The 57671-nt window shown below is 65.5% G+C and carries 51 protein-coding genes and 1 riboswitch (2 of these 52 running past the window's edge); of the genes, 30 read left to right on the top strand and 21 right to left on the bottom strand.

Annotation, left to right across the window (positions count from 1 at the left end; translation table 11 throughout):
* From AB0366_RS16405 to AB0366_RS16390, 4 genes are all read right to left on the bottom strand, one after another.
* A protein-coding gene (locus AB0366_RS16405) for a phosphoenolpyruvate carboxykinase (GTP) (RefSeq protein ID WP_366244835.1) crosses the window boundary here: on the bottom strand, nucleotides 1-1606 show its 5' portion. It extends 224 nt beyond the left edge of the window; only the first 1606 of its 1830 coding nucleotides appear in the window; the start codon lies at nucleotides 1604-1606; its stop codon lies off the left edge, out of view.
* Between the two features lie 309 nt (nucleotides 1607-1915).
* Nucleotides 1916-2218 carry a DUF6802 family protein gene (locus AB0366_RS16400; protein WP_366244834.1) on the bottom strand — a complete coding sequence of 101 codons (303 nt, stop codon included), beginning with the start codon at nucleotides 2216-2218 and terminating at the stop codon, nucleotides 1916-1918.
* Between the two features lie 47 nt (nucleotides 2219-2265).
* Nucleotides 2266-3801, bottom strand: a complete 1536-nt coding sequence (locus AB0366_RS16395) for a hypothetical protein (protein WP_366244833.1) — start codon at nucleotides 3799-3801, stop codon at nucleotides 2266-2268.
* On the bottom strand, nucleotides 3798-4826 hold the full coding sequence (locus AB0366_RS16390; protein WP_366244832.1) for a hypothetical protein: 1029 nt from the start codon (nucleotides 4824-4826) through the stop codon (nucleotides 3798-3800). Before AB0366_RS16390 ends, AB0366_RS16395 begins: the two co-directional genes overlap by 4 nt.
* A gap of 212 nt (nucleotides 4827-5038) precedes the next feature.
* On the opposite strand from AB0366_RS16390, the gene trmB reads away from it, so the two are divergent.
* The 4 genes from trmB (at nucleotide 5039) to AB0366_RS16370 (ending at nucleotide 11867) form a co-directional block, all read left to right on the top strand.
* The gene (trmB, locus tag AB0366_RS16385) at nucleotides 5039-5797 is read left to right on the top strand and encodes a tRNA (guanosine(46)-N7)-methyltransferase TrmB (RefSeq protein WP_366244831.1); all 759 of its coding nucleotides are present in this window, start codon (nucleotides 5039-5041) and stop codon (nucleotides 5795-5797) included.
* A 14-nt stretch (nucleotides 5798-5811) separates the two neighbouring features.
* Nucleotides 5812-6498, top strand: coding sequence for an NYN domain-containing protein (locus AB0366_RS16380; RefSeq protein ID WP_256980771.1), 687 nt, complete (start codon nucleotides 5812-5814; stop codon nucleotides 6496-6498).
* Nucleotides 6499-9624, top strand: coding sequence for an MMPL family transporter (locus AB0366_RS16375; RefSeq protein WP_366244830.1), 3126 nt, complete (start codon nucleotides 6499-6501; stop codon nucleotides 9622-9624).
* Nucleotides 9625-9713: 89 nt separating this feature from the next.
* Nucleotides 9714-11867, top strand: a complete 2154-nt coding sequence (locus tag AB0366_RS16370; protein ID WP_366244829.1) for an MMPL family transporter — start codon at nucleotides 9714-9716, stop codon at nucleotides 11865-11867.
* A 95-nt stretch (nucleotides 11868-11962) separates the two neighbouring features.
* On the opposite strand, the gene AB0366_RS16365 is transcribed toward AB0366_RS16370, so the two are convergent.
* The 3 genes from AB0366_RS16365 to AB0366_RS16355 all read right to left on the bottom strand — a co-directional run bounded on the left by AB0366_RS16365 (nucleotide 11963) and on the right by AB0366_RS16355 (nucleotide 15724).
* Nucleotides 11963-13864 carry a DUF2339 domain-containing protein gene (locus AB0366_RS16365; RefSeq protein ID WP_366244828.1) on the bottom strand — a complete coding sequence of 634 codons (1902 nt, stop codon included), beginning with the start codon at nucleotides 13862-13864 and terminating at the stop codon, nucleotides 11963-11965.
* 75 nt (nucleotides 13865-13939) lie between these two features.
* Nucleotides 13940-14590: a DUF1707 domain-containing protein gene (locus tag AB0366_RS16360; RefSeq protein WP_121871280.1), complete on the bottom strand. Its 651-nt coding sequence runs from the start codon at nucleotides 14588-14590 to the stop codon at nucleotides 13940-13942.
* Nucleotides 14591-14611: 21 nt separating this feature from the next.
* Nucleotides 14612-15724: a glycosyltransferase gene (locus AB0366_RS16355; RefSeq protein WP_366244827.1), complete on the bottom strand. Its 1113-nt coding sequence runs from the start codon at nucleotides 15722-15724 to the stop codon at nucleotides 14612-14614.
* A 109-nt stretch (nucleotides 15725-15833) separates the two neighbouring features.
* Here AB0366_RS16355 and AB0366_RS16350 point away from each other — a divergent pair, with 109 nt between their 5' ends.
* Nucleotides 15834-16223, top strand: coding sequence for a MarR family transcriptional regulator (locus AB0366_RS16350; RefSeq protein WP_094615427.1), 390 nt, complete (start codon nucleotides 15834-15836; stop codon nucleotides 16221-16223).
* Nucleotides 16224-16225: 2 nt separating this feature from the next.
* Here AB0366_RS16350 and AB0366_RS16345 read toward each other — a convergent pair whose 3' ends face one another.
* The 4 genes from AB0366_RS16345 to AB0366_RS16330 are packed head-to-tail and all read right to left on the bottom strand — an operon-like array spanning nucleotide 16226 to nucleotide 19475.
* Nucleotides 16226-16447, bottom strand: a complete 222-nt coding sequence (locus AB0366_RS16345; RefSeq protein ID WP_366244826.1) for an autophagy-related protein 2 — start codon at nucleotides 16445-16447, stop codon at nucleotides 16226-16228.
* A gap of 37 nt (nucleotides 16448-16484) precedes the next feature.
* The gene (locus AB0366_RS16340) at nucleotides 16485-17111 is read right to left on the bottom strand and encodes a response regulator transcription factor (protein WP_183130440.1); all 627 of its coding nucleotides are present in this window, start codon (nucleotides 17109-17111) and stop codon (nucleotides 16485-16487) included.
* A 29-nt stretch (nucleotides 17112-17140) separates the two neighbouring features.
* Nucleotides 17141-18310, bottom strand: a complete 1170-nt coding sequence (locus AB0366_RS16335) for a DUF5931 domain-containing protein (protein WP_366244825.1) — start codon at nucleotides 18308-18310, stop codon at nucleotides 17141-17143.
* Nucleotides 18297-19475, bottom strand: a complete 1179-nt coding sequence (locus AB0366_RS16330) for an AI-2E family transporter (RefSeq protein ID WP_366244958.1) — start codon at nucleotides 19473-19475, stop codon at nucleotides 18297-18299. Before AB0366_RS16330 ends, AB0366_RS16335 begins: the two co-directional genes overlap by 14 nt.
* Nucleotides 19476-19617: 142 nt before the next feature.
* On the opposite strand from AB0366_RS16330, the gene AB0366_RS16325 reads away from it, so the two are divergent.
* From AB0366_RS16325 to AB0366_RS16250, 16 genes are all read left to right on the top strand, one after another.
* Nucleotides 19618-21093 (top strand): adenylate/guanylate cyclase domain-containing protein, encoded by a 1476-nt coding sequence (locus AB0366_RS16325; RefSeq protein ID WP_121872761.1) that lies wholly within the window; start codon nucleotides 19618-19620, stop codon nucleotides 21091-21093.
* Nucleotides 21094-21102: 9 nt separating this feature from the next.
* Nucleotides 21103-22257, top strand: a complete 1155-nt coding sequence (locus tag AB0366_RS16320) for a YbhN family protein (RefSeq protein ID WP_366244824.1) — start codon at nucleotides 21103-21105, stop codon at nucleotides 22255-22257.
* Between the two features lie 112 nt (nucleotides 22258-22369).
* On the top strand, nucleotides 22370-22921 hold the full coding sequence (locus AB0366_RS16315) for a YceI family protein (protein ID WP_121871285.1): 552 nt from the start codon (nucleotides 22370-22372) through the stop codon (nucleotides 22919-22921).
* Between the two features lie 161 nt (nucleotides 22922-23082).
* Nucleotides 23083-23169: riboswitch (Fluoride riboswitch) on the top strand.
* 170 nt (nucleotides 23170-23339) lie between these two features.
* Entirely contained in the window at nucleotides 23340-23678 is a 339-nt protein-coding gene (locus AB0366_RS16310) for a CrcB family protein (protein ID WP_310886829.1), read from the top strand.
* Entirely contained in the window at nucleotides 23675-24040 is a 366-nt protein-coding gene (gene crcB / locus AB0366_RS16305; protein WP_366244823.1) for a fluoride efflux transporter CrcB, read from the top strand. The genes AB0366_RS16310 and crcB overlap by 4 nt, the downstream gene beginning before the upstream one ends.
* A gap of 15 nt (nucleotides 24041-24055) precedes the next feature.
* Nucleotides 24056-24190 (top strand): hypothetical protein, encoded by a 135-nt coding sequence (locus tag AB0366_RS16300; protein ID WP_366244822.1) that lies wholly within the window; start codon nucleotides 24056-24058, stop codon nucleotides 24188-24190.
* A 93-nt stretch (nucleotides 24191-24283) separates the two neighbouring features.
* Nucleotides 24284-24658 (top strand): DUF3054 domain-containing protein, encoded by a 375-nt coding sequence (locus tag AB0366_RS16295; protein ID WP_259468066.1) that lies wholly within the window; start codon nucleotides 24284-24286, stop codon nucleotides 24656-24658.
* A gap of 134 nt (nucleotides 24659-24792) precedes the next feature.
* On the top strand, nucleotides 24793-26109 hold the full coding sequence (gene nhaA / locus AB0366_RS16290; RefSeq protein WP_121871289.1) for a Na+/H+ antiporter NhaA: 1317 nt from the start codon (nucleotides 24793-24795) through the stop codon (nucleotides 26107-26109).
* A gap of 159 nt (nucleotides 26110-26268) precedes the next feature.
* The gene (locus tag AB0366_RS16285) at nucleotides 26269-27516 is read left to right on the top strand and encodes an APC family permease (RefSeq protein WP_366244821.1); all 1248 of its coding nucleotides are present in this window, start codon (nucleotides 26269-26271) and stop codon (nucleotides 27514-27516) included.
* Between the two features lie 31 nt (nucleotides 27517-27547).
* Entirely contained in the window at nucleotides 27548-27913 is a 366-nt protein-coding gene (locus AB0366_RS16280) for a metalloregulator ArsR/SmtB family transcription factor (protein WP_366244820.1), read from the top strand.
* Nucleotides 27910-28998 carry an ACR3 family arsenite efflux transporter gene (arsB, locus tag AB0366_RS16275; protein WP_366244819.1) on the top strand — a complete coding sequence of 363 codons (1089 nt, stop codon included), beginning with the start codon at nucleotides 27910-27912 and terminating at the stop codon, nucleotides 28996-28998. The genes AB0366_RS16280 and arsB overlap by 4 nt, the downstream gene beginning before the upstream one ends.
* The gene (locus AB0366_RS16270) at nucleotides 28998-29672 is read left to right on the top strand and encodes a three-helix bundle dimerization domain-containing protein (RefSeq protein ID WP_121871293.1); all 675 of its coding nucleotides are present in this window, start codon (nucleotides 28998-29000) and stop codon (nucleotides 29670-29672) included. Before arsB ends, AB0366_RS16270 begins: the two co-directional genes overlap by 1 nt.
* 35 nt (nucleotides 29673-29707) lie before the next feature.
* Nucleotides 29708-30130 (top strand): arsenate reductase ArsC, encoded by a 423-nt coding sequence (locus AB0366_RS16265; RefSeq protein WP_121871294.1) that lies wholly within the window; start codon nucleotides 29708-29710, stop codon nucleotides 30128-30130.
* Nucleotides 30127-30543 carry a low molecular weight phosphatase family protein gene (locus AB0366_RS16260; RefSeq protein WP_366244818.1) on the top strand — a complete coding sequence of 139 codons (417 nt, stop codon included), beginning with the start codon at nucleotides 30127-30129 and terminating at the stop codon, nucleotides 30541-30543. The genes AB0366_RS16265 and AB0366_RS16260 overlap by 4 nt, the downstream gene beginning before the upstream one ends.
* 5 nt (nucleotides 30544-30548) lie before the next feature.
* Nucleotides 30549-31604 carry an ArsO family NAD(P)H-dependent flavin-containing monooxygenase gene (locus AB0366_RS16255; RefSeq protein ID WP_366244817.1) on the top strand — a complete coding sequence of 352 codons (1056 nt, stop codon included), beginning with the start codon at nucleotides 30549-30551 and terminating at the stop codon, nucleotides 31602-31604.
* The gene (locus AB0366_RS16250) at nucleotides 31601-32935 is read left to right on the top strand and encodes an FAD-dependent oxidoreductase (protein ID WP_366244816.1); all 1335 of its coding nucleotides are present in this window, start codon (nucleotides 31601-31603) and stop codon (nucleotides 32933-32935) included. The genes AB0366_RS16255 and AB0366_RS16250 overlap by 4 nt, the downstream gene beginning before the upstream one ends.
* 85 nt (nucleotides 32936-33020) lie before the next feature.
* Here the strand turns inward: AB0366_RS16250 and AB0366_RS16245 are convergent, their stop codons facing one another.
* The 3 genes from AB0366_RS16245 to AB0366_RS16235 form a co-directional block, all read right to left on the bottom strand.
* A complete protein-coding gene (locus tag AB0366_RS16245) occupies nucleotides 33021-33767 on the bottom strand; it encodes a sulfite exporter TauE/SafE family protein (protein WP_121871298.1) in 747 nt (248 codons plus the stop codon).
* A gap of 45 nt (nucleotides 33768-33812) precedes the next feature.
* Nucleotides 33813-35474, bottom strand: coding sequence for an NTF2-like N-terminal transpeptidase domain-containing protein (locus tag AB0366_RS16240; protein ID WP_366244957.1), 1662 nt, complete (start codon nucleotides 35472-35474; stop codon nucleotides 33813-33815).
* Nucleotides 35475-35579: 105 nt separating this feature from the next.
* The gene (locus AB0366_RS16235) at nucleotides 35580-37409 is read right to left on the bottom strand and encodes a penicillin-binding transpeptidase domain-containing protein (protein WP_366244815.1); all 1830 of its coding nucleotides are present in this window, start codon (nucleotides 37407-37409) and stop codon (nucleotides 35580-35582) included.
* A 93-nt stretch (nucleotides 37410-37502) separates the two neighbouring features.
* Between AB0366_RS16235 and AB0366_RS16230 the strand changes: the two genes are divergently transcribed.
* The 6 genes from AB0366_RS16230 to AB0366_RS16205 all read left to right on the top strand — a co-directional run bounded on the left by AB0366_RS16230 (nucleotide 37503) and on the right by AB0366_RS16205 (nucleotide 47072).
* Nucleotides 37503-38939 carry an MFS transporter gene (locus AB0366_RS16230; protein WP_366244814.1) on the top strand — a complete coding sequence of 479 codons (1437 nt, stop codon included), beginning with the start codon at nucleotides 37503-37505 and terminating at the stop codon, nucleotides 38937-38939.
* Between the two features lie 73 nt (nucleotides 38940-39012).
* Complete coding sequence (locus AB0366_RS16225; RefSeq protein ID WP_366244813.1) at nucleotides 39013-42435, top strand: BTAD domain-containing putative transcriptional regulator; 3423 nt, start codon at nucleotides 39013-39015, stop codon at nucleotides 42433-42435.
* Between the two features lie 27 nt (nucleotides 42436-42462).
* A complete protein-coding gene (locus AB0366_RS16220) occupies nucleotides 42463-43869 on the top strand; it encodes an FAD-binding oxidoreductase (protein ID WP_366244812.1) in 1407 nt (468 codons plus the stop codon).
* A gap of 29 nt (nucleotides 43870-43898) precedes the next feature.
* Nucleotides 43899-44444 (top strand): hypothetical protein, encoded by a 546-nt coding sequence (locus AB0366_RS16215; protein WP_366244811.1) that lies wholly within the window; start codon nucleotides 43899-43901, stop codon nucleotides 44442-44444.
* A 133-nt stretch (nucleotides 44445-44577) separates the two neighbouring features.
* Nucleotides 44578-46188, top strand: coding sequence for an ATP-binding cassette domain-containing protein (locus tag AB0366_RS16210; protein ID WP_366244810.1), 1611 nt, complete (start codon nucleotides 44578-44580; stop codon nucleotides 46186-46188).
* A gap of 98 nt (nucleotides 46189-46286) precedes the next feature.
* A complete protein-coding gene (locus AB0366_RS16205; RefSeq protein WP_366244956.1) occupies nucleotides 46287-47072 on the top strand; it encodes an alpha/beta hydrolase in 786 nt (261 codons plus the stop codon).
* An 11-nt stretch (nucleotides 47073-47083) separates the two neighbouring features.
* On the opposite strand, the gene AB0366_RS16200 is transcribed toward AB0366_RS16205, so the two are convergent.
* A complete protein-coding gene (locus AB0366_RS16200) occupies nucleotides 47084-48772 on the bottom strand; it encodes an AMP-binding protein (protein WP_366244955.1) in 1689 nt (562 codons plus the stop codon).
* A 104-nt stretch (nucleotides 48773-48876) separates the two neighbouring features.
* Between AB0366_RS16200 and AB0366_RS16195 the strand changes: the two genes are divergently transcribed.
* On the top strand, nucleotides 48877-49350 hold the full coding sequence (locus tag AB0366_RS16195; RefSeq protein ID WP_366244809.1) for a DUF3995 domain-containing protein: 474 nt from the start codon (nucleotides 48877-48879) through the stop codon (nucleotides 49348-49350).
* On the opposite strand, the gene AB0366_RS16190 is transcribed toward AB0366_RS16195, so the two are convergent.
* Genes AB0366_RS16190 through AB0366_RS16170 form a run of 5 tightly spaced genes read right to left on the bottom strand, consistent with a single transcriptional unit; the run spans nucleotide 49347 to nucleotide 54664 of the window.
* On the bottom strand, nucleotides 49347-50453 hold the full coding sequence (locus AB0366_RS16190; protein ID WP_094615408.1) for an ATP-binding cassette domain-containing protein: 1107 nt from the start codon (nucleotides 50451-50453) through the stop codon (nucleotides 49347-49349). The genes AB0366_RS16195 and AB0366_RS16190 overlap by 4 nt on opposite strands.
* Before the next feature lie 11 nt (nucleotides 50454-50464).
* A complete protein-coding gene (locus AB0366_RS16185; RefSeq protein ID WP_121871303.1) occupies nucleotides 50465-51349 on the bottom strand; it encodes a carbohydrate ABC transporter permease in 885 nt (294 codons plus the stop codon).
* A complete protein-coding gene (locus tag AB0366_RS16180; RefSeq protein WP_121871304.1) occupies nucleotides 51349-52299 on the bottom strand; it encodes a sugar ABC transporter permease in 951 nt (316 codons plus the stop codon). The genes AB0366_RS16185 and AB0366_RS16180 overlap by 1 nt, the downstream gene beginning before the upstream one ends.
* Nucleotides 52296-53654 (bottom strand): sugar ABC transporter substrate-binding protein, encoded by a 1359-nt coding sequence (locus tag AB0366_RS16175; RefSeq protein WP_366244808.1) that lies wholly within the window; start codon nucleotides 53652-53654, stop codon nucleotides 52296-52298. The genes AB0366_RS16180 and AB0366_RS16175 overlap by 4 nt, the downstream gene beginning before the upstream one ends.
* Nucleotides 53645-54664 carry a sugar-binding domain-containing protein gene (locus AB0366_RS16170; protein ID WP_366244807.1) on the bottom strand — a complete coding sequence of 340 codons (1020 nt, stop codon included), beginning with the start codon at nucleotides 54662-54664 and terminating at the stop codon, nucleotides 53645-53647. The genes AB0366_RS16175 and AB0366_RS16170 overlap by 10 nt, the downstream gene beginning before the upstream one ends.
* A 116-nt stretch (nucleotides 54665-54780) precedes the next feature.
* Here AB0366_RS16170 and AB0366_RS16165 point away from each other — a divergent pair, with 116 nt between their 5' ends.
* Together AB0366_RS16165 and AB0366_RS16160 are read left to right on the top strand one after the other, a co-directional pair.
* The gene (locus AB0366_RS16165) at nucleotides 54781-55803 is read left to right on the top strand and encodes an NAD(P)-dependent alcohol dehydrogenase (protein WP_366244954.1); all 1023 of its coding nucleotides are present in this window, start codon (nucleotides 54781-54783) and stop codon (nucleotides 55801-55803) included.
* Nucleotides 55800-57275 (top strand): mannitol dehydrogenase family protein, encoded by a 1476-nt coding sequence (locus AB0366_RS16160; RefSeq protein WP_366244806.1) that lies wholly within the window; start codon nucleotides 55800-55802, stop codon nucleotides 57273-57275. Before AB0366_RS16165 ends, AB0366_RS16160 begins: the two co-directional genes overlap by 4 nt.
* On the opposite strand, the gene AB0366_RS16155 is transcribed toward AB0366_RS16160, so the two are convergent.
* Nucleotides 57259-57671 carry the 3' portion of a TrkA family potassium uptake protein gene (locus AB0366_RS16155; protein ID WP_121871308.1) on the bottom strand. It continues 253 nt past the right edge of the window, so only the last 413 of its 666 coding nucleotides appear in the window; the start codon falls outside the window, past its right edge — the gene reads right to left on this strand; it ends in the stop codon at nucleotides 57259-57261. The two genes, AB0366_RS16160 and AB0366_RS16155, sit on opposite strands and share 17 nt — an antisense overlap.

The following is a 57671-nucleotide window of genomic DNA, read 5'->3' as shown; positions in this document are numbered from 1 at the left end:
CGGCCTTGTGCTCGATGCGCTCGACGATCCACTTCAGGACGCGCGAGTTCTCACCGAATCCGGGCCACAGGAAGCGCTTGTCGTCGCCGCGGCGGAACCAGTTGACGTAGAACACCTTCGGCAGCTTCGACTCGTCGGCGTTCTTGCCGAGGTCGATCCAGTGCTGGAAGTAGTCGCCCACGTTGTAGCCGAGGAACGGCAGCATGGCCATCGGGTCGCGTCGGACGGTTCCGACGGTGCCCTCGGCGGCAGCGGTCTGCTCGGAGCCGACGGTGGCTCCCATGAACACTCCGTGCTGCCAGTCGCGAGCCTCGGTCACCAGCGGAACGGTGGTCTTGCGACGTCCACCGAACAGGATCGCCGAGATCGGCACACCCTTCGGGTCGTCCCATTCCGGAGCCATCGACGGGCACTGAGCCATCGGCACGCAGTAGCGCGAGTTCGGGTGCGCGGCATCGGTTCCGGACTCGGGGGTCCAGTCGTTGCCCTTCCAGTCGATCAGGTGCTCGGGCTTGCCTTCGAGGCCCTCCCACCACACGTCGCCGTCGTCGGTCATGCCGACGTTGGTGAACACCGAGTTGCCCTGATCGATGGTCTTCATCGCGTTGGGGTTCGAGTCCCAGTTGGTGCCCGGTGCGACGCCGAAGAAACCGTATTCGGGGTTGACGGCGTAGAGCCGGCCGTCCTCACCGAAACGCATCCATGCGATGTCGTCACCGATGGTCTCGGCACGCCAGCCCGGGATGGTCGGCTGAATCATCGCGAGGTTGGTCTTGCCACACGCGGACGGGAATGCAGCGGCGATGTAGTACGCCTTGTCCTCGGGCGAGATCAGCTTGAGGATCAGCATGTGCTCGGCGAGCCAGCCCTCGTCGTGGGCCATCGCCGACGCGATGCGCAGCGAGTAGCACTTCTTGCCGAGCAGGGCGTTGCCGCCGTAGCCGGATCCGTAGCTCCAGATCTCGCGATCCTCGGGGAAGTGCGTGATGTATTTGGTGTCGTTGCACGGCCACGGCACGTCGGCCTGGCCCTCGGCGAGCGGAGCGCCGAGCGAGTGCAGCGCCTTGACGTAGAACCCGTCGTCACCGATCTTGTCGAGTGCGGCCTGGCCCATGCGGGTCATCACGCGCATGGAGACGACGACGTACTCCGAATCGGTGAGCTCGACGCCCAGCTTGGGGTCGGCCGCGTCGAGCGGGCCCATGCAGAACGGAACGACGTACATGGTGCGTCCGCGCATGCAGCCGCGGTAGAGATCGGACATGAGTGTCCGCATCTCGGTCGGTTCCATCCAGTTGTTGGTGGGACCGGCGTCGATCTCTTCCTTGGAACAGATGTACGTACGCGACTCGACGCGGGCGACGTCCGACGGGTCGGAGTTGCCGAGGAACGAGTTGGGCTTCTTCTCGTCGTTGAGGCGAGTGAAGGTGCCTGCCTCGACCAGCTTGTTGGTCAGGCGCTCCCATTCGGCGTCGGATCCGTCAGCGAACACCACGGATTCCGGTTCGGTCAGTTCGGCTACCTGGGCGACCCAGGCGAGCAGTTCTTTGTGTCGAGTCGGCACGTTGTCGGTGCTGCTCAAACCGGGAATGGTGGCTGAGGTCATCTAACTCTCCTGGGGTGAGCCGGAACCGGGAAGTACTCGCACGATCACTGTGGGCAAACATGCGCGAGCAGATCTCGGTTTTCCCCTCTCGGCGGGGCGCTGCTCGACCGTTCGAGCCGCAGTACACCATCGTAACGGGTACAGCAAGCCGAGGGTCGAGCGCCGGGTGTCCTGGTATTCAGGTTAACGCCGAGCGACGTAAATCCGGAAACAGGGTGTTGTCCGATTAGTCACAGGACCGATTCAGATAGGGAAAGATCCGCGCAAGAAGGCGTCTACCAGCGGCGACGCCCACTCAGGACGGACGGACTACAGCTCGCCCGATTCGGTCATTTCGCCCCGGCCGATACCGTTCGCTTCTCGAAAAATTTCCCAGGATCGGTACTGCCCGTCACGTCCGAACGCCGTGAACTTGTCCGTCACACCATCACCGTCGACGTCGGTCGCCACGGTCATCCCGGCGTCGGTACGTCGTACGGTTGTCTCGTAGTGGCCGTCTCCGTCGAGATCGAACAGGTCTGTCGAGACCGTGGGCGCACCCGGATCGTCCACATCGTGAGGTTCGACCTCCGTGAGGAAGCCCCCTGCTGCGAAGCCATCCACCGCGATCATCGACGCTCCTCACCTCGACCAACGAACCCGACCAACCGACACTGCACCTACTGACTCCGACGCACCGGCTCGCCGATCGGTTCCACCTGTGCAGGGGAGAAATGGACGGGTTCGCGGGCAACGAACACACCACGATCGGGTCCGCGGAATCGCTCGAGCCCCCGCTCGAGTGCAGACAGATCGCGATCGCAGGCGGACAGCAGCGCCGATCGGTGGTCGGCGAGCCGACGCAGCTCGGCGTCCACCTCGGCGAGTGCGACGTCGATGCGGGCCACTGCGTCCCGGTCCGCGGTCGAGACGGCGGACGCAAGCGCCGACTCGGCATCGAGAATCCGCGAGAGCAGTCGCTGCTCCACGGACGATTTCACCCGGGCCAGGCTTTCCTGCGTCCAGCCGCGCAGGTGGGCGCGGTCGGCCACCAGCGCCCGTGACCGCGTGATCCACCAGGCGAGCGCACCACCGAGAACGAGGGTGATCACGGTGTTGGCCACTGCCCAGGCCGGCACCAGCGCCATCGGAGACACCACCAGCCGCCCGAGTCCTACCCCCGCCGACGCGCCGACAACGATCATGACGACATCCTCGATCCCCCGACGCCGGGACGGCTCCCCGATGTCGAGCGGGGCGTCCGCGACACTCGGTTCCGCCTGCAGCGGCGTGAGCCCGAGGTCGGTCTCCACTGCCCGCAATCGGGCCGTCAGCGCCGCGTCGGCTCGATTTCGGGCGCTGCGCGCGGACTCGCCGACATGCGCGGGAAGATGAGTGAGTTCGGCACGTCCGGCTCCATCGATCGTGCGTTTGACCTCCGCAACCAGGGTGCGAAAGTCTTCGGCGGCGGCATGGAGAGACTCCACGCGTACCCGTTGAATTCGATTGTGCAGCAGCGCCCGTCGATCACCACCGAGATTGTCCCGTTCGCCGACGAGCTCGGCTCGCCGCGCTCGGAGTTCGCCCGTATCACTGCCCCCGGTCACCGCGCGCGCTCTCGCCACGATCGACGCTCTGGCTCCGGCTGCGCAGTCCTGCACTGCCGCAGCATATTTGCGCTGAGATCCGAGAGCCGTGGCCTGCAACAGCAGCGCGCCCAGGCGGTCCGCCACTGCTCCGAGACCCGACTCCGCGGACATCGCGGCGTCACCGGTCTCCCGGCCCGTCCGCGCCAACCGAACCGAGATCGGGTGGAACGTGCACTCCACCGCCCTTGGGACGCACTCGGCAACGACATCACTGTCGACGGAGACCACCTCACGCCAGTGCCGATGCACGTCGATCTTGTTCACCACGAACACGACCGGCGTGGATTCGAGAGCTGCTCGCCACTGCTCGACTTCGACGCGGCCCACCGGAGCCGACGCGTCGACGACGATCATCACGACGGCGGCATCGGCCATGGAGTCGATGAAGTGGAGGGCAGCACCGCCGAGTCGGGACAGCTCGCGGCGCAGTTCGGACTTGCCCGAACCTGCAGTACCGGTGAGGTGAACCCCGGCGGGTCGACTGACCCTCGCTCGTTCGATCTCGTCGAGGGCACCCGAATTCCAGCGTCGTAGAACGCTTTTCATGTCTTCCGACAGCGGGGTCATCGGCGCAGCATTCGTACGTGCCCTCGGCACAGTGCGAGTGCCGCGCGACGCACGTCGGGGTCCACGGCAGCGGCAGCCCGCTGCTTCCACAGCACCGCCTGCTCGAGCGCGACCTGTTCCGAACCGGTCTCGATCGGCACCCCGAGACGCAGAGCCGCGTGGCGCATCTCGGCAGCCACCGCCTCGTCCGAGGCCAGGTAAGACTCGACGGCGTCACGAACCCGCCGGTGGCCGGCGGAGATCTGTTGCACCCTGCGATGCAGCTCGGCGTCCCGAGCCGCCGCGGCCGCCGACACAGCCGCGGAGACCGCGGCGATCAGGGCATCGGCACCGGTGGCGCCGGCCAGCATGCGCACCGCCTCACCGTCGGACACCGCCGTTGACCGCTGCAGCACCTCGACGAGCAGGGCGAGACCACGCAGTTCGATGCATTCGATCAGCGCTTCTCTGCGACGCGTCGACACCGCGAGGTCTGCGGCACGAAACCGTTCGACGGTCATCAGGTCGGTCGGACGCAGATCGGCCGCTGCGACGGCACGCACGTCGGCCATGTCCAAGGGCGCACCGGCTCGGCCCACTCCCCGCAAGCCCGCCGCGGTGGTTCCCATCACCGGCAGAACCGTCCGCCCCAGCTGCTCCGATGCCGCTGCGGCCGCGGCTGCGGGATCGTCGAGGGTGTCCGCCTTCGTCAGCACGACGACGGTCCCGTCCAGGGCATCTCTCGGCCGAGGACTCAGCAGTGCGGTGTCGACGGGCGAGACCGCACCCGCGATCACGTGGACGAGCACCTCGCCCTCGCTGCTGTCCGTTCTGCCCTCGCGCCATCGAACATCGAGGCCGTCGGCGTCGAGCGGCACCGACTCGAGAACGGCGAGAACCGCGGATTTCCCGACGCCTGCGCGGCCGGTCACCCGTGCGGTCATCGGCCGCAGGCGGTCGTGGACGGCGGTGTCGACGGCCTCACGCGCGTCGCTCGACGCAGCGCGGTCACGCAACAGGCCCAGACCGGCCTCGGCGACATCCATGATCGATTCCCCCAACAAACGCCCCGCCGCCCACGTCGAGAGGCGACGCACAGCCCCCTGCTGCGGCACCGATTCTGGCACACGCGGGCGCTCACGAGCCGATCGAAAGGAATTGCACCGTTGTAATTAGTCGGGCTCGTCCTGCCGCTGATCAGCGATAGGACGGCAAGTCTCAACTTCAACTCGAGACCCACCTGTCACACGCCCCGCCGATGCGCGACAATGGACCGGTGAACGAGCCCCAGGACCCCTCTGTCGACACCGAGGAGAATGCCGTGAAGACCCAGGAACGGGGCTCACGGCTCTACCCCCGCGTGACGAGTTTCCGCTCACGGCGCGGAGCGCTGACCGAAGCGCAGCAGACCACCTGGGACAGCCTGTGGCCGCGTATCGGCCGCGACGTCGCCGACGAGCAGATCGACATAGCCGCCTGGTTCGGGCGCAGCGGCCCGGCGATTCTCGAGATCGGCTCGGGCACGGGCACGGCCACCACGGCGATGGCCTCGGCCGAGCCGCACGTCAATCTCATGGCCGTCGAGGTCTACCGACCCGGCCTGGCCCAGACACTGCAGCAGATCGAACGAGAAGGCATCGAGAACGTTCGGTTGCTGCGCGGTGACGCGATGGACGTGCTCGAGAACATGCTGTCCTCGGAGTCGCTGACCGGCGTCCGCGTCTTCTTCCCCGACCCGTGGCCCAAGGTTCGGCACCACAAACGTCGCCTGCTGCAGGGTCCGACGTTCGCGATGATCGCGGATCGGTTGAAGCCCGGCGGCGTTCTGCACGTGGCAACCGATCATGCCGAATACGCTGAGTGGATTGCCGAGGCCGGGAACGCCGAGCCCGGTTTGACCGTTCTCGATTGGGAATCGCCCATGACACACGAGCGACCGGTGACCAAGTTCGAGGGCAAGGCACAGCTGGTCGGTAGCTCGGTGACGGAATTGATCTGGGGAAAGAAGACAGCATGAGCGTCAGTACGGACATGCCCGACACCGTGGTCGACCCCTCAGAACTCGGCGCAATCGGTGAAACGCGCCACAGCAAACGCGTCCTGCTGGTGTGGGACGCCCCGAACCTGGACATGGGACTCGGCGCAATTCTGGGTGGCCGACCCACCGCCGCCTACCGTCCGCGCTTCGATGCCCTGGGCCGATGGCTGCTCAGCCGCACCGCCGAACTCTCCACCTCCGGCACCGCGACACTCGAACCCGAGGCCACGGTGTTCACCAACATCGCCCCCGGCAGCGCCGATGTGGTCCGACCCTGGGTCGAAGCATTGCGTAACGTGGGCTTCGCGGTGTTCGCCAAGCCCAAGGTCGACGAAGACAGTGACGTCGACGCAGACATGCTCGACCACATCGACTTCCGCAACCGTGACGGCGGCCTCGCCGGGGTCATGGTCGCGTCCGCCGACGGTCAGGCGTTCAAGGGTCCGCTGGAGGCCATCGCAGCAACCGGAGTGCCCGTACAGGTGCTGGGCTTCCGGGAGCACGCAAGCTGGGCTGTCACGTCGGACATCCTGGAATTCCTCGACCTCGAGGACATCCCGGGCGTCTTCCGTGAGCCACTGCCACGGGTGAGTCTGGATTCGCTTCCAGACGAAGGCGCGTGGCTGCAGCCCTTCCGACCGCTGTCCGCCCTGCTCGTCGGGCGCCAAGGAGTTTCTTAAGTGTTCGCCAGATGGGGAGACATCGTCTACCGCCTGCGGTACACCGTTATCGGTGTCATGGTGGCCGGGCTGCTGGGCTTCGCTGCCTACGGTCTCGATCTGGGCAGCCATCTCAGTCAGAGCGGTTGGGACGATCCGACGTCGGAATCGGCCCAGGCTGCCCGTCTGGCGGACACCACGTTCGGTCGCGACAAGCAGGGTGACGTCATCGTCCTCTACACCGCACCCGAGGGATCGACGATCGACGATCCCGAGTTCCAATCCGAGATCGTGGCCAACCTCGACTCCCTCGCCGCCGACCACCCGGACCAGATCGAGAAGGTCAACGGCAGCTACTTCCGCACGGCGACTGCTCCGAACCTCGCCGCACTCGGCACCACCGACAAGCAACACGCCATCGCCAGCATTGCGATCGCCGGTGCCAACGACACCGAACTGACCAACAACTTCCAGGCCGTCAAGGACGTCTTCTACATCGACGGCGTGGACGTGCAGGTGACCGGCCTGCAGGCCGTCGCAGGCGCGTTGCAGTCCACAATGGCCGGCGACATCCAGCGCATGGAGATCCTGGCCATCCCCGCCGTCGCAGTGCTGCTGTTCTTCATTTTCGGCGGCGTCGTCGCGGCCGCTCTTCCGTTGATCATCGGTGGCCTGACGGTCGTCGGAGCCAACGGCATCGTGAAGGTGTTCACCAACTTCACCGAGGTCAACTCGTTCGTCGCACCCGTGGTCTCGCTCGTCGGCCTCGGCTTGGCCATCGACTACGGGTTGTTCATCGTCTCGAGATTCCGAGAAGAACTGGGCGACGGCTACTCGACGCCACAGGCGGTGCGCAGGACGGTCATGACGGCCGGTCGCACCGTGGTGTTCTCCGCGACGATGATCGTCGCGTCCCTGGGTGGTCTGCTGCTGTTCCCGCAGGGCTTCCTCAAGTCGGTCGCCTACGGCTCGATCGCCACCGTCGCACTCGCCGCGCTGACGGCCATCACGATCCTGCCCGCGATGCTCGCGATCCTCGGTCCCCGTGTCGACGCACTCGGTCTCAAGTTCATGCGCAAGACCAAGTCGAGCGAGGAGATCGAGAACGGCATGTGGGGCCGGCTCACCCGCTGGGTGATGCGCAATCCCGTCAAGGTCACCGTCCCGATCGTGCTCGGCCTGGTACTCCTGACGCTGCCCGTCGGCAACATCAAGTTCGGCGGCATCAACGAGACCTACCTGCCTCCCGACAACGTCACTCGCGAAGCGCAGGGCGAGTTCGATTCGCTCTTCCCCGGCCAGCGCACCGAGCCGATCAAGTTGGTGATCAGCGATGCACAGGGCGCCACCCTCGCGCAGATCACCACCCAGGCCAACAACGCTCCCGGCCTGGTCGAGCCGTTCTCCCCGGTCGGTGCCAGCAAGGACGGGATCATCGTCTTCAAGGCCGGACTGGTCGATCGCAACGACTCCAAGCCCGCCATCGACTTCCTCCGCAGCATCGACGTACCCGAGGGAGCGTCGGTTCTCGTCGGCGGCACCCCGGCCATCGAGCAGGACTCCATCAGTGCACTCATAGACAAGTTGCCGCTGATGGCAGTGCTCGTGGTGTTCATCGTGACGCTGCTGATGTTCTTGACGTTCGGATCGTTGGTGTTGCCGATCAAGGCGGTGCTCATGACCGTCCTCGGTCTCGGTGCCACCATGGGCATCCTGACGTGGATATTCATCGACGGCAACGGTGCGGGGCTGATGAATTTCACCCCTGGGCCGATCATGGCTCCGGTATTGGTGCTGATCATCTCGATTGTGTTCGGCTTGTCCACGGACTACGAGGTGTTCCTGCTCTCTCGTATGGTCGAGGCGCGTGAAAAGGGTGCCAGCACCAGCGAAGCCATCCGTATCGGAACCTCGCATACCGGACGCATCATCACCGCCGCGGCTCTGATCCTCATCGTCGTGACCGGGGCGTTCGCGTTCTCCGATCTGGTGATGATGAAGTACATCGCCTACGGCATGATCGCCGCCCTCATCATCGACGCCACCCTCATTCGCATGTTCCTCGTGCCTGCCACGATGAAACTGCTCGGCGACGACTGCTGGTGGGCCCCGCAGTGGATGAAGCGCATCCAGCAGAAACTCGGACTCGGTGAGACCATCCTCGAGGACGAGCTGCTCGCCATCGACGACGTGCCCGAGCTCGCGCTCGCAGGCGGTGCACCGTCGAGTACGGTCGCGCCGCCGATGCGTCCGCAACCGCGCCGCAACGAGCCGCTCACCGAACCCATTCCCGTGGTCGCACCGCACGGTGGCGGACCCATTCGAGCGACCCACGCCGCGAAGGAAGAATCCCGACGCAGTGTGACGGGGCGTCCGGCAACCCCACCCGAGCCGACCCGCGCGGCTCCCGCCACACCTCCGGCACCGGCTGCTCGACCCACCCCCACTCCTCCTCGGTCCGAGGCTGCTCCGCAGGAACGACCGGCTCCCAGGCCTGCCCCGAGCCGGCCGGTGGCACCGCGCCCGACCGTCGAACCGGAACCGACCCAGGCAGCAGACGTCGTCCGGCCCGCACCGCCGGTCAACCCGGTGGCTGCTCCCCCGTCGGCTCAGCCGCCCCGCGCACCGAGCGCACCGAGCCCGTCCGCACCGCCGCCGAGCCGAACCCGGGCCGCTCGCGCACCTCGCGCCGAGGAACCGGACTCTCGTTCCATCGAGAGCTGGCTCGCCGACCTGCGAGCACCCAGCGCATCACCACCCCCGAGCACACCGCGCAACGGTTCCACCGCGAACGGCTCCGATCACAACGGCTCGAACCACAGTGGCTCGAACCACAGCGGTCACGACGAGAACAGCTCGCCGCAGAGCGGTTCCGAACACAACGGCCACAGCAACAACGGGTCCGAGCGCAACGGCACCAACGGGTCCGAGAGCAACGGCACCGAACGCAACGGCACCAACGGGTCCGAGAGCAACGGCCACAGCAACGGATCCGCGTCGAGCGAATCCCCGTCCGAGAAGCCGTCGGGCCGCCGGGCCGCACCGACCACCGAGGGCAGCGACAGCGGTCGTCACCGCGGCGGCGAGAACGGACACGTGCTCAGTGTCAGCGAATTGCTCGCACGCGAGCGCAACCGTTCACGCTGACGCTCATGTGATCGGCTAACCTCCCTGAGCCGAAGTGTTCACTCACGTGGCGGCGGTAGTCGCGTGCATCCAGGGGGAGCTACACACACGTGTTCGTTCGATGGGGAAATTTCGTCCACCGCCTCCGATACACCGTTCTCGGTGTCATGGTGGCCGGGCTGTCGATCCTGGCGGCGTACGGCTGGGATCTCACGGACCACCTGAGCCAGAGTGGTTTCGACGATCCGACGTCGCAGTCGGCTGCCGCCAGCACTCTCGCCGACGAGACGTTCGGCCGCGACGCCCAGGGCGACGTGATCGTTCTCTACACCGCTCCCGAGGGCTCGACGATCGACGACCCGCAGTTCGACGCCGCGATCGTCTCGAACCTCGACTCGCTGGTGGCCGAGTACCCGGACCGCATCGCGAGGATCAACGGCAGCTATTTCCGGACGGCCGAGGCTCCGGTTCTCGCGGCGCTCGGCACTGCCGACAAGCAGCACGCCATCGCCAGCATTGCGATCGTCGGTGCCGACGACACCGAACTGACCGAGAATTTTCAGGCCGTCCAGGACGCCTTCTACATCGACGGGGTCGACGTCCAGGTCACCGGTCAGCAAGCCGTGGCTGCCGCGTTGCAGTCGACGATGACCGACGACATCCATCGCATGGAGATCCTCGCCATCCCCGCCGTCGCGGTGCTGTTGTTCTTCGTCTTCGGCGGCATCGTCGCCGCCGCGCTACCACTCATCGTCGGTGCGCTGACCGTCGTCGGGGCCAACGGCATCGTGAAGCTGTTCACCCACGTCACCGAGGTGAACAGCTTCGTCGCACCGGTGGTGTCGATGGTCGGACTCGGTCTGGCCATCGACTACGGGCTCTTCATCGTGTCGCGTTTTCGAGAAGAGCTGGGCGACGGCCGATCGACGCCCGATGCCGTCCGGCGCTCGGTCATGACGGCCGGTCGCACCGTGGCGTTCTCGGCGACGATGATCGTCGCCTGCCTCGGTGGCCTGTTGCTGTTTCCGCACGGGTTCCTGCGCTCGGTGGCATTGGGTTCGATCGCGACGGTCGCTCTCGCAGCGCTCACCGCGATCACCGTACTTCCGGCCATCCTGTCGATCCTCGGCCCTCGCGTCGATGCTCTCGGTTTCGCGTTCATGCGCAAGACCAAGTCCTCGGAGGAGATCGAGAACGGCATGTGGGGCAAGCTCACCACCTGGGTGATGCGCAATCCCATCAAGGTGGTCGTCACCATCGTGCTCGGGCTCCTGGCCCTGACGCTGCCGATCGGCAACATCGCGTTCGGCGGCATCAACGAGACGTATCTGCCGCCGGACAATCCGACGCGGGTGGCGCAGGAACAGTTCGACCAACTCTTCCCCGGTCAACGCACCGAGCCCATCAAGCTGGTCATCGAGAACGCGCAGGGGCAGAATCTGGCCGCCATCACCACCCAGGCGAACAATGCTCCCGGCCTGATCGAGCAGTTCACGCCCGTCGGGGCCAGCAAGGACGGCATCATCGTCTTCAAGGCCGGACTGATCGATCGCAACGACGCAGCACCCGCCATCGAATTCCTGCGCAGCATCGACACTCCCGACGGAACTTCAGTGCAGGTAACGGGAACACCTGCGATAGAACGAGATTCGATCGACGCCATGGTCGACCGTCTCCCGCTGATGGCGGTACTGGTCGTCTTCATCGTGACCGTGCTGATGTTCCTGACGTTCGGGTCCTTGGTGCTGCCGATCAAAGCGGTGCTCATGACAACGCTCGGACTCGGTGCCACGATGGGCATCCTGACCTGGATCTTCATCGACGGTCACGGGGCTGCGTGGATGAACTTCACGCCCGGGCCCATCATGGCGATGATTCTGCTGCTGATCGCGGCGATCGTGTTCGGGCTGTCCACCGACTACGAAGTTTTCCTGCTTTCACGCATGGTCGAAGCACGCGAGAACGGTTCCAGTACAAGCGAAGCCATCCACATCGGCACCTCGCACACCGGACGCATCATCACCGCCGCGGCCTTGATTCTCATCGTCGTCACCGGTGCCTTCGCGTTCTCCGATCTGGTGATGATGAAGTACATCGCCTACGGCATGATCGCTGCCCTCATCATCGATGCCACCGTCATTCGCATGTTCCTGGTGCCCGCGACGATGAAACTGCTCGGCGACGCGAGTTGGTGGGCACCGGCCGGCATGAAGCGAATGCAGCGCAAGCTCGGACTCGGCGAAACGACTCCCGAGGACTCCTGACCCCCGCCCCCCTGCTCCCCCGCTCCCCCGCCCCGCGTGAATGAACCACTGCACTCCTCAGACGTATGCAGTGGTCCATTCACGCAGCGGGGGGATCAGGAGGAAACGGCCGCACTCTCTCGGTCCGCGAACACCTTGGCGTATCGGGTACCGGCGATCAGCAGCAGTAGTCCCACTGCGATGAAGGCGATGACCCGGAAGAGTCCGTCCAGGGCAACGAGGTCGAACAGGAACAGCTTTGCGATGGCCGCCGCGGTCAAGGACAGTCCGGCCAGCAGGGCCAGGTGAGCGTGAGTGACGCTGCGCAGCCCGAAGGCCAGTAGCGCGAAGGCTGCGATCATCCACTCGATGGTTGCCGCGGTGTGGCCTGCGGTGAATCCCGTTGTTTCGCCGCCGATTCCGATACCGAGGGTCACCGTGGCCGCCGTCAGGCCGTACAGCGCGAGTACGCCGGAGACGATGCCGAGGGTCTGCAGTCCGTCGTCGACCAGTTTCAATTCGGCGAGCAAGTAGGCGAAGGCGAATGCCGTTGCAGCGAGCAGGATTCCGCCGAGGGCGATGCCGACGCTGCCCACTGCGTGGTCGGAGTCCAGCAGCGCCCGTGGCGGGCTGACCGAGACGAACATCAATGCGCCGATCACGCCGAATCCGCTGCCGATCGAGTATGCGAGTGCCGAGCGGGTGCTGTGAGCCACCGCGATCAGAGCCAGGGCGACGGCGAAGAGCACGACAGGGCGAATCTCGAGGGTCGTCGACTCGACTGCGGCCTGCAGCGTCGCCAGGGCTCCGATCACCGCGACGGTGATACGAGCGTGCCCCGGCAACCAGCTCACCAGAATCAGGATGGCCACAGCTGCAGCAGCAAGAACCAGTTGGACGCTGACGGTCGCGGCGCGGTCGAAGACGTCCGCGGAGACCAGCACCGGCAGGGACGTGAGAGCGATCATCACGGTGGCGACCACATCGGAGACGTTGCGGCGCAACAACTCCAGTGACGTGCCGATGCCGAAGACGGCCACCGACACGACGACCAGGAGTAGCCAGAGGCCGCCGGTGGATCCGGACAGGTCAGCGCTCGCGATGGCAGCCAGTACCGTGCCGACGAGGGGTACGGTCCGAACGACCTGCAGGAGCTGCCAATTCCGACCGATCTGGGCCGGGAAACTCGACACATAGGTGGCGATGAGGAACGCGACCAAGGTCAGGGTGAGGCCGTCGGTCAGCACCGGTCCACACACTGCGACGCCGGAGAGAATCAGCACCGCCATCGGCTGCGACTTCCACTGCACTGCGAGTGCCGTTCCGGCTGCAGCAATTCCGAATGCGGTGATCAGCCCGATCACAGGATCGAGCCAGCCGTACAGGACGGTCGTCGCGAGCACATCGAGGTACAGGCCCGCGATGCCGGTGGCGGCGAGGGCGATACCGCCGATGCGCCCGCCCGACCGGCCGAACACTCGGACGCCGCCGCCTATCAGCGCGAGGGAGAACACTGCGCCCGCGGCGACCCGCAGCGGCGGTCCGAACCACCCGGCCTGTGCGGCGAGAACTAGCAGCATCACCACACCGACGAGGGTGACGCCTGCGCCGGCGACAGCCAGCAGACGACTGATGACACCGTCACGCTGCCACCACGGTTCGCGCGGCGGAGCCGGCGGTCGAGGCGTGACGACCGGCCCCCTGGGTGGTGCGGGGTAATTCATGGCGGGCTGCATTGCGGGCTGGGGCCGAACCATCTGCTGACGAACAGTATGGCCGAACGGCTGGCCGTAGGGCTGCGGCGGCATGTGGGGTGGCGCTACCGGCGGCGGAACGGCGGGAGCTGCCGGCGCCGACGCCTGCCGCGTGGGAGCGGGAGCCGTTGCGGCACCGAGCTGTGACTGCAGGGTCTGCAGATCGACGGCCACCTGGCGCATGTGGTCGCCCAGGGAATCGAAGCGGCTGGACAGTCGCGCGACGAGCTGCGGATCCAGCCCGGAGTTCTGGGAAGAAGTCATGGGTTAGATCCTGCGAGCATTGCCGCCGAAAAGCGTGAGTAGTGCTACTCGGATCCCTCGAGTAGAAGCGCCTCGCTAGCCGAACATGCGACGGATCGAGCTACCGAAGGGATGCTTGGCGGTCACCGAGCCCAAGCGGACCTTGCCCGAGACCACGAGATGAAGCGGCCCGTACGGCGGCCCGGTGCGGACCTTGTTGGTGGCGCTACCCGCCACCGTCTCGACGCGGTTGAGATCGACGGTCGCCTCGGTCGGCACGATCAGTGTCACGGTGCTGCAGTAGTCGTCGACGTAGATCTCGACCACCTGCGTCGACATGACAGCCTGCGTGAAGTCGAGGGTCACCGTGGACATGCGGGTGGAGACGCGCAGGCTCGGCGGCACGTTCCACGGTCCCTTGCGGGTGATGGTGGACATGGTGCCGCGCAGTGTGTCCGACGCGCCGCTGCCGTGCCCCCAATGTTCCTGAACGACGCGGCGCGGGGCCGGTTGCGGGGTGGGCGCGGCGAAAGGTTTCGGTGCCGGGCGATGTTCCTCGGCGATCTGCATCCCGGGCAGGTCGGCGAGAACCGAGTTCAGCTCACCGCGGGTCTTCGACGCCAATGCGGTGTCCATTCGCTCGGTGAACTCGCCGAGCGACAACATGCCCTGGCCCACGGCGCGCTGCAACAGCTCTCCGACGTGTTCGCGTTCGGCATCGGACACTCGCAGATCCCTCGCCTCCATGCGTTCAGGGTAGCGAAGATCTCAGGCTGCGCGACCGCCGAGTACGGAGAGCATTCCGGACACCGACGCGGGCCATCCGAACTGTTCGGCGCGCAACCTGGCGGCGACACGGCGGCCGTCGACCGGTAGTTCGAGTACCCGTTGTATCTCGGCGGCGAATCCGTCTGCGGTGTTCTCGGAGGATCCACCGCAGTGCGGGGTGACGATCTGCGCCAGCGCCGAGGTCTCGGAGACGACGACGGGGGTGCCCGCAGCGAGCGATTCCAACGCAGCGAGCCCGAATGTCTCGTGCGGTCCAGGCGCGAGAGCGATGTCCGCCGAGGCCAGCAGGGCCGCGACGGCCGCTCTGCCATCGACGAAACCCAGGAAGTCGACGGGTAGACCGCGGGCGCGTCGTTCGAGGCCGGCTCGGCGGGGGCCGTCGCCGGCGATGATCAGCCGCGCCCGTATTCCCGAATCGCACAGCGCAGCAAGCGAATCGATACTTCTCTCGACGTGCTTCTCCACCGACAGTCGGCCGCAGTGCACGAGCAGCCGATCGGCGCTGCCCAGCCAGGCGGCTCGTTCGCCCAGTTGCCGGCGACGCGGATGGAAGAGGTCGAGATCCACGCCGAGCGGCACTCGGTGCACGTTGCGAACCCCGATGCGGTCGAACTCCTGTTGGGCGAACTCCGTGGTGCACACGACGGCGTCGTACGAGTCGGCGGTGCGCCGGTTGGCCAGGTCCGCGACGGGGCGGGCGCAGCGCATCGGCATCGTCTGCGCGAGCAGCCGGTCGAGGCGTTCGTGGGAGATCATCACGCTGCGCACGTCTCGGCGCGCGGCCCAGGCACCCATGCCGCGCAGCGTCAGTCGGTCCGAGACCTCGATCACGTCGGGCCGCAGTGCGGCCGCCACCGAGGACGCCCGGCGCGGGTCGGCAACCCGATAACCACCGGTGAGCGGGATCTGCGGTGCCGGCACCTCGATCCGCACCACTCCCGACGGTAGGAGCGTCTCGCTCGATCGATCTCCCGGGACGATCAGCGTCACCTCGTGACCGGCGGCGACGTACCCCGATCCGAGCTGGTCGACGGCCGTCCGCAATCCCCCGGACCGTGGTCCGTAGAAGTTGGCGAGTTGGACGATGCGCACTCGATCAGTCTTCCCAGCCGGAAGTCCGCCCGACGGCGCGGCGATGGATGGTGGCCGAACCTTCGCGGAATTCTGTGTGGGGATCGCTACCAACGGGTAGGTGAGACAGATGCGAGTGACACTGCAATCCACCGGCAACGCCCCCGCCCCCGAGGTCTGGGAGCGCTACATGGAACCGACGGCCTGGAAGACCTGGGCTCCGCAGATCATCGGCGTCGAGTACCGCGGTGAGCGCCTGGACGCCGACACCACCGGCCGAGTGCTGGGGCCGTTGGGCGTGCCGATCGACTTCCGGGTGCATTCGGTCGACGAGCGATCCTGGACGTGGGCATGGTCGGCGTGGTTCCAGAATCAGGCCATCGGGGTCGACCTGACGCACGGCGTCGTCTCACGACCCAACGGGACCAGGGCGTGGTTGACGATCGACGGCCCACTGCCGCTGGTGCTGCCGTACGTGCCGGTCGCCAAGTTCGCGCTCGGCAGGCTGTGCAGTCCGTAGCCCTACTCGGACCGCGTGACAGTCTTCTCGTCGGACTGATCGGCCACGTCGGTCGGCTCGGGCGTCGGTAGCGAGGATTCCTCGCCCGATCCGTCCAGATGGCCGTCGAATTCGTCGATCGCCTCGTCGCGCTCTGCGCCGGTCTGATCGAGATCGGCGTCGACCCCCTTCGAGTGCTTCGCCGGGTCGACGGTGGTGTCCACTGCATTGTCGTTGTCGGTCATGGGATGCAGAGTGCCCCTCGGCACCCAACACAAACCCTCACAGCCCTTTTTCGATGACGTATCGGGTCAGTTCGACGCGGTTGGCCAGTTGCAGTTTTCGCAGGGTCGCCTGGACGTGATTCTCGACGGTGCGATGACTGAGCGTCAGTCGGGTGGCTATCTGCTTGGCGCTCAAGCCTTTTGCGACCAGTCGTAGCACTTCGGTTTCCCGGTCGGTGAGCGTCGGACGAGTGTCGGATTCCGGCTCGGGCGACGCCGACATCCGCCGGAACTCCCCGAGTACCAGGCCCGCGAGGCCGGGAGTGAACACCGCCTGCCCGGCCGAGGTGGCGCGGACCGCGTCGAACAGTTCCTCGGCCGATGCGCTCTTGACCAGGTAACCCGTCGCGCCGGCCTTGATCGCGTCGAGCACGTCGTTGCGTTCCGCGGACGCCGAGAGCACGAGAATCTTCGTCTGCGGCGATGCCTCGAGAACGGCGACGGTGGCGTCGGCTCCGTTGCCGTCGGGCAGATGCATGTCCATCAGCACGACGTCGGGAGTGGTCGCTCGGGCGCGGCGTCCGGCGGCGGCGACGCCGTCTGCGGTGGCGACCACCCTGAATCCGGCGGCGTCGAGATCCCGGGCGACGCCGTCCCGCCACATCGGGTGATCGTCGACGACCATCACCGCGATGTCGGCATTCGTTTCCTCTGTCATCCCGGTCCCTTCGCTCGCGGAATGCGGATCTCCCATTCGGTGCCCTCACCCTCGTCGGTGTCGAGTATCGCAGTACCACCGAGAGATTCGACGCGGCCGAGTATCGATTTCGAGACGCCCATCCGACCCTCGGCTTCGGCGGCGGCGAGCCGTCCAGCAGGGATTCCGCGGCCGTCGTCGCGGATACTGACGATCAATTCCCCATCGACGTCCTCGAGCAACACGTAGGCCTTCGCATCGGCTCCCGCGTGGAGTTCGACGTTGGACAGTGCGGTTGCCACGACAGCGGCGAGTTCCTCGGCGACGTCGGATTCGACCAGCACCGGATCGGCAGGCGTCGAAACGGAGATCGATGTGCCCGCCTGCGTTCGCAGCAGTGCCCTGACGTCGACGATCGAGCCGGTGTGATCGCCGCGCGGAGCCGCCTGTTCCGAGATCAGCACGCGCAGAGCGACTTCCTGCTCGCCGGCCAGCTCGGCGAGTTCGGCTGCCGGCCCGCCTATTTCGAGGCCTCGCCGTCGCACCAGTGCCAGTACCTGCAGCACTCCGTCGTGCACCTGCCGGGCCAGCCGTTCTCGCTCTTCGGTGATCGCGGCCGATCGTGCTGCGCGACGCAATTCTTCGTGGGCGCGCCTGGCGGTGTTCGACGCCAATCCCAGTGCCAGTCCGGCCGAGAGCAGCACCGGGGCGGTGGCGTCGGACCAGAGGTCGGAGTCGAAGCGGTCGCGGACGAGTGCGCTGACCACGGACATCGCCACCCCGGATGCGATTCCGCCCTTGGGGCCCAACAGGATTGCGGCGGAGATGACGGCGTTGGTGGCCCACAGTGTGGTCGGCAGAGTTTGGCGGGTGCTGTACCAGTCGTAGTCGGCAACCAATCTCGTCGATGCCATCAGCGCGACCACGATGACCTGATCGGCGAGCACCACCTGCCAGCGCGGAAGCGAGGCGCGCGCGAGCATCAGCGCCGATGCTCCGGACCACACGGCCATCAGGGCGACGAGGAACCAGCTCAGCCGCGGGTTGGTGTAGTTGTCCACGGTCGCGGCCTGATAACTGATCGCGTAGACGAGCGTGATCAGACGAAAGGCCTGCGAGGCCCGCCAGAGCGGGGTGTCGGGATCGGAGGAGGACAGCGTGGCGCGTACCCGGTCAGCCGTCCGCATCGTTGTCAGATTTCGGAATCGTCAGCTCTCCCTTGGCGAGCCGATCCGGCTCGTCGCTCCCGGGTGGGGTGTCCGGATTGCTCGGCTCGGCGGAATACAGCGGGTCGGGCACCTCGAGTTCCTCGTAGACCTCGTCCGGGTCGTCGGCGAGCAGCGACCGCACGGCGGTGTTGAGGACGGCGACGATAGGCACCGCCAGCAGGCCTCCGACGATGCCCGCGAGCAGAATGCCGACGGTGATGGACAGGACCACCGCCAACGGGTGCAACCGCACGGCGCGGCCCAGCAGGAGTGGTTGCAGCACATGGCCTTCGAGCTGCATGACGGCCACCACGATGCCCAGTGTGATCACCGCGGTGATCAGGCCCTTGGTAACCAGTGCGATGAACACCGCGACGAATCCGGTCAGCACCGCACCGATGATCGGGATGAACGCTCCGATGAACACCAACGAGGCCAGTGGAAGTGCCAGTGGCACACCGAGAATGGCCAGCCCGGCTCCGATGCCGATGGCATCGGCAGCCGCGACGGCAACCGTCGCCCTTACGTAACCCACCAGGGATCCGAAGCCCTGGATGCCCGCCGTGCGGATTCTTCTGCGGGCCGAGGTCGGTGCCAGCCGGGTCACGAACTGCCAAACCTGATCACCGCCGTACAGGAAGAAGATGAGGATGAACAGGGTGAGCGCCGCGCCGGTGAGGATTTCACCGATCACCGTGGCGGTGGTCAGCGCTCCACTGGTGACCGCTTCCTGGTTGTCCTGGATGACCTTGACGAGGCTGTCCGTGGCCTGCCTGATCTGATCCTCGCTGATGTGCAGCGGGCCGTTGCTGAGCCATTCCTCGACGCTGTTGATGGATTGGGTGAATTGATCACCCACCTGCGGCAGACCTTCGATGAACTGCTCGACGATGAAGGTCATGATCCCGGCGACGACGCCGATACTGGCGATGATCACGACGATCACCGCGACGGCCCGCGGCACTCCGCGCCGATGCATCCAATCGACGACCGGCACGAGCATCGCCGACGCCAGCAGCGCGAGGCCCAACGGAATCACGACGGTGCTGAGCTTGGCCACAACGTAGGCAAAAGTGATGAATCCGGCAAACAGGACAAGCAGTCGCCACGTCCATTCCGCGCCGACCCGCACCAGCGGATGCACCGAATCCGCAGCCGAAGTGGGGGCCGGGGACGCCCCCGTACCTTGCGCCCGCAACTCGTCGGTGCTCACCCGCTAAATTTAACCCGTGCTGGCATCTTTCCGAGCGGTCTCGCTCACCCTGAAGAGTCGCTGGCCGCTCTATATGCTTTCGATGCTCATCGCCAATGTCTTCGGTGCGGTCCTCGTGTTCGCCTTCGTGCGATACGGCCTGCCCATCCCCGAATCGGAATCGATCGTCGCCGACCGCGTCCGCAACGTGTACATCTTCGGGGCTTATCTACTGGTGGCCCTGGTCGTCAGCCTGATCTACGCGTACTTCCTCCTGCGCTCGGTGATCAGGTGGCAGCTCCGCGGTGGCCCGCCCACTCGCAAGGAACAGATGACGACGCTGCACGCGCCGTTGCGTCAGGCAATCGTGCACCTCATCCTGTGGATCATCGGCGGCATCATCTTCGTGCTGCTGACCATTGCGGAGATGCCGTCGCTGTCCATCGCCGTCATCGTCACCGTCGGGATGGCCGCCACCGTGACGTTCGGATTCACGTACATGCTCGGCGAGCGAATCCTTCGACCGGTCGCGGCGCTGGCGTTGAGCGAGGGCCGATTCGACCGCACGATGACGCCCGGCGTCGGTACCCGCATGGCCATGACGTGGGGTCTGGGCACCTTGATGCCCGTCATCGGCATCATCCTGCTGTGCGCCACGCAGCTGACCACCGATCTGGTGTTCTCTCCCAACGCGCTCGCCGTGGCCATCATCCTGCTCAGCGTGCTGGCCATCGTGCAGGCGTTCGTGCTCTCGATGCTCACCGCGAGCCAGATCTCCGACCCGATAAGCCAGCTGCACAGCGCCATCGAGCGTGTTCAGCGCGGCGAGACCGACGTCGAGGTCGATGTGTTCGACGGCTCCGAGATCGGCCGCCTGCAGGTGGGCTTCAACCGAATGATGGAGGAATCGGCCGAGCGACGCGTCCTGCGAGAGCTGTTCGGCCAACACGTCGGTGAGGACGTGGCGCGTCGGGCATTGCAGTTCGGAACCGAGCTCGGCGGTGAAACCCGATTCGTCGCAGTGCTGTTCGTCGACATGGTCGGCTCCACCGCCACCGCCTCCGAGCGCCCACCGAGCGAGGTCGTGGTGTTGCTCAACGAGTTCTTCCGGGTGGTCGTGGACGTCGTCGGGCGTCATCACGGGTTCGTCAACAAATTCATGGGCGACGCGGCCCTCGCGATCTTCGGGGCCCCACTGGATCGTCCCGACGCACCGACCGCCGCGCTCGCTGCTGCCCGTGAACTGCGTTTCGCGCTGGACGAGATCACCGGGCTCGACATCGGCATCGGTGTGTCCGCGGGGCTGGCCGTCGCCGGCAACATCGGTGCGTCGGAGCGCTTCGAGTACACGGTCATCGGAGACCCGGTCAACGAGGCGTCGCGACTGACCGAGCTGGCGAAACTGCGTCCCGGACGCGTCCTGGCGTCGACCTCGGCCCTGTACTTCGCCGACGACGAGGAACAGGAACAGTGGGAGCTGGGAGACCAGGTGCAACTGCGTGGTCGACGACGTGCCACCCATTTGGCCTGGCCGGTGGAGTATCCCGATTCCTCCTCGAGCGACGGTTAGTCTGACAGGGTGCCCGACCCCAGCTCCACCCGCGGACCCGCTGTGCGGCGTCCGCGAAACCGACTCCGGTGGGTCAAGTGGATCGCCGGCATCGCTTTGGTGGCACTGCTGGTGGGTGAGGCCGTCTACCTGTGGCCGCGGCTGCACGAATCCTGGGCCGCGGTCCGCGAAATCCATTGGGGTTGGCTTGCGGCCTGTGTGTTCGCGCAAGCGGTGTCGCTGAGCGCTTTCGGCAGAGTGCAGAAGCAGTTGCTCGACGCAGGCGGAGTGAAGGTACGCCAGCGCAAGTCCGTCGCCGTCATTTACGGCAGCACCGCCATGGCGCTCACCCTCCCCGCAGGTCAGGTGTTCTCCACGGCGTTCACGTACCGCGAGACACGCCGCTGGGGAGCGAGCCCGGTCGTCGCGTCGTGGCAGCTGGCCATCTCGGGCGTGATCGCCGCGGCAGGACTGGCCGTGCTCGGCCTGGCAGGCGGACTGGTGGTCGGCAGCTCGTTCAACACGTTCACCGTGGTGCTCCCGATCGCAGGTGTCATCGCCATCGTCGCCGCCGTTCGCTACATCTCCAATCACCCCGAGTCGATCAAGAGCATCGCGCGCTGGGGATTGCACAGATACAACGCGTTCCGCAATCACGAGCTCGACGCGGGTGCCGAGGGGATCGACAAGATCATCGGCCAGATCCAATCCGTTCAGCTCGGCAAACGCGACGGCGCGCTCACTCTGTCGTGGTCCGCCGTGCATCGACTCGCGGACGTCGCCTGCCTGGCGTTCGCGTGCTTCGCCGTCGGCGCGGATCCGCGACTGTCCGGATTGCTCATCGCCTTCGCTGCGGGCAAGGCCGTCGGATCCGTTCCCCTCGCACCAGGTGGCCTGGTGGTCGTCGACGCGACCCTCATCGCGTTTCTCACCAGCGCTGCCTCGATCAGCGCATCGCAGGCCGTCGCGTCGGCCCTGGTGTACCGCGGCGTCAGTTTCATCCTCGTCGCCATCGTCGGGTGGATCGTGTTCCTCGTGCTGTTCCGCAAACATCAGCACGCCGATCTCGAATTCGACATCGAGCTGGAACAGCAGGAGACCGCAGCGCTCGAGCAGCAGGAGACCGCCGAGCTGCGGCGCAACGAGGAGATCCGCGACGCCAAAGGCGATCCGGAAACCGCGTAGCCACCCCTTCCGCGGTATGGCGTCCGTCACTTTCTGTTCATCCGGAATATATACGGACCCCGGTCCGCTTGTGTACTATGAGTTTGAACCTTCAACCCACCAAGGAGTCCTCATGACCACCGCCATCGCACTTCCCGAGCTCACCGCAGGCACCTGGGCCATCGACGCAGCCCACTCCACCGTCGGATTCACCGTCCGCCACCTGGTCGTCAGCAAGGTCCGTGGCCGCTTCCAGACCTTCACCGGCACCATCACCGTCGACGCCGACGGCACCCCGTCCGTCGACGCCGAGATCGACGTCGCCTCCATCACCACCGACAACGCGCAGCGCGACGGCCACCTCAAGACCGCTGACTTCTTCGAGGTCGAGAAGTTCCCCACCGCGACGTTCAAGTCCACCTCGGTCAAGGCCGACGGCGGAGACTTCATCGTCACCGGTGACTTCACCCTCCACGGCGTCACCAACTCCATCGACCTGAAGCTCGAGTTCAACGGCGTCAACGCCGGCATGGGCAACGGACCGGTCGCCGGCTTCGAGGCCAGCACCGTCATCAACCGCAAGGACTTCGGCATCAGCATCGACATGCCCCTCGAAGGCGGCGGCGCAGTCGTCGGCGACAAGATCACGCTGAACCTCGAAATCGAAGCCGGCCTGCAGGCGTAATCTCGCCCCGCTTCACCCCCTTCGGATCAATGCGACTTTGTTGCAGTCCAAGCGACTGAAACTCACATTGATCCCGATCCGAAGGCGAACACAGAACGGCCCGTACCGCATTCGCCGGTGCGGGCCGTTCGGCTGCGTTCGGCCCGAACACACCTGCTATGGTCGACAGCGGCGATGGATCTCCGCCTGGACGGCCCTAGGGTTGTCCGAACCGCCCCAACTTCGGGGCTGATGGCTCCTTTCCCTCAGTGGAAGGAGCACGCCTGTGTACCGACGCCGCGATCCCTATCCCGCTCTGCCGATCGATCCCGATTGCGCTCCTCGGAACTCACGCCCACTGCATGTACGGCCTACTCCAATTGTCGCGGTCGGAATCGGGGGCCTCGTCGGAACAACGTGCCGATCCCAGCTCGGGCTCTTGTTTCCGCATGCCTCGGGTGGCTGGCCGCTGACGACCTTCGCCATCAACATCGTCGGGGCGTTTCTGCTGGGTGTTCTCCTCGAGGGATTGTCCCGCCTCGGCCCCGACACGCACTGGCGACAACAGGTTCGCCTGCTGGTGGGCACCGGGATGCTCGGGTCGTTCACCACCTACAGCGCTCTCGCTGCCGACACGGATCTGCTTCTGCGCGGACATCAGTGGTGGCCGGCCGTGAGCTATGCCGCAGGCACCGTGCTGGCAGGCCTGGTAGCCACGGCTGCGGGAATCGCGCTTGCCGCGCGACTGCGGTCCCAGCCCTCGGAGGCAACTCGATGACAACACTGTGGATCGCCTGCGCCGGCAGTGCCGGAGCGATCGCCCGATTCGTGCTCGACGGAGTGATACGGCAGTGGCGGAAATCGGAATTCCCTTGGGCGACAGCGATCATCAATGTCACCGGATCGGTGATACTCGGATTCGTCACCGGGCTGGTCCTTTTCCACGGTCCGTCCCAGGAGCTCCAGCAGATCGTGGGCGTCGGGTTCTGCGGCGGATACACCACTTTCAGCACCGCCAGCATGGAGACGGTGCGGCTGTTACAACGCCGGGAATACCTACTCGGCGTCGTCAACGGTGCCGGCACCTTGCTGATGACCGTCACCGCCGGCGCTGCCGGTCTCGCACTGGCGTCACTCTGAGAGGTTGCAATGACAATGAACGACGACACTTCCACGGCCGAGCGGATGGACGGCCCGACCGGCACGGCACCTCCGCAGTGTCATCTGGTGGTCGGCTTCGACCGGCGGCCAACGAGCCGTGCCACCACTCCCACCGCCCGGTCCTCCTGATTCCTGCCACCGACACGACTCGGTAGCGACGGGATCCAACCGGCGGGGCGATGGGGGCGTGGTGGTTCACGGTCGGTGTCTACAGTGGTGCGCGTGAAGTTTCGTTCCCCAGTAGTTGCTGCCGTCATCGATGTGCTCATGGTCGTGTTGTTCGCCGCGATCGGTCGCCGCAGTCACGCGGAGGCAACCGCGTTGTCCGGCCTGTTCCACACCGCCTGGCCGTTCGTCGTCGGTGCCGCCATCGGCTGGGTCGTCGCGTTCGCTCTGTACCGCAACAAGTTCGACGCGTTCCTCATCGTCCCGACGGGAATCGTGGTGTGGGTGATGACGGTTGTCGCGGGCATGGTGCTGCGGGCGCTGACCGGGCAGGGAACTGCCGGATCGTTCATCGTCGTCGCCACATTGTCCACCGCAGTTCTGCTGCTCGGCTGGCGCGCACTGGCCAAGTTCGTGCCCAGCGTTCGGTGATGGAGACCCGTTCGCGATAGGATGATTCACGGTGCGCCGGGAAGTCTGGTCGGCAACAACTTTGTGCTGCGTGCCCACCGTGTGAAGTTCGGTCGGTTCGCAACTCGACGAAGCTACCGAAAGGCGTTGTCTCCGTGACAGATTCATCCAGCTCCAAAACGCGATTGCCGTTGTTCTCTCGCGGCTCGTGGTCTGAGGCAGACCGGGTTGCGCAAATTCTGCGCAAGGAGACGGTCGGCGGCGCATTGCTCCTCGTCGCCACCCTTGTCGCCTTGATATGGGCCAACTCACCCTGGTCCGCTGCCTACGACTCGTTGATGAGCACCCGCGTCGGGCCCTCGGCGCTACACCTCGACCTCACCCTGTCGACGTGGGCCGCCGACGGACTGCTGGCCATCTTCTTCTTCGTCGTCGGACTCGAACTGAAGCGAGAATTCGTCGCAGGAGATCTTCGCGAACCGGCACGCGCGGCCCTTCCGGTCGCCGCCGCGATCGGCGGAATGGCCGTTCCAGCAATCATTTTCGTGCTGATCAACCTCGGCACCGGTGACGGTGCACTGCTCGGCTGGGCAATCCCGACGGCAACCGACATCGCGTTCGCCGTCGCCGTTCTCGCCGTGATCAGCACCCATCTGCCCACTGCGCTGCGAACCTTCCTGCTGACGCTGGCCGTCGTCGACGACCTTCTGGCCGTCAGCGTCATCGCCATCTTCTACACCGACGACATCAACTTCGTCGCCCTCGGCTTGACGCTCATTCCGCTCGCGCTGTTCGCCGTTGCCGTGCAGATGCGCGTCCGGTCGTGGTGGATCCTCATCCCGTTGGCTGTGGTGACGTGGGTTCTGATGCACGAGTCCGGCGTCCACGCCACGGTCGCAGGCGTTCTGCTCGGCTTCGCCGTCCCGGTCCTGCGCAGCAAGGCTGCCGGCGGTCCGGACGCAGGACCCGGCCTCGCCGAACACTTCGAGCACAAGATTCGGCCCATCTCCGCGGGCATCGCGGTGCCGATCTTCGCATTCTGCGCAGCAGGCGTGACCGTCGGCGGATTCTCCGGCCTGGCCAGCGCGCTGACCGATCCGATCGCCATCGGCATCATCGCCGGCCTCGTGATCGGCAAGGCCATCGGCATCTTCGGCACCACCTACCTCGTCTCTCGCTTCACCCGGGCCACACTCGACGCCGGACTGAAATGGCTCGATGTGCTCGGTGTCTCGATGCTCGCGGGTATCGGATTCACGGTGTCGCTGCTGATCGGAGACCTGGCCTTCGGCGAGGGAACCCAGCGCGACGACCACGTGAAGGTAGGCGTGCTCGCCGGTTCGGTCATTGCCGCATCGCTGGCCGCCCTCATCCTGCGCAGCCGCAACAAGGCCTACCGCGCCATCCACATCGAGGAAACACGCGACGACAACCACGACGGCATTCCGGACGTGTACCAGAACGAGAAGTAGGCAGCAGCCGTTGGCTACGCGCTGACAGCAACACACACCGTGTAAGGCCCGCCCCGTCAGGCGGGCCTTACACGTATCTGCCCGCGACACTGCATCGGAAGTACGCCGAAGCCGTAGCACCTCTACAGTTGTCGCCGTGAACGAGAACCGGCTCCAGGCATGACACAGCCGCTGGCCCGTCGACTCGGTCTTCTCGACGCCGTCGTCATCGGTGTCGGCTCGATGGTCGGAGCAGGGGTGTTCGCGTCGTTCGCCCCCGCGTCCGCCGTCGCAGGCGCCGGCCTTCTCATCGGTCTTGCCATTGCTGCGGTCGTGGCGTTCTGCAACGCCACGTCCTCGGCCCAGCTGGCCGCTCAGTATCCGACGTCGGGCGGCACATACGTCTACGGCCGTGAGCGCCTCGGCGCGTGGCCGGGCTTTCTGGCAGGGTGGACGTTCGTCATCGGCAAGACTGCGAGTTCGGCGGCCATGGCGTTGGTGTTCGCGGCCTACGTCGCACCCGCGGGATACACCGAACTCGTTGCAGTGCTTGCTGTTGCGCTGCTGACAACGGTGAACTACTTCGGCATCACTCGCACTGCGTCGCTGACCAAAGTTCTGGTCGCCGCGGTACTCGCCGTACTTCTCGTCGGGGTCGTTCTCGGACTCACCGGCTCCAGGGGTCCGGGTGTCGACAACTTCGGGCCCGTCACCGACCATGGGTGGTACGGCATTCTGCAGTCGGCGGGGTTGCTGTTCTTCGCTTTCGCGGGCTACGCGCGCATCGCCACGCTCGGTGAGGAAGTCACCCGGCCGGAACGGACCATTCCGCGTGCCATCGTGTCCGCCCTCGGTATCGCGCTCGTGGTCTATGCGGTGGTTGCGTTGACACTGCTGTCGGTTCTCGGCCCCGAACTCCTGGCCTCGTCGTCTGCCCCATTGGTCGATCTCGTCGTTGCATCGGGACATTCGTGGGCGTCGCCGGTGATGCGAGTCGGTGCCGGCCTGGCTGCGCTGGGGGCGTTGCTCGCGCTGATCGCGGGCATCGGCCGCACATCGCTGGCGATGGCCCGCCACGACGACCTGCCGGCGTACCTGGCCGCGGTCCACCCCCGCTACTCGGTTCCGCATCGCGCCGAGATCATCCTCGCAGTGATCGTCGTCGTGCTGGTCATGATGGTCGACCTGCGTGACGCCATCGGCTTCTCGTCGTTCGGGGTCTTGCTGTACTACCTGGTGGCCAACCTCAGCGCGTACACCCAGGATGCCGAACACCGCCGCTACCCACGGGCCCTTCAGATCCTCGGCAGCATCGGGTGCGTGGTGCTGATCGCCACGCTGCCGGTGACGGCCATAGCCGTCGGAACCGTCGTGGTCGTGCTCGGTGTCGCGTACCGCTTTCTTCGGGTTCGACAACTGTTCACTTGACGCCTGATTCGGTAGACGTCAATATAGACGCATGTCGAATCAAGCCCCGCCGCCCGTCGACGGCGAGTGCTGCTCGCCGCTGACCCGCGAGCCCCTCACCGTGGACTGGGCCGGAGATCTGGCCCGCATGTTCAAAGCACTGGGAGATCCCGTCCGACTGCGATTGCTCAGCCTCGTCGCCAGCCACGCAGGCGGCGAAGCCTGCGTCTGCGATATCTCCCCCGCATTCGACCTCTCTCAACCCACCATCTCCCACCACCTCAAGGTGCTCCGCGAGGCGGGACTGCTCGACTGTGAACGGCGCGGAACCTGGGTGTATTACTCGGTGATTCCCGCTGCCCTGCAGCAACTTTCCGCAGTTCTGAACGCTGCAGAGTCCACGGAGGTCATGGCATGAGTACGAAAACCGATACCGCCGTAGTCGGCAAACTCTCCACTCTCGACCGGTTCCTGCCCGTGTGGATCGGCGTGGCGATGGTCGTGGGTCTACTCCTGGGACGCATGATCCCAGGAATGGACGAGGCGCTGTCCACCATCTCCATCGACGGCGTCTCGCTCCCCATCGCCATCGGGCTGCTCGTCATGATGTACCCGGTGCTGGCCAAGGTTCGCTACGACCGCCTCGACACCGTCACCGGAGACAAGCGTCTGCTGATCGGCTCGCTGGTGCTCAACTGGGTCCTCGGTCCGGCCCTGATGTTCGCTCTCGCATGGCTTTTCCTGCCGGACCTCCCCGAATACCGAACCGGCCTGATCATCGTCGGGCTGGCCCGATGCATCGCGATGGTCATCATCTGGAACGACCTCGCTTGCGGGGACCGAGAAGCCGCCGCGGTTCTGGTGGCGATCAACTCGGTGTTCCAGGTGTTCATGTTCGCGATCCTCGGATGGTTCTACCTCTCGGTTCTGCCGGGATGGCTCGGACTCGACCAGACCACCATCGAGGCGTCGCCATGGCAGATCGCCAAGTCGGTCCTCATCTTCCTCGGTATCCCTCTGATAGCCGGATTCGCGTCTCGCTTCTTCGGCGAGCGCGCCAAGGGCCGGGAATGGTACGAGGAGAAGTTCATCCCCAGGATCGCCCCGTGGGCGCTCTACGGTCTGCTCTTCACCATCGTCATTCTCTTTGCGCTGCAGGGTGATCAGATCACGTCACAGCCGTTCGACGTGGTTCGCATCGCACTGCCACTACTGGTGTACTTCGCGGTGATGTGGGGCGGCGGTTATGCCCTGGGTGCTGCGATGGGTCTGGGCTACGAACGCACGACCACCCTCGCGTTCACCGCAGCAGGCAACAACTTCGAGTTGGCGATCGCCGTCGCCATCGCGACGTACGGCGCGACATCCGGGCAAGCACTCGCCGGAGTCGTCGGACCACTCATCGAGGTGCCGGTACTGGTCGGCCTCGTCTACGTCTCCCTCGCACTGCGCAAGCGCTTCTCCCCCGCACCACCCGTGACCACAGCGACAAAGGAGTCCTGATGTCCGACAACACTTCTCCCTCCAGCCACCGCGCTCAGCCCGAACTACTGATGCCCCAGGCCCTTCTCTCGCGCACCGCCGAGAGACTGGCAGCGGAATACGAGGGCATCTTCTCCACCCAGACCGTGGAGCGCTACGTCTTCGAGTCCTACACCGCACTGCGTCGAACCTCGAAGATTCATACCCACCTGACCACCCTGGCCGGCAAGTTCGCCGCGGATCGCCTCACTGCACTCGCCCAATCACAGGGTGATGCACCGAAACTCGTGCCCGAGGTGCTGTTCATCTGCGTCCACAATGCCGGACGCTCACAGATGGCCGCAGCCCTGCTCGAGCACCACGCACGGGGACTGGTCCACGTCCGATCTGCAGGCTCGGCCCCCACCTACGAAATCAATCCGATCGTGGTGCAGGCGATGGAGGAACAGGGCATCGACCTGGGCAGCGAATTCCCCAAGCCACTGACCGACGACGTCGTCGCCGCGGCAGATGTCGTGGTATCCATGGGATGTGGCGACGCGTGCGCGGTCTACCCGGGCAAGCGCTACCTGGACTGGCAACTGACCGACCCCGACGGCAAGTCCCTCGACGAGGTACGTCTCATCCGCGACGATCTCGACGTACGTGTCCGCGAACTGCTCACCGAGTTGACCACCACAACCGTACCGGCCTGAGGTATCCACCTCGCGCTCGAAAGGCAAACGACTCCATGTCCGACACACCCAGTGTTCTGTTCGTCTGTGTCCACAACGCCGGTCGATCTCAGATGGCCGCCGGATTTCTCACTCATCTCGCCGGCGACACCGTCGAGGTGCGTTCTGCCGGTAGCGCTCCCGCGGACACCATCAACTCCGCGGCAGTCGAGGCCATGGCCGAACTCGGTATCGACATCTCGTCGCAGTCCCCGAAGATTCTGACCCCGGAGGCCGTCGAGACGTCCGACGTCGTGATCACCATGGGCTGCGGGGACGCGTGCCCGGTGTTCCCCGGAGTGAGCTACCGCGATTGGGCACTGGCAGACCCGGCAGGCAAAGGCGTCGAGGCGGTCCGTCCGATCCGAGACGAGATCAAGAGTCGAATCGAAGAACTGATCGCCGAATTGGTTCCGGCAAAGCAAGGTTCGCTGTCATGACGACACCGAGCGTGCTGTTCGTCTGCGTCAAGAACGGCGGTAAGTCTCAGATGGCTGCCGGTCTGATGCGCAAGGCCGTCGGCGACTCGGTGGAGGTGCACTCGGCGGGAACGAAGCCGAGCGGAACGGTCAATGCACTCTCGGCCGAGGCCCTCCTCGAAGTCGGCGTCGACCTGTCCGGTGAACAGCCGAAGCCGATCGACCCGGAGTTGTTGTCTCGCATCGACTACGTGATCACCCTCGGGAGCGAGGCGAAGGTCGATCCTGTCGACGGTCCGACCTTCGAGAACTGGAACACCGACGAGCCGTCCGAACGTGGTATCGACGGAATCGAACGGATGCGTCTGGTGCGCGACGACATCGCCGCTCGTGTCGAGGAACTCGCGTCCCGAATGCGCGGCACCGACGGTTGACTCGAATGACTTCGGAGGTGGTGGTGATCGGCGGCGGTCAGGCAGGACTGGCCGCCGGTTACTACCTGCGAAGGGCCGGTGTGGACTTCGTCATCCTCGATGATCAGACGCATGCCGGAGGCTCCTGGCAGGAGTACTGGCCGTCGCTGCACCTGTTCTCGCCTGCCGAGTACTCGCGATTGCCTGGTTGGCCGATGCCGCCGTGGCACAGCGGCTTTCCGCCGGCGTCGCATGTGGTGGACTACCTCCGGGCATACGAGAAGAAGTACGAGTTGCCGGTGCGCAGGCCAGTCGACGTGAAGTGGGTGCATCGTACGACCGACGGCTATCGAGTCGATACCGACGGTGACTCCTACTGCGCCACAACGATCATCAATGCCACCGGCACATGGTCGCGACCGTTCTGGCCCAGCTACCCCGGGATGCGGCAGTTCGCGGGCTCGCAACTGCACGCTGCCGACTACCGGGTGCCCGATCCGTTCGCAGGCAAGCGCGTGGGCATCGTCGGTGGAGGGAACTCGGCTGCGCAGATTCTGGCCGAGATCTCCACCGTCGCCGACACCGCGTGGTTCACCAACCGCGAGCCCAGGTTTCTCCCCGACGATGTCGACGGACGTGTGCTGTTCGATGTCGCCAGCGATCGGGCTCGCGCTCTTGCCGAGGGCAAAACGGACTCCGGCGGCGTCGCCGGTCTGGGAGACATCGTGATGGTCCCGCCGGTGCGAGACGCCCGCGATCGTGGAGTTCTGCAGGCCAGGCCGATGTTCACCGCACTCACTTCCGACGGCGTCACCGACGGGCACACGACAGAGACGCTCGACGCGATCGTGTGGTGCACCGGTTTCCGCCCTGCTCTGCATCACCTGCGGCCACTGCACCTGCACGCCGACGGGTCGGGAATCGTGCTGGACGGCAACCATGTTCGAGACGAGCCGAACCTGCTGTTTCTCGGCTACGGCGACTGGACCGGCCCAGCGTCGGCAACGCTCATCGGTGTCGGCCGCACAGCGCGTGCAGCCGTGGACACTGTCATTCGAAGAGGAAAGGTAGATCAGTCATGAACTCATACCCCGTAGTAGTGGTCGGCGCAGGGCCCATCGGTCTCGCAGCCGCGGCGCATCTGACCGAAACCGGTTCCGACGTAGTCGTTCTCGAACGCGGACCGTCGGCCGGATCGGCAGTGTCCGAGTGGAATCACGTTCGACTGTTCTCCCCGTGGTCCGAGGTCGTCGACCCCGCTGCCGCCCGGTTGCTCGAACCCACCGGCTGGACCGCCCCGGACGGCGACACCTACGCCACCGGACGCGAATGGGTGGAGCAGTACCTCGCGCCCCTGGCCGCCGTACTGGGCGACGCCATCCGAACCGACTCCGAGGTGGTCGGCGTTGCCCGCCGCGGACGCGACCGCGTGGTCGACGCCGGCCGCGACACCGAACCGCTGTCGGTGCACATCCGCCACTCCGACGGCAGCGAGGAACGCGTCCTCGCCCGCGCGGTCGTCGACGCGTCCGGCACCTGGGGATCACCGAATCCACTGGGCAGCGAGGGACTTCCGGCCATCGGCGAGAAGGCCGCCGCAGACCGGATCGACTACCGGGTGCCCGACTTGACCGACCCGACGACTCGATCCGCATTCGCAGGCAAGCACATCGTCATCGCCGGCAGCGGACACTCCGCGCTGACCGCGATCATCACCTTCGCCGAACTCGCCGCCGACGAGCCCGGTACCACGCTCACCTGGGCCGTGCGTCGAGGCGTCACCGCGGAGGTCTTCGGCGGCGGGGAAGCGGACGAACTCGCCGCTCGCGGCGCTCTCGGTCAGCGCGCCAAGAAGGCGGTCGACGACGGCTTCCTCACCGTCGTCTCGGGCTTCCGAACCGAAACCGTTGCAGTGGAGGGGGATCGGCTCGCTCTGATCGGTGACACCGGATCGCGCATCGAGAATGTCGATCGCGTCGTCGCGCTCACCGGGTTCCGCCCGGATCTGTCCTGGCTGTCCGAGGTTCGCCTCGACCTCGACCCCACCCTGCAGGCACCGAAATTCGTCGCAGAATTGGTGGACCCCAACATGCATTCGTGCGGATCGGTCTCCCCGCACGGCGTCGAGGAACTCACCCAGCCCGAACCGGGCCTGTACCTGGTGGGCATGAAGAGCTACGGCCGTGCACCGACATTCCTGGCGATGACCGGATACGAGCAGGTTCGCAGCATCGCCGCCGAACTCGCAGGCGACCACGAGGGCGCGCGAAAGGTGGAGCTGACGCTTCCCGACACCGGCGTCTGCGGTGGCGCAGGCCTGTTCGACGAGCCCGACGCCCCGTCGACCGGCGGTTGCTGTGGTGCCCCCGCGGCACCGGAGTTGATCACCCTCGGATCGCCGTCGGGAAACTGACCCACAACTGACCTGACTGTCCACTGTTTCGTTCCGGAAGCGGGTTTCCCGGAGGGAATTGTGGACAGTCAGGTCACCTACTGCATCAGCCGAAGGCCTGGTAGCCCAACCAACCGGCGAGACCGAGACCGAGAATCCCGACGCCGATGCGCAAGACGATCGGCGAAATCACCTTGACCGTCGGTGGCCCGCAGGCACCGCCGACGAAACATCCGATCGCCAGCGCAAGCGCAGCCCACCAGTTCACATGGCCGGAGAACGAAAAGATGATCGCCGCAATCAGGTTCGCGATGCCGAGGAAGAAGCTCTTCAGAACGCTTGCGCGCCAGAACGTATCGGCCGTACAGATCAGCGCCAGCGCGAGGAAGATGACGCCGGCCCCGGCACCGAAATAGCCGCCGTAGATCGCCACGGCGAACAGCCCCAGCGGATACAGCGTCGGAAACTGCTTGTCTCCGGACAGCTTTCGGATACTCGGCTGCAGCAGTAGCGCGATGGCTGCCATCGCCACCAGGAACGGTACGACCACCTCGAACGAACCGTCCGGGGTATTGAGCAACAGAATCGCGCCGGTGGTACCACCCAGAGCAGAGTAGATCGCGTAGCGAACCAGCTGCTTGCCGTCCTTGGCGAGCTCGGCAGAGGAACTCGCCGTCGCGCCCACACCGGCGGCGACCAACGCGACCGTGTTCGTCACGTTCGCAGACACCGCAGGCAAACCCACTGCAAGCAGAGCAGGATAGGACACCAGCGACGCGAGCCCGGTGACGAACCCGATGAGCCCGGCGAAGAACCCGGCCACCACCAGCAGTCCGAAATCGAGCACAGTCACCGAATAAAACTACCGCGCCTAACGATCTGGCAGGCACCGCAGGGCTCACTCCACCGGGTTCGCCATTTCCTGCAGCAACCGGCTCGTCATACGCACTGCCTGATCTCCACCGTCCGCGTCTTCGATGTACACCGCGAACGCGACGTCACCACTGGTCGCGAGCACGAAGCGATCGTCACCACTTTCCCCGGCGAATCCCTGCACACCGTCGAAGGTGTCGAGACCACTACTGCGCGACGAGTCGGCGAGTATGCCGCGCAACCGGTTTACCGCATCCGAACCGATTGCCTCGGACTCACGATTCGCGACGGCGGTCTGACCGGCGACGATCGTCGGAACGGGAGCGCTGCCCCGAGAGATCGCGGCCGCCATCTGCGCGAGTCCGAACGGAGTCACCGTCGCCTCGTCCGCGGAGGCGGTGGACACGGTCCTGATGCCGTCGATCGCGCTGCGACTGTCGGCGGGAGTTCCTGTGTAGGCGTCGAGTCCGGGCATCGAGTAGTTGATACCGAGACCCAACTTCGCAGCTGCATCTTCGGCGCTGTCCTCACCGCGATCGGACTGCACTGCCCTCACCAACTCCGACGCGGTGCCGGCCGGGTAGGAGCCCCCGAACACGACGGCGCCCTGCTCGTTCGCGTAACTGTTCTGTGCCGCAGCGAGAATCGCGCCGGTCGAGGTGGACAGGGCGACGATCGACGCCGACGACCCCGCCATGACAACTGCGTTCTCGGCGGCGAGTTGAACGCGCGGGTCGAGTGTCGCGTGCAGGTCCGGTCCGCCGGGTCCCTGGAAGCCGACGCGGCGTTCGCCGGTTCCGTCGACGGTGTAGGTGTCGACGGCCCAACCTGCGGTGGCGTCGCGTCCTTCCTGCCACGCACTTCGCAACGAGTCGAGCACGGGTGAGGTGATCCGACGGTCGTCGACGATGAGCTTGGGTTGCGGAGAGACCACCACTCCCGGTACGGCGCGCAGATCGTCTTCGAGGACGGCGAAATCGTCGTCGCGCAAGGTCACTGCGGTGATCGGTGCACCGCCGGCCGAATTCAGTTCGGCCAGCATCGATTCGGAGGTGATGAGCGGTGCGACGACGTCGATGACGTCCGCGAGTTGCGCGGTGGACGCCGCCGGATCACTCATCTGCGCCGGGTCGAGGGAGATGGCGTTGATGGTGCGCTCGCTCATCAACACGTTGTTCGCGGCGTCGAAGATCAGCGGCGGGGCGGCGTCGGTCCGGGTGTAGCGAACCATCCCTCCCGAGGTGAGGTCGGGGACGAGGGTGGCCGGATCCCACGCGATGCGCCAGCCGACGCTGAGCTTCTTGGTCGAGCCCTGAGCGCTGTACTTCCAGTCCTTGCCCTCACCGAAATTCCACGCCGACGCGAGCGTGAAGAAGCCGCTCTCGTCGGAGAGGTCCATGTACTGAGTCAAATCGAAGTCGCCGGTGGACGTGCCCTCGGCCGACAAGCCGTCGAACATCTGGTTCAGCGCGGCCGTCGCGGCGTTCGGGTAGGTCGTCATCGCGGCAGCGGCAGCGACGTCTCGGTTGTCCAGTGCATCGACGAAGTTCGAGACCAGCACCTCGGCTTCGCTCGGCGGGCGATCGACCATCCAGAACACTGCCGAGACCGTCAACGTCGCCGATGCTGCAACTGCGACGAGGTAGCGACCGCGGACCTTGCGCGGGCCACGACGGGCACGACTCATAGAACTCATGAGTCACAATATTCACTGTAGTCACACGAGTAACAAGCACGGGATTCATACGAGCCGGTCACGATTGGGATACGCCCCGGTCGGTTTCGGCCTGGACTACCGCAGAAAACGACCAGCAGCCTCGACGGCCGGCGTCGAGCTACCCGCGTCGTTCACGAACACCGCGAACGCAAGATCGCCGGAAATTCCGACGAACCAGCCGTGAGCTCCTTCGTTGTTGGCACCGAATTCGGCGGTGCCGGTCTTGCCGAGCAACCCGGGGATGTCGCTGAGCGACGTCGCGGTGCCGCCGGTGATCGTCTCGCGCATCATGGTCTTGATCTGCTCGGTGACCTGCGGGTTCACTGCTGCCGGCTGCATGTTTCCCACTCCGGGCTCACCGGGGACCACCGTCGGTGGGAGCAATCCGTTGTTCGCGATCGACGACGCGACCAGCGCCATTCCGAACGGCGACGCGGTCACCTGCCCCTGACCGATGGCGGATTCGACCCGCTGAGCCGGAGTGTCGGCCGACGGCACCGAACCGGTGACGGTCGTCAGACCCGGGGTGACGTAGTCGACGCCGAGGCCGTACTGCGCGGCCGCGTCTGTCAGTCCGTTCGGCGGGAGTGCCACGCCGAGGCGGCCCATCGTCGTGTTGCAGGACTTGGCGAAGGCGGTCTGCAATGGCACATCGCCGAGATCGAAGTTGTCGTCGTTCGGAATCTGCCTGCCCTCGATGTTCTCCGTCGCCGGGCACGGCAGCACGGTATCGGGGGTGACGGCACCGGACTGCAGTGCGGCCGAGGTGGTCACCGTCTTGAACGTCGAACCCGGCGGGTACAGACCGGTGAGGGCGATCGGGCCTTCGGCATCCGCGGCGGCATTCTGTGCCACGGCGAGAACCGCCCCGGTCGACGGCCGAAGCGCAACGATGGCCGCCTGCTGCGGCAGCGAAGCGAGGGCATTCTCGGCTTTGAGCTGCAGCGCCGAATCCAGGGTGGTCGCAATGTCGTCGCCGGTTCCGGCATCGCGGCCGGCGAGCGGGGTGACGGTGCCGTCGGCTGCAACGGCCTGCACGGCCCATCCACGATTGGCGGCCTGCTCCTGCTCCCACAGCGTCGTGAGGTCGTTGAGGACCGGCGACACGAGGTTCCGGTCGGTGGCGAGCAACCGCGTCTGCGGGGCCAGGGTGACTCCGGGAACGGTCGCGAGCTGAGCACCGATGGGGTCGATGTCCGCCTGACGCAGCAACACGACGGTCGCCGGATTGCCCTGCGCTGCAGCGACAGTCGATGTGACGTACTCGGCCGTGATACCCGGGACGACGGATCCGACCAGGTTCGCGACAGCCACGGGATCGGCCGTCGCGTCGACGTTGACGAGGGTGACCACCTGCTGCGACATCAGCTCGACGCCGTTGCCGTCGAAGATCCGCGGCGCGACGAGCGCGTCGGTCGGTGTGAAGCGCACCGACGAGTCGGCCGTCAGGCCCGGCACCAACATCGCGGGATCCCAGGTGATCTTCCAGCCCTGCTCGGTTTCCGCCGCTGTCGCAGTGGTCGTGTAGTTCCATTCCTTCGGCTCGCCGTCGGGTTCGGCGGTGCCGTCGGTGGTCGTCGAGAAGCGCCAGCCGGCATTCAACGTGAACGTGCCTGCATCCTCGTTGGCGTCGGCGGCCTCGAAATCGGGAGTGGCCGTCACCGTTCCGCCGGCCGAAAGCCCGTCGTACAGCTCGGTGAGTGCCGCCGTAGCGCCGGCCGGATCGGTGGTCAACGCGGCCGCCTGGTCGATATTTGCGCTGTTGACCGCGGCGGCGAACTGCTCGGCGACAGTCTGCGGCTGATCGGGCCCACTCTGACCACAGGCGGCGAGCACCAATGCCAGTACGGACACGATCGCGGCCAGAGTCGTCGGTCTTCTCGAAGTGCGCACGGGGTCGATCATGCCTCGAGCGAGTCCTGGCGGAGTCCAAGAGTTGACCAAGCGCTCCCGCGCACCGTGATCGAGCATTGTTCCTTCGACTCACCAGGACCCTTCATGCTCGCAACACCGAAAAGTGCGGCTGTCCGCCGCGCCACCCTGGCCGTCGTCTGTGTGACGACGGCAATGCTCATGCTCGATATCGCGGTGGTCAACACCGCTCTACCCTCCATCGCCGCCGACCTGAATTCCGGCGTCAGCGCGCTGAAATGGGTCGTCGACGCCTATACCCTCGCGCTGGCAACAGTGGTTCTCAGCGCCGGCTCGTGGGCCGATCGCCGCGGCCGGAAGCGGGTCTTTCTCATCGGCATCGTCACGTTCACCGTCACCTCGCTGGCGTGTGCGCTCGCACCGAACATCGTGATGCTCGACATCGCCCGCGCCGCACAGGGAATCGGCGGTGCGTTGCTCTTCGCCTGCTCGCTGGCGCTGCTCGCCGACGTGTTCGAGAGGGGTCCGGCTCGGGCGTCTGCGCTGGCTGCCTACGGTGCCACGATCGGCGGGGCATTCGCCGTCGGCCCACTCGTGGGCGGCGTGCTGACCGAGGTGTTCCATTGGCGCGCAGTGTTCTTGATCAACATCCCCATCGGACTACTGACGCTCGCCGCGACCCTGAGGTGGGTCCCCGAATCCCGCGATCCCCGGCCCCGAGGTGCAGACGTACCCGGGCAAGTACTGGTGTCGCTCGGCCTCGCAGGCCTGGTCTACGGTCTGCTGCACGGCAACGAAGCCGGCTGGACCGAGCCGTCCACCCTGCTCGCGCTCGGCGTCGCTGCAGTCTCGCTCGTCGCGTTCTGCCTGCACGAAGTGAACACATCAAACCCGATGCTGCCACCACACCTGCTCGCCAACCGTGCGTTCGCCGGGGCCCAGATCGCCGCGTTCGCCATCTCGGCATCCCTGTTCGCGGTGTTCGTGTACACCACCGTCTACCTGCAGAACGTGCAGAATCTCTCCCCGATCGAGGCCGGTCTGGTGTACCTGCCCGCGACGGTGGCGATGTTCGTCGTGGCAGGCCTGACCGCGAAGCTGGACGGTCGCATTCCGGTCGCGCTCTCGTTGACCGTCTCGCTGATCCTCGTCTCCGTCGGCCTGCTGATGATGACCGTCGTCGATGTCGACGGTTCGCCGTACGCGTTGATCCCTGGATTTGTGGTCGCGTGCATCGGTGCCGGGGTGTTCAACCCCGTCATGAGCGGACTCGTTCTGGGTGAGAGCACCGCACACCACTCCGGCCTGGCCGCCGGCATCAACGACGCGTTCCGGCAGAGCGGAATCGCCGTCGGAGTCGCCGGACTCGGCGCATTTCTCCCCGCTGCGTCGATGTTGCCCGGCGGTTCACCGACCGAGCTGGTGCACGGGCTGCATGCTGCGCTGTTCGTCGCCGCACTGATCGCCGCGGTCGGTGCACTGGTCTGCGCGACGACGTTGCAGCACACCACGAGGTCGGACTCGATGGCGTCCGCTCCGTCTCCGGTCGGGATACGAGCATGACCGTTCCTGCTGCCGCGATCGAGCATCGGTACTTACACTGACGCCGAACAGCACGTGGGGAGGGGGCTCGCGCATGATCTACCGATTGCTCGGCCCCCTGGAAGTGACGCGTCCCGACGGGCGTCCGATCGATCTCGGCCCGCGCAAGCAACGAGCAGTGCTCGCAGCACTGTTGGCGGACAGTGGGCGGGTCGTGTCGACCGATCGGCTGATCGACGTGCTGTGGCAGGAAAACGCGCCGTCCAGCGCGATGGCGAGTCTGCAGGCCTACATCTCGAATCTGCGGCGAGCTCTGCGGGTCGACCCTGCGGCGGCGTCGGTCATCGTTCGGCAACCACCGGGCTATGTGCTCGACATCGACGACCAGCACATCGACCGGGCCGCATTCCTCACGGAGGCGGAATCGGCGAGGCAGCACGTTCGGGCAGCGCAGTGGGAGCAAGCCCTGACCATCGCAGATCGTGCACTGGCCAGGGTTCGCGGGCCGTTCCTCGAAGATCTTCGCGACGAGCACTGGGTCGAAGTGGAGGCGGCGGCATTCGAGGAAGTGCGCACGGAGTGCCGCGAAACCCGCATCACCGCGCTGTTGGCCGCGGGACGCGTGGCACCGGCTCTGGTGGACGCCGCCGCTCTGTACCGCGAATTCCCGCTGCGTGATCGCACGTGCTGGCTCCGCATGCTCGCGTTGCACCGAGCCGGACGCTCCACCGAAGCACTGCAGACCTACCGCGATCACGCCGCGCGGTTGGACGACGAACTCGGATTGGACGTGGGCACCGAACTGGCATCCCTCCACACCGCGATTCTGCGTCACGATCCGGGTCTGGCGGCGTGGCCACGACAGCCGGGATGGTCCGGGGCCGAGCCACTGTCGATCCCGGCGTCGCCTGCGGTGCCCCAGGAGTCCGCCGAGATGGAGCCGGAATCCACGCTGATCGGACGGACTTCGGAGTCCGAACTGATCGCCGGGATGCGCGATCGGGTTCGCGGCGGCGAGAGTCGCTGGCTGGTGTTGACCGGTCCCGCCGGAATCGGCAAGACACGTCTCGCCGAGGAGTGCGACCGCCGCACCCTCGCCGCCGCCGGACGGTCGCTCTGGGCCAGATGTCTCGAGGACGACGGCACCCCAGCGTGGTGGCCGATTCGACAACTGTTGCGCCAGTTGGGCGTCGACGCCGACGGCATCCTCCTCCCACCCGCCCACGTGGAACCGGACGAGGCGAGATTCGCCGTCTACGAGCGAGTCACCGCGGCCATCGAGGACTCGGTGGCAGGGTTCGGGTCAGGTGTGACGACGTTGGTCGTCGACGATGTCCAGTGGGCCGATACGACCTCTCTGCGATGTCTGATGCATCTGGTCGCAGCGCTGCACCGGCACCCGGTGTGGTTCGTTCTGACGTTGCGCGAGAACGAGACCGGGCCCGAGGTGCGCAAGCTGGTCGAGACGGTGCTGCATACAGCGGGGAACCGCCACCTCACCGTCTCCCCGCTCGGCCCCATGGAGGTCGACGCACTGGCTCGGCGCGTCGCCGGCGAAGATCTCGAGGCCGACGAAATTCACCGTCTCGCCGAGCGCACCGGCGGAAACCCCCTGTTCGTATCCGAGTACGCGCGACTCCCCCGAGACGATCGGCGGGACGGTGAGATTCCCTCCGCCGTCCGGTCGGTACTCGATCGCCGCCTGCACGCAGTGGAACCCGCCGTCCTGCACGTACTTCGGGTCGCAGCGGTGATCGGTGACGCTCTCGACGTCGGCCTGCTCGCCGCAGCGACCGGGCTTACCCTCGATACCCTGGTCGACTACCTCGACGACGCCGCAGACGAGCGCATCATCGTGGCCGACCCCGCCGGTGGTGGCTGCGTTTTTGCCCACGGACTGTTGAGAGACGCAGTGCTGGCGTCGATTCCGGCCCTACGACGGCAACGCATCCATGCGTCGGTTGCCGAGGCTCTGATCGATTCGCACGATGCCGACCGCTCGAGCAAGCGCGCGCAACATCTGATGGCCTCACTGCCGATCGTCGACCCTCGAATCGCACTCTCGGCCTGCACCGATGCGGCACGTGAAGCGACCGAACGGTGGAGTTCGGAAACAGCCGCGCGATGGTGGGACGGTGCGGTCCAGGCGTTCGATCTCCTCCCTGCCTCGGAACAGGCGCACGACGAGCGCGACGACCTACTGGTCGCGCGCGTCGAAGCACTCGCGCGGGCAGGGCGCGGTCAGACCGTCCTCGACGTCGTCGACGAGTGTCTGCTCGACGCCGTGCGTCAGGGTCGAACGTCGACCGTCGGACGGTTGGCCGCAGCGCTTCTGCGCGCCGCGGGCGCATGGCCGTGGGTGTCCTACGGCCGCGACCCGGCGCCGTTGCTCGGCAGACTCGCCGGAATGGAGCAGTTCGTCCAATCGGACGCAACCGCTCATGCGCGCCTACTGGCGGCAACGGCCGTCGGATTCTGTTACCACCCCGACGCTTCGGTACCCGATGCGCTCAGCCGTCGAGCACTCGATATCGCCTCCGAGACCGCCGATCCCGACGTCATCGCCGACGCCTTGCTGGGCCGGATCCTGCTGTTCTCCGGCGTCGCGGAGCGCAGCGTGGAGTCTCTCGAGCTGATTCGCGAGTTGTTCGCGCTGCCTCATCGCCATTCTCCGTTCGACAACGTCATCGCCCATGCGGTGGCCAGCATGACGGAGATGAATCTGGGCGACGTCGAGGGTGCCACCGATCATCTGCGACGCGGAATCGCTGGTTGTGATCTACTGCGCCTACCGGTTGTGCGCGTTCAATTACGCTGGATGGAAGCAACTTTGGCGGCCTGGCACGGAGATTTCGACGAGTGCCGTCGCCAGTACGAGACCGCCCGCCAGATCCACCTGCAGACCGAGCTGTACACCGCCGGTAGCGCCGGGCTGGCGATGAACGCACTGGAGTGGGAGTGCGGCAATCTGGCCACAGCCGAGCCGGGGATCGTCGAGCCGCGATCGTGGAGCATAGCGATCGACGCAGCCAATGGCAGGAAAGTGCAGGCAACACAAGCACTATCTCAGTGGTTGACGGAGTCTCGACCATCGACGTGGACGACACTCGGGCACACAACTTTACTCGCCCGCGTCGTCGCGGATCTCGAATTGGCCCAGTACGCCGAGGAATTCGTGGATCTACTCGAACCCTTCACCGACCGCATCGCGACGGTGGGTCACGTCGGCTCCCTCGGTTCGGTCGCGGAGGCCTCGGCCAGGCTCAACGCAGTGCTGGGCCGGGGCGACCGCGCCGCCGAGTTGCTCGATCTGGCCGAGGCACTGGCCACCCGGTCCTCCAGCCGCCCGACCCTGCTGCGGTGTCGGTTGCTTCGCGCCCAACTGCAACCACCATCGAGGGCCCGCGAGCATGCCGTGACCGAGGTACTCGCCGAGGCCGAACGAACCGGCATGCTCGGGCTGGCCGCACAGTTCAAGAATTCTCCAAGCGCGGTGGGCCATTCTCGTCCTCGTTGAAGCACTCGACGAGAAATGGACCCCATCATGGCTTTTCACTCCCCCACGATCCACGCAGATCTGGACTTACTGCGCAGCGAACTGACCGGCACGCTCGCGATATCCGGCGAGCCCGGTTACGAACTCGCGACTCCCTGGAACGTCGCCGTCCCCGTGCGACCGCTTGCGGTCGTCGAGGTGCACGACGCACGCGATGTGGTGAGCACGGTTCGATATGCCGCCCGCACCGGCCTCCGGGTCGCAGTCGGCCGCACCGGCCACGGCGCAGTCCCGATCGAGGGCGACGTTCTGTTCGTTCACACCGGACGCCTGGACAGCTGTGTCGTCGACCCGGAGGCCCGAACCGCTCGGCTCGGTGCCGGAGTGATCTGGCAGGACGTCCTCGACGCCGCCGCGCCGCACGGCCTGGCTCCGCTGTGCGGATCGTCCACGGCCGTCGGTGTGGTCGGCTTCCTCACCGGTGCCGGCATCGGCCCGCTGGTGCGCACGTTCGGTCTGTCCTCGGATCACGTCCGAGCGTTCGAGCTCGTCACCGGCGAGGGCGACATCCTGCGGGTCACAGCCGATCAGCATGCAGAACTCTTCTGGGGCCTGCGCGGCGGAAAGTCCACTCTCGGCATCGTCACCTCCGTCGAGATCGAGCTGATGCAACTCTCGCACTTCTACGGCGGCGCACTGTATTTCGACGGTTCCGATGCAGTCGCCGTCGCCCACGCCTGGCTGGATCTGTGCGCCGATCTGCCCGAACATACGTCCACCTCGATGGCCCTGCTCCAGCTGCCTCCGCTGCCCCAGGTGCCGCCACCTCTGGCCGGTCGCTTCACGGTAGCGATCCGGTTCGCCAGTGTCGCAAGCCCGGCCGACGCGGAGGCACTCCTCTCACCGATTCGAAACGTGGCCACCCCCGTCATCGATGCCGTGGTTTCGCTACCGTACGCGGCGATCGGTGCAGTGCACGCCGATCCGACCGATCCTATGCCGAGCAACGAATTCAGCTGCCTCACCGAGGAATTGACTCACACAGCGATCGACGAGTTGCTCGCCGTCGCAGGTCCCGGGTCGGGGTCACCGCAGACGGTGGTGGAAATTCGTCTACTCGGCGGTGCTCTCGCTCGCGAGCCGCTGCACCGCAGCGCGTTCTGCCATCGGGATGCGGCGTTCACGCTCTTCACGGTCGGTGTGCCGGCGGACGCTGCCGTAGACGAGCACGCGAGGGGCGTCGGGCAGGCGATGGCCCCCTGGTCTTCCGGACGATCGCTGCCCAACTTTGCGTCCAGTGCCGATCCGGAGCGCATCGCGCGGATGTACGACGAGGACACTGCGCACTGGCTGAGCGCTCTCGCCGAGGAGCACGATCCGGCGGGTGTGTTGCGGGTCGGGCCGGTCGTCCGCGACGTCGGTGGCACATCTGCCGATCGAGGTGTAATCATGTAATTACGATTACTTCGCACGTAGGAGGACTCATGAAACCCAACGGACGCTCGTTCGGTCGCCCCGGCGGCTGGCAGCACGCAGACGTTCCCGACGCCACCGACGCAGCCGACTGGTTCGGTGGCCGACTCCCGGACACCTGGTTCGACGGTGCCGCCTCGGTCGAGGTCGACCGAGAGGAGATCGTCGTCGTCGGGACATTGCCTGCAGAGCAGGACAGTTCACCCGCAGCCAACGAGGGCCGCGTCGCGCGATTCCGAGAAACGACCCGCGGCGACCGCATGCAGATCGCCGCCGAGGCCGAGAAGCGATACGGACGCAAGATCGCCTGGGGTGTGCGAACCGGATCCGAGGTGGTCCTGTTCACCCACCTCGCGGTACCGGTCATGACCCGCCTGCGCCAGCCCGAGCGTCGCGTCCTGGACACCCTCGTCGACGCCGGCGTCGCTCGATCCAGGGCCGACGCTCTGGCCTGGGCCGTGAAGCTGGTCGGCGAACACACCCAGGAGTGGCTGGACGAACTGCGCGACGCGATGACGACGGTCGACGAGCTCCGCAAGAAGGGCCCGTCGGTGTAATTCGCTTGCGTGCTCGTCGGGTTCGGGGCTAGCGTGGCCCTCGCCTTGTTGCCCACAGATTCGGAGAGGCCATTGCTCTTCCAAAGGTTCTAGACGCCTGCAGATCCATCGCACGCACACCTTGGGAGCAACCATGCCTTATTCGTCATCACTGTCTCTTTCGAACCTGACCTTCACGTGGCCCGACGGAGACCCCGTGTTCGACGCCATGTCGGCCATCTTCCCCAGCGGCACAACAGGTCTCATCGGTTCCAACGGTGCGGGGAAGTCGACCCTGCTGAGATTGCTCGCCGGGGAATTGACGCCGCAACGAGGTTACATCTCGATGCCGGGCGTCTTGGGGTACCTGCGCCAGGACGTCACGCTGGACCCAGACCTGCCCGTGGATCGGGTGCTGGCCATCGATTCGGTGCGAGAAGCACTGCACCGCATAGAATCCGGCTCCTCCGACGAGGACGACTTCGCAATTGTCGGGTCGGCGTGGGACGTCGAGGAGCGTGCTCTGGCATTGCTGGACAAGCTCGGCCTCGGCAGCATCGTCGGCTCCCTCGACGATCTCGATCGACGGGTCGGCACCCTGTCGGGCGGCGAGGCCATGCTGCTTGCGCTCACTGCGGAGTTACTGGCCGAGCCTGACGTACTGCTGCTGGACGAACCGACCAACAACCTCGATCAGGTTGCGCGCCAACGCCTGTACACGGCGGTCGACGGCTACGCAGGCGTGCTGATCGTGTGTACTCACGATCTCGAACTGCTCGAACGCGTCGATTCCATCGCCGAGGTGCGGGCAGAGCGCAGCGGAGTTTCGCGGCTACGCATGTTCGGCGGCAACTATCGGCACTATCGCTCGGTCGTCGACGCCGAACAGGAGGCGGCACGGGCCACGGTCCGCGATGCCAAGAACGACGTCCGCAAGCAGGAACGCGAATTGATCGACACCCGAATCAAACTCGATCGGCGTCTGCGCTTCGGCAAGAAGATGGAAGAGCAGAAGCGCGTGCCGCCGATCCTCGCGGGCCGTCGCAAGCGGGCGGCCCAGGAATCGGCAGGCAAGCTCCGCGGTACCCACAGCGATCGCGTCGACGACGCACGATTGTCGCTCTCAGCCGCCGAGGACCTCGTGCGCGACGACCGCGAGATACGCGTCGACCTCCCGGCGACGAAAGTCCATCCGGGACAGGTGGTTCTGACCCACGAGGATGTCACTGTCGTGGGTCCGGAACGCATCGCCCTGATCGGCCCGAACGGCAGCGGCAAGACCACCCTGTTGCGGGCTCTGGACGCCATCGGGGCAGAGGTGCCCTGGAAGTATCTACCGCAGCGACTCGACGTCTTCGACGAATCCCGCACCGTCGCCGAGAACGTATCCGACGTCGCCCCGCACGCCACCGCCGAACAGATCCGAGGCCAACTCGCCCGCTTCCTGTTCCGTGGATCCGACGCCGACGCCGTCGTCGCCACCCTTTCCGGAGGAGAGCGACTGCGGGCCGCACTGGCGCGAATTCTGCTGGCAGAACCTGCCCCGAAACTACTGATGCTCGACGAGCCGACCAACAACCTCGACATCACCAGCCGCCAGCACCTGATCGACGCACTCGAGAAATTCGAGGGTGCGCTGATCATCGCCAGCCACGATCGACCGTTCCTCGACGCCATCGCCCCCACCCGCACCATCGACCTCACCCCGGCCGCCGAGTCCGCCGAGTCCGCCCAAGAAGCGCCCGCCCGTGGGGAGTCAATGTAACGTTCAGTGGACGGGAGTGGAGCCTGCAGAACGACCCACAGGCGCAGTTGGGGGGGTCAATGTCACGTTGAGTGGACTCCAGAGGTGAGAATCGCGGGGTGGAGTACGCCTCGAATGCAGATGATGGGACACGGATCGCGTACACGGTGGTGGGGTCCGGGCCGCCGTTGTTGATGGTGCACGGCAGTTTTCTGACGCACACGATCTGGCGGACGTTCGGCTATGTGAAGGCCCTGCGTGGCAGTCGGCAGTTGATTCTGATCGACAGCCGCGGGCACGGCCGCAGCGACAAGCCCCATACTCCCGACGCGTATGCGATGAGCAGTATCGTCGGCGATCTGACGGCGGTGCTCGACGCAGTGGGTGTCGATACCGTCGACTATCTGGGGTATTCGTTCGGGGCCCGGGCGGGCTTGGCGTTGACAGCGGCGAGGCCCGAACGAGTGCGATCACTGGCTGTCGGCGGCGGTAGTCACGGCGCTCAGGCCGGCGCGTTCGATCGCCTGTTCTTTCCCGGGTGCGCGGACGTGTTGGAGCAGCGCGGCATGGATGGCTTTCTCGAGGTGTGGAGCAGCCACCGCATGTTCCCCATCGATGCTGGTACCCGAGCGGTGTTCTCCGCCAACGACGCCCAGGCCATGGCCGCGTACATTCGAGCGTCCGACGCCGATCCCGGCCTACCGGACGAGGCGTTGCAGCGATTCACCCAACCGTCGCTGTTCTACGTCGGCAGTCAGGACGGCACCAGGCTCGACGACACCCGAGCTGCCGCAGCGTTGGTCCCGAACTCCGAGTTGCATGTCATTCGCGGATTCGACCACGCGACGACGATGGCGGCGTCCGAGGAGGTGCTCGGCGCTCTCGCACGGTTCTGGGACAGGTGATCCGAGTGTCATCACCTCTTCAGCGCAGGGAACTGGTCATCCCGCCACTCGGTCTCCAGTGGTCCCACGGCCGCATCCTCGCGAGCGCGCAACTCCACTCGGCGGATCTTGCCGGAGATCGTTTTCGGTAGCTCGAAGAACTCGATACGGCGTACACGCAGGAATGGTGCCAGGTGCTCGCGGGCGTACTTGAGAATCTCGAATGCAGTGTCCTCGTTGGGTTCCCAGCCCGACGCCAATGCCACATATGCCTTGGGAACGGCCAGTCGCGTCTCGTCGGGGGCGGGCACCACCGCGGCTTCGGCAACGGCGGGGTGTTCGATGAGTACGCTTTCGAGCTCGAACGGGGAGATCTTGTAATCCGAGGCCTTGAACACGTCGTCAGTACGGCCGACGTAGGTGATGTAGCCCTCGGAGTCCCGTGATGCGACGTCGCCGGTGTGGTAGTAGCCGTCGGCCATGACAGCAGCATTGCGTTCGGGGTCGCCGAGGTAGCCGGTCATCAGGTTGAACGGGTTCTGGGCCAGGTCGAGGCAGATTTCGCCCTCGTCGGCGAGTTCGCCGGTGGTGGGGTCGACGATCACCACCGGAACGCCCGGCAGCGGTCTCCCCATCGACCCGGACTTCAGTACCGCGCCGGGTGTATTGGCCACCAGTGCAGTGGTTTCCGTCTGGCCGAACCCGTCGCGGATGCTCAGGCCCCATTCCTGCTGCACCCGCGAGATCACCTCGGGGTTGAGCGGTTCCCCTGCTCCGATGGCCTCGCGCAGCGAACCACCGCCGCCGGCGAGATCGGCTTGAATCAGCATGCGCCACACGGTCGGGGGTGCACAGAACGTCGTCACCTCGGCCCGCCGGATTTGCTCGAGCAGTGCTTTCGCGTCGAATTTTCCGTAGTTGTAGATGAAGATCGTCGCCTCGGCGATCCACGGCGCGAAGAAGCAACTCCACGCATGCTTGGCCCACCCCGGGGAGCTGATGTTCAGGTGCACGTCGCCCGGACGAAGCCCGAGGAAGTACATGGTGCTCAGATGCCCTACGGGGTAGGAGATCTGCGTGTGCTCGACGAGCTTGGGCTTGCTGGTGGTGCCGGAGGTGAAGTACATCAGCAGACGGTCGGCGGGAGCGGTCACCGACTCGAACGGTACGGCCTCGACGCCACGTGCCTCGGCATAGTCGACCCAACCATCACACGCGGAGGTGGCGATGCGCAGGTAGTCACCGGGGACCTCGTCGAATTTGCCGGTGTCCGAGGGGTTCACGATCACGGCGCGCGCATTGCCGCGTACCACGCGATCTGTGAGGTCGGCGGATCCGATGGCCGTGGTGGTCGGCATCAACACCGCGCCCAGCTTCATCACCGCGAGCATCGCTTCCCACAGCTCCACCTGGTTGCCGAGCATCAGGATCACCGAGTCGCCGCGGCCGATTCCCTGCTGCTCGAGCCACCTGGCGACCTGGTCCGATCGACGGGCGATGTCGTCGAAGCTGTACTTGGCCTCGCTGCCGTCCTCTTCGACGATCCACAGCGCGGTGCCATCGTTGTCTCGCGCGATCGCATCGAACCAATCGATCGCCCAGTTGAACGTCTCACCGAACGACGGCCATTCGAAAGTTGCTATTGCGCGGTCGTACTCGCCGTAGGCGTCGAGTAGTAGATCGCGTGCGTTCCTGAATTCCGTATGTGCCGATTCGACCATGTTTCCTCCTGCGCGTGTGATGCCCATCACCACCACGCTAGGGGAGATGAACAAACCCTCGCTACCCCTGAACGGGGGTAAGGACTGGGCTACCCTCGGTCACCGTGGCCATCAGATACTTCGCGATCGCATGTGCACTGGGGATAGTCCACGCAGCATTTTCCGGCTATTGGGCCTCCGGTGGACGGTGGATGCTCGATACCGTCGGCTCCTTCGCCACGGAGTGGGTCGACAGAGAACCGGAGACAGCGCGAACTGCACTGCTGGTGCTCGCGCTGGTCAAGCTCGGCGCGGCAATTCTTCCGGCCCTCGCGTACATGAACCGGCCGCGCCTGGCAGCACAGAACCGGACCAGGCTGCCGTCGTTGGTTCTCGGCATATCCTGGCCCGGCTCTGTGCTGCTGATCCTCTGGGGCGGAGCGTCGTTCGTCGGTGCGGTGATCGGCTTGATCGCCTCGGACGAGAATCGAAGTGTCAAGTACGGACACCTGTTCTTCGACGGCATCTTCCTGCTGTGGGGTGCCGCACTTCTGACGGCACTGATCCTCGCTCGAAAGACCCCATACCAGCCGCGCTAGATGCGCTCCCCGGTCTCCGGGTGGAAGAGGTGGATCGCACCGTCGAGTCGCGTCAATCCGATGCTCTCGCCGATCTTGGCCGGGGCACGCACTGCCGAACGCGCAACCAACGACACCGGTCCCCCGTCGAGTCCCTTGACCTTGGGGTCGTCGAGGTGTGCGTAGACGTAGGACTCGCTGCCCAGCTCCTCGATGAGATCGACCTTGCCCTCGAAGCCCTCGCCGCCGCCGTGGACGATGCCGAGGTTCTCGGGCCGCATTCCGATGGTGACCTCGTCGATACCCAGGCTCGCGAGCTTGGTCAGCTCGTCGCGCTCGAGCGGGAGCAGGAACTTACCGATCTGCACGCCGCCCGAGCCGATGGGTACCGTCATCAGGTTCATTGCCGGGGAGCCGATGAATCCTGCGACGAACGCGTTGACGGGGTTGTCGTACAGATCCGTCGGCGACGCGAACTGCTGCAGTTTGCCGCCGCGCAGGACGGCGACGCGATCGCCCATCGTCATTGCCTCGACCTGATCGTGGGTGACGTACACCGTCGTGGTGCCGAGCCTGCGCTGCAACGCCGCGATCTGCGTACGTGTCTGCACCCGTAGCTTGGCGTCGAGGTTGGACAGCGGCTCGTCCATGCAGAACACCTGCGGCTCACGAACGATGGCGCGGCCCATGGCAACTCGCTGACGCTGTCCGCCCGAGAGCTTGCCGGGCTTGCGATCGAGGTACTCGGTGAGATCGAGCAGACGGGCTGCTTCCGCGACGCGTGCCTGACGCTTCTCGAGGCTCACTCCGCGCATCTTGAGCGCGAAGCCCATGTTCTCCCCGACGGTCTTGTTGGGGTAGAGCGCGTAGTTCTGGAAGACCATGGCGATGTCGCGGTCCTTGGACGGAACGCCCACCATGTTCTTGCCGCCGATTTCGATTGCGCCACCGTCGATCTCCTCGAGACCGGCGAGCATACGCAGGGCGGTGGACTTGCCGGAGCCGGACGGTCCGACCAGGACGACGAACTCGCCGTCCTTGATGTCGAGGTCGAGGGAATCGACGGCGAGCGAATCGGCACCTTCGTAGACGCAGGATGCCTTCTTGTACGTGATTGCAGCCATGAGACTTTCTCCTATTTGATGGCGCCGAAGGACAGGCCGCGCACGAGCTTGTTCTGCGCGAACCATCCGGCAAGGACGACGGGGAGTGCTGCGAACGTCGCAGCGGCGGACAGCTGGGCCCAGTACAGACCCTGGCCGGTGATGAATCCGACGAGGTACACCGGAATCGTCTGGGCCTGAACGGCAGTGAGGTTGACGGCGAAGAAGAACTCGTTCCACGAGAAGATCACGCAGATCAACGACGTCGCCGCGATGCCGGGCGAGACGAGCGGCAGGATCACCTCGCGTACCGAGGTCCACAGCGAAGCACCGTCCATGCTGGCGGCTTCGAGTAGTTCCGCCGGCACCTCCATGAAGAACGAGCGCATCATCCACACGGCGATAGGAAGATTCATCGCGGTGTAGAGAACCACCAACGCCCAGATGTTGTCGAGCATGCCGATGTCACCGACGATGACGTACAGCGGAACGATGACGGCCACGACGGGCAGCATCTTGGTGGAGATGAAGAAGAACAGCACGTCCTGGGTCTTCTTGACCGGCCGCAGTGACAGCGCGAAGGCCGCCGGAACACCGAGCAGCAGAACGAGAATGGTCGAGACGATCGTCGCGAACGCCGAGTTCAGCAGGGTGGTGCCGATGCCGCTCTCGAGTACACCTCGATACTGATCGAGGGTGGGGGTGAAGATCAGCTTCGGCGGGTTGGAGTAGGCGTCGGCCTCCTGCTTGAATCCGGTGATCACCATCCAGAGCACCGGGAAGAAGAAGGCGATGCCGGCCACCCAAGCGACGAACGACCAGACCGTGCCCGGGCCCCACTTGCTCTTCTTGCGAATCTCCTGGCCGTCGGAGGTGTGCGGGACGGCCTTCTTCTTGCTCGTAGTTGCCGTGCTCATCACGCCGCCTCCTCGTTTGCGCTGAAGCTCTTGAAGATCAATCTCAGCGCCAGGGTGCTGAGGACGATGGTTGCCACCACGGTGACGACACCCATGGCCGCGGCCTGACCGATGTCGAAGCCGAGGAAGGCACGTTGGTAGATGTAGAACGGCAGGTTCGCCGACGCGACTCCTGGTCCACCGGAGGTCATCATGTAGACGGCGTCGAAGGTGTTGACGAGGTAGATCGCGCCGAGGACGGTGCCCAGTTCGATGAACCGGCGCAGGTGCGGCAACGTCAACTCGCGGAAGAGCTTGAACGGGCCTGCCCCGTCGACACGTGCGGCCTCGGCGATGTCCTTGGGCATGGACTGCAGTCCGGCGAGGATCAGTAGCATCATGAACGGCGTCCACTGCCAGACGAGGTTCGTCATGACCGCGGCCAGTGGGAACCGCGACACCCAGTCGATCTCGCCGACTCCGAACGGACTCAGCGCGAAGTTGATCAGACCGAAGACGGGATCGAACATCGTCGTCTTCCAGATCAGCGCACCGGCCACCGGGGTGACGAGGAACGGGGTGATGAGCAGCGTGCGAATAAGACTGCGTCCGATGAACTTTCGATCGAGCAGCAACGCGAGGGCCAGACCCAGGACGACCGAGATGATCACCGTTCCGACGATCATGATCACGGTGTTCATCGCGACCTCACGGAACTGACTGTCGCGGAACACATCCACGTAGTTGTTCAGACCGTTGAACTCACGCGAACCCGGACGAACGAGGTTCCAGGACTGCGTCGAGTAGTACAGCGTGAACAGGAACGGGATCTGGGTGACGATGATGGCGAACACCAACGCCGGCAACAGTGGTCCGCGTCGACGCCAGCCCTCGGCCTTGGAGATCGTTCTCGGTCTCGGTACGAACTTCTCCGGTTCGGCCGGAGCCGTCCGTTCTTCGGTGGTGGTCATCCCTGGTCCTCCTGATACGTCTTGCCGACCACTTCGGCGTATTGCTGCGCTTGGTCGAGCGCGTCGTCGACGCTGATCTGTCCGGCGATTGCGGCACTGATCTGTTGGCTGACCCGGGTACCGAGGTCCTGGAACTCCGGAATGGTCAGGAACTGGACTCCGGTGTACGGAACCGGATCCACGGTGGGATCGTTCGGGTCGGCACTGTCGATGGAGTCGAGGGTCAGCTGACCGTAGGCGGCCGACGCCTCCGCGTACTCGGGAATCTCGTAGGTCGAGAGCCGACTTCCGGGAGGCACACGCTCCCAACCGAGTTCGTTACCGACCTTGTTCAGGTACTCCTTGCTGGTCATCCACGAGACGAACTTCCACGCCTCGTCGGGAGCCTCGCTGGTCTGGGGAATGCCCAGGGCCCAGGAGTACAGCCAGCCGTTGTCGCCCTTGGCCGCCGACGGGGCCTTGGCGTAACCGATCTGTCCGACGACGTTGCTCGACGACGGGTCCTCGAGGACCGAGACGGCCGAGGTGGCGTCGTACCACATTGCGGTGTTGCCCTGCGAGAGTTGCGTTCCGCACTCGCTGAAGCCACTGGTGGCCGCGCCGGCCTGACCGTGCTCGCGCACGGTGTCGACGTAGAACTGCACGGCTTCACGTACCTCGGGGCTGTTCAACTGAGCGTTCCAGTTCTCGTCGTACCAGCGGCCGCCGAATGCGTTGATGACGGTGTTCAGCGGCGCGAGCACCTCACCCCAACCGGGCTTGCCACGCAGGCAGATTCCGGAGAGGCCGGGGCTGTCGAGTGCTGCCGCAGCATCGGCCACCTGCTGCCAGGTGGGCTCGGCCGGCATGTCGATACCGGCCTGCTCCATCAGATCCTTGCGGTACATCAGGAACGACGACTCACCGTAGAACGGCACCGAGTACATGCTGCCCTCGTACGACAGAGACTCCTTCAACGTCGGGATGAAGTCGTCCTCGTCGTACCCCGGTGTGGCATCCGCGTACTCGGAAAGGTTGGTCAGCCAACCGTTCTCGGCCCACTGCGGGGTCTCGAAGTTGCTGATCATCACCACGTCGAATTCACCGCCGCCGGTCGCGACCGAGGCCGTGATCTTGGCACGGGCCTCGTTCTCCGACAGCGATACGAACTTCAGGTTGATGCCCGGGTTCTCCGCCTCGAACTCCGGAGCAAGCGAGATGGCATCGGACATCTGCGAATTCGAGACGATCGCGACGGTGATCGTCGTCCCGTCACCGTCACCACCGAACGAGCCGGCACCGGCACATCCGGACACCACCAAGGTCGTCGCGAGCGAGGTCGCGACAACCACTTTCGGTAGAACTTTCACTGGCATACCTTTCCATTCGACGCTGATGTGGATCGATCGACGAGCCAACGCGCACTTTCGATGTCGGTGACCAAGATCGACGCCAGACCACCGCGCAGTGCACCGAGCAGCGCTTCGTGTTTTCGTTTTCCACCGGTGACGAGCACGGCCCGATCGCAGGCCCTGATGGCATCGAGTCCCACCGACACGGTTCGGCCGGGGAGCGATCCACCGGTGTCCTTGCCGTCGGCGTCGTAGAACCGGCCGCCGATCTCACCGACCGCACCGAGCCGGCGGAGTTCGTCGAGCACCTCGAGGTCGATGAAACTGCCCTCGAACAACGTGGTGGACGTGGAAACGGGACCGATGCCGTACATCATCACATCGGCATCGGTCCCGGCCTTGAGGGCGCGCGAGATCACGGAATCCTGCTCCAACGCAACGACAGTCGCCTGATCGGCATACAGCGGTGCGTTGAGCCTGATGGGTGTCGCCTGCAGGTATGCAGCGCACCGCCCGAGCGTGTACTCGACGCCGGTCTGGTAGTCGGCCGAGGTGATGGAACCGTCGAGTTGCACCACCGCAGCGCATTTGGTGGATCGCGTCTTCAGCGAACTCGCCACCGCGACCGTCTCGGGTCCCCAGGTGAAGCCCAGAACATCCTGATCCTTCAGCCGACGAGAGAGCAGCGTTGCCGCCGCGCGCCCCAGGGATCCGTAGCCGGCATCCGTGCCGTCGATGACGTCCGAGACGACGAGCACCTCGGTCAATCCGTACTGCGCCTCGAGTTCGCGCTCGAGGTCGGCATGCACGGTGCCCTGCAGATCGTCGGGGACATTGATCTCGATCGTCACCAGCCCCTGCGTGCGGGCCCGTGCGACGAGCCGTCCTGCGGTCGGGCGCGAGACGCCGAGCTTCACGGCGATCTCGGCCTGAGTCGCGCCTTCGAGGTGATACATGGTTGCGGCGCGCAGAGCCAGGCGCAGGTCCTCGCCGGACCGCGCAGACTTCGCCCCGCCGGGCTCCGTTCCGTCCATGACGCCTCCCTGACCAGTGAGCAAATGCTCAGCTCGTGTTCATCTGCTCACTAAGCTAACATTAAGGTGTGATCTACACAACACCCCCTCGCCACCAGCGACCAGTGCCACAGTCCATGCAGGCCAGCGTCCTGACCGGAGTGCAGGAGATACGACTCGAAGAACGACCCGTCCCCGCGCCCGCGCACGACGAGGTCCTCGTGCAGGTCACGGCAGTCGGGGTCTGTGGTTCCGACGCGCATTACTACCGCGAGGGACACATCGGCGACTACGTCGTCGACGGCCCGCTCGTACTCGGACACGAAGCGGCGGGCGTCATCGTGGCCGTGGGCTCCGAGGTCTCCGACACTCGCGTCGGACAGCGCGTGTCCATCGAGCCGCAGCGCCCCGATCCCACCAGCGCGCCGTCCCGCGCAGGCCGCTACAACCTGTGCCCCGCCATGGAGTTCTTCGCGACGCCGCCCATCGACGGTGCGCTCGCGGAGTACGTGCTGATTCAATCGACCTTCGCTCACGACGTCCCCGACGACATCTCCGACGAGGCCGCAGCTCTCTTCGAGCCGCTGTCGGTCGGCATCGCGTCGGCCCAGAAGGCACGCATCTCCGCGGGCTCGAGTGTGCTCATCGCGGGAGCGGGCCCGGTCGGGCTCGTCACCGCGCAGGTCGCGCGCGCATTCGGAGCCACCGAGGTGATCGTCACCGACATCGACGCTTCCCGCCGCGCCAACGCAGAGAAGTTCGGCGCGACGCGCGTACTCGACCCCGCCGCCGAGGACGTGCGCGCACTGACGGTCGACGCCTTCATCGACGCATCCGGTGCGGCCCGAGCCGTGGTCGACGGCATCCACGCGGTGCGCCCCGCTGGGACGGTCGTCCTCGTCGGCATGGGCGGATCGGACTACCCGTTGCCGATCTCGCGGATCCAGAACCGAGAATTGCTGCTCACCGGCGTCTTTCGCTACGCCAACACATGGCCGATCGCACGCGCGCTGGTGGCGTCGGGCATGGTGGATCTCGACGCGATGGTGACGGCGCGTTTCGGACTCGATGGCGTCGAGGATGCATTGAACGCCGACAGGCAACCCGGAAGCATCAAAGCCGTAGTCATTCCAGGACTTTCGAAGGAGAACAACGCATGAAGTTGAACTCGCAGAACCTCGCCGACTTCATCGAGGACGTCGCAGTTCCGACGTACGACCGATCCGAGGTGACGGTGGGCATCGTGCATTTCGGTGTCGGCGGCTTCCATCGCGCTCACCAGGCGATGTACGTCGACCGCCTGCTGCAGCAAGGACAGGCGCTGGACTGGGGAATCTGCGGCGTCGGGGTACTACCCGGTGACCGGCGAATGAACGACGTCATGCACGCACAGGACTGCCTGTACACGTTGGCGCTCAAGCATTCCGACGGCACGTGGGACACCCGCGTCATCGGTTCCATCGTCGAGTACCTCTTCGCGCCGGACGACGCCGAAGCCGTGATCGAGAAGATGGCCGCCGACACGACGAAGATCGTCTCGCTCACCATCACCGAGGGTGGTTACAACTTCTCCGCGACGACGGGCGAGTTCGACGCGGACAATCCGGCGATCGTCGCCGACCTCGCCGACGGCGCAGTGCCCGCAACGACATTCGGGCTCGTCATCGAGGCTCTGGCTCGACGCAAGGACCGCGGCATGATGCCGTTCACCATCATGTCCTGCGACAACATCGAGGGCAACGGCCATATGGCGCAATCGACGTTCACGACGTTCGCGCGCCTCAAGGATCCGGCGTTGGCCGACTGGATCCAAGCGGAAGGCGCGTTCCCCAATTCGATGGTCGATCGCATCACGCCGGTCACGACACCGGAAGTGACCGAACAGCTTTCGCTGCGATACGCCATCGACGATCAGTGGCCCGTCGCGGGCGAGCCGTTCACGCAGTGGGTGCTGGAGGACAACTTCACCCTGGGACGTCCGCCGCTGGAAGAGGTGGGCGTGCAGGTGGTCGAGGATGTCACCCCCTACGAGTTGATGAAGCTGCGGTTGCTCAATGCCAGCCACCAGGCGCTCGCGTACTTCGGCTATCTCAGTGGCTATCGCCTCGTCCACGAGGTGTGCCAGGATTCGCTGTTCTCCGAGTTCCTGCTCGCCTACATGGACGAGGAGGCGACCCCGACGCTGCAGCCGGTCCCCGGCATTGATCTGACCGACTACAAGCGGACGTTGATAGAGCGGTTCTCCAACCCCGAGATCCGCGATACCGTCGCCCGCCTGTGTGCCGAGTCCTCGGATCGAATTCCCAAGTGGCTCTTGCCTGTCATCCGCAAGAACCTCGAGACCGGCGGTGAGATCGCCCGCTCCACCGCGGTGGTGGCCAGTTGGGCTCGCTACGCCGAGGCCGTCGACGAATCCGGCGAGCCCATCGAGATCGTCGACCAGCTGAAGGACTCACTGGTGCCGATCGCGCAGAGTCAGCGCGAGAATCCCACGGCGTTCATCGCCAACCGCGCAGTGTTCGGGGATCTCATCGACAACGAGCGCTTCGTCGCCGAGTACACGAAACAACTGGCGTCTCTGCAGGAGCAGGGCGCGCGGGCGACGCTGGAATCACTCAGGTCGACTCACTGAATCGTTCGGCGTCTCGAACCTGACCGGAGACGATGACGGTATCGCCTGCGCCGATCACCGTGTCGGCCGTGGCGTAGGTGAATCCCTCACCCTGACGCTTGACCGCGACGACAGTGACACGATGTTTGGTACGTATTCCGCTCTCGCCCAACTTCTTTCCGATGATGGAGGTGGGCGGAGAGGTCTTGATCATGGCGAAACCGTCGTCGAATTCGATGTAGTCCATCATCCGGCCGCGGACCAGGTGGGCGACGCGCTTGCCCATGTCGTGCTCGGGCCTGACCACATGGTGCACGCCGATCTGGGTGAGAATCTTGGCGTGTGCGTTGCTGATCGCCTTGGCCCAGATGTTGGACACCGACAGGTTGATCAACGCGGATGCGGTCAACAGACTCG

The sequence above is a fragment of the Rhodococcus sp. NPDC076796 genome (genome assembly GCF_040702765.1).
Classification (GTDB): domain Bacteria; phylum Actinomycetota; class Actinomycetes; order Mycobacteriales; family Mycobacteriaceae; genus Rhodococcoides.
The sequence above is the reverse complement of the archived record's forward strand: the minus strand, read 5'-3'. Positions and strand labels throughout refer to the sequence as shown.

What these genes read in the sequence shown, in the direction of transcription:
- AB0366_RS16400 (WP_366244834.1), bottom strand. Translation starts at nt 2,218, where the DNA reads ATGATCGCGGTGGATGGCTTCGCAGCAGGGGGCTTCCTCACGGAGGTC.
- AB0366_RS16395 (WP_366244833.1), bottom strand. Translation starts at nt 3,801, where the DNA reads ATGACCCCGCTGTCGGAAGACATGAAAAGCGTTCTACGACGCTGGAAT.
- AB0366_RS16390 (WP_366244832.1), bottom strand. Translation starts at nt 4,826, where the DNA reads ATGGATGTCGCCGAGGCCGGTCTGGGCCTGTTGCGTGACCGCGCTGCG.
- trmB (WP_366244831.1), top strand. Translation starts at nt 5,039, where the DNA reads ATGCGCGACAATGGACCGGTGAACGAGCCCCAGGACCCCTCTGTCGAC.
- AB0366_RS16380 (WP_256980771.1), top strand. Translation starts at nt 5,812, where the DNA reads ATGCCCGACACCGTGGTCGACCCCTCAGAACTCGGCGCAATCGGTGAA.
- AB0366_RS16365 (WP_366244828.1), bottom strand. Translation starts at nt 13,864, where the DNA reads ATGACTTCTTCCCAGAACTCCGGGCTGGATCCGCAGCTCGTCGCGCGA.
- AB0366_RS16360 (WP_121871280.1), bottom strand. Translation starts at nt 14,590, where the DNA reads ATGGAGGCGAGGGATCTGCGAGTGTCCGATGCCGAACGCGAACACGTC.
- AB0366_RS16350 (WP_094615427.1), top strand. Translation starts at nt 15,834, where the DNA reads ATGCGAGTGACACTGCAATCCACCGGCAACGCCCCCGCCCCCGAGGTC.
- AB0366_RS16345 (WP_366244826.1), bottom strand. Translation starts at nt 16,447, where the DNA reads ATGACCGACAACGACAATGCAGTGGACACCACCGTCGACCCGGCGAAG.
- AB0366_RS16340 (WP_183130440.1), bottom strand. Translation starts at nt 17,111, where the DNA reads ATGGTCGTCGACGATCACCCGATGTGGCGGGACGGCGTCGCCCGGGAT.
- AB0366_RS16335 (WP_366244825.1), bottom strand. Translation starts at nt 18,310, where the DNA reads ATGCGGACGGCTGACCGGGTACGCGCCACGCTGTCCTCCTCCGATCCC.
- AB0366_RS16325 (WP_121872761.1), top strand. Translation starts at nt 19,618, where the DNA reads ATGCTTTCGATGCTCATCGCCAATGTCTTCGGTGCGGTCCTCGTGTTC.
- AB0366_RS16315 (WP_121871285.1), top strand. Translation starts at nt 22,370, where the DNA reads ATGACCACCGCCATCGCACTTCCCGAGCTCACCGCAGGCACCTGGGCC.
- crcB (WP_366244823.1), top strand. Translation starts at nt 23,675, where the DNA reads ATGACAACACTGTGGATCGCCTGCGCCGGCAGTGCCGGAGCGATCGCC.
- AB0366_RS16300 (WP_366244822.1), top strand. Translation starts at nt 24,056, where the DNA reads ATGAACGACGACACTTCCACGGCCGAGCGGATGGACGGCCCGACCGGC.
- AB0366_RS16285 (WP_366244821.1), top strand. Translation starts at nt 26,269, where the DNA reads ATGACACAGCCGCTGGCCCGTCGACTCGGTCTTCTCGACGCCGTCGTC.
- AB0366_RS16280 (WP_366244820.1), top strand. Translation starts at nt 27,548, where the DNA reads ATGTCGAATCAAGCCCCGCCGCCCGTCGACGGCGAGTGCTGCTCGCCG.
- arsB (WP_366244819.1), top strand. Translation starts at nt 27,910, where the DNA reads ATGAGTACGAAAACCGATACCGCCGTAGTCGGCAAACTCTCCACTCTC.
- AB0366_RS16270 (WP_121871293.1), top strand. Translation starts at nt 28,998, where the DNA reads ATGTCCGACAACACTTCTCCCTCCAGCCACCGCGCTCAGCCCGAACTA.
- AB0366_RS16265 (WP_121871294.1), top strand. Translation starts at nt 29,708, where the DNA reads ATGTCCGACACACCCAGTGTTCTGTTCGTCTGTGTCCACAACGCCGGT.
- AB0366_RS16260 (WP_366244818.1), top strand. Translation starts at nt 30,127, where the DNA reads ATGACGACACCGAGCGTGCTGTTCGTCTGCGTCAAGAACGGCGGTAAG.
- AB0366_RS16255 (WP_366244817.1), top strand. Translation starts at nt 30,549, where the DNA reads ATGACTTCGGAGGTGGTGGTGATCGGCGGCGGTCAGGCAGGACTGGCC.
- AB0366_RS16250 (WP_366244816.1), top strand. Translation starts at nt 31,601, where the DNA reads ATGAACTCATACCCCGTAGTAGTGGTCGGCGCAGGGCCCATCGGTCTC.
- AB0366_RS16240 (WP_366244957.1), bottom strand. Translation starts at nt 35,474, where the DNA reads ATGAGTCGTGCCCGTCGTGGCCCGCGCAAGGTCCGCGGTCGCTACCTC.
- AB0366_RS16235 (WP_366244815.1), bottom strand. Translation starts at nt 37,409, where the DNA reads ATGATCGACCCCGTGCGCACTTCGAGAAGACCGACGACTCTGGCCGCG.
- AB0366_RS16230 (WP_366244814.1), top strand. Translation starts at nt 37,503, where the DNA reads ATGCTCGCAACACCGAAAAGTGCGGCTGTCCGCCGCGCCACCCTGGCC.
- AB0366_RS16225 (WP_366244813.1), top strand. Translation starts at nt 39,013, where the DNA reads ATGATCTACCGATTGCTCGGCCCCCTGGAAGTGACGCGTCCCGACGGG.
- AB0366_RS16220 (WP_366244812.1), top strand. Translation starts at nt 42,463, where the DNA reads ATGGCTTTTCACTCCCCCACGATCCACGCAGATCTGGACTTACTGCGC.
- AB0366_RS16215 (WP_366244811.1), top strand. Translation starts at nt 43,899, where the DNA reads ATGAAACCCAACGGACGCTCGTTCGGTCGCCCCGGCGGCTGGCAGCAC.
- AB0366_RS16210 (WP_366244810.1), top strand. Translation starts at nt 44,578, where the DNA reads ATGCCTTATTCGTCATCACTGTCTCTTTCGAACCTGACCTTCACGTGG.
- AB0366_RS16200 (WP_366244955.1), bottom strand. Translation starts at nt 48,772, where the DNA reads ATGGTCGAATCGGCACATACGGAATTCAGGAACGCACGCGATCTACTA.
- AB0366_RS16190 (WP_094615408.1), bottom strand. Translation starts at nt 50,453, where the DNA reads ATGGCTGCAATCACGTACAAGAAGGCATCCTGCGTCTACGAAGGTGCC.
- AB0366_RS16185 (WP_121871303.1), bottom strand. Translation starts at nt 51,349, where the DNA reads ATGAGCACGGCAACTACGAGCAAGAAGAAGGCCGTCCCGCACACCTCC.
- AB0366_RS16180 (WP_121871304.1), bottom strand. Translation starts at nt 52,299, where the DNA reads ATGACCACCACCGAAGAACGGACGGCTCCGGCCGAACCGGAGAAGTTC.
- AB0366_RS16175 (WP_366244808.1), bottom strand. Translation starts at nt 53,654, where the DNA reads ATGCCAGTGAAAGTTCTACCGAAAGTGGTTGTCGCGACCTCGCTCGCG.
- AB0366_RS16170 (WP_366244807.1), bottom strand. Translation starts at nt 54,664, where the DNA reads ATGGACGGAACGGAGCCCGGCGGGGCGAAGTCTGCGCGGTCCGGCGAG.
- AB0366_RS16165 (WP_366244954.1), top strand. Translation starts at nt 54,781, where the DNA reads ATGCAGGCCAGCGTCCTGACCGGAGTGCAGGAGATACGACTCGAAGAA.
- AB0366_RS16160 (WP_366244806.1), top strand. Translation starts at nt 55,800, where the DNA reads ATGAAGTTGAACTCGCAGAACCTCGCCGACTTCATCGAGGACGTCGCA.